Source organism: Niveispirillum sp. GW835-FHT14G11 (genome assembly GCF_058793615.1).
On the sequence record NZ_JBXAFZ010000011.1, the window covers coordinates 1 to 55,997 of the forward strand.

General features: G+C 64.8%; 51 protein-coding genes and 2 pseudogenes (1 of these 53 running past the window's edge). 28 read left to right on the top strand and 25 right to left on the bottom strand.

The genetic code is table 11. The features are described from left to right. Positions 1 to 118: 118 nt before the first annotated feature. On the bottom strand, positions 119 to 1,231 hold the full coding sequence (locus AC1Q7F_RS19840) for a GlxA family transcriptional regulator (protein ID WP_492510055.1): 1,113 nt from the start codon (positions 1,229 to 1,231) through the stop codon (positions 119 to 121). On the opposite strand from AC1Q7F_RS19840, the pseudogene AC1Q7F_RS19845 reads away from it, so the two are divergent. Further along, positions 1,184 to 1,441 (top strand): annotated as a pseudogene (locus tag AC1Q7F_RS19845) (transposase); the annotation flags it as partial. The gene AC1Q7F_RS19840 and the pseudogene AC1Q7F_RS19845 sit on opposite strands and share 48 nt — an antisense overlap. 307 nt (positions 1,442 to 1,748) lie before the next feature. Next, positions 1,749 to 2,558 carry a TonB-dependent siderophore receptor gene (locus AC1Q7F_RS19850; protein ID WP_492510057.1) on the top strand — a complete coding sequence of 270 codons (810 nt, stop codon included), beginning with the start codon at positions 1,749 to 1,751 and terminating at the stop codon, positions 2,556 to 2,558. Here AC1Q7F_RS19850 and AC1Q7F_RS19855 read toward each other — a convergent pair. Both AC1Q7F_RS19855 and AC1Q7F_RS19860 read right to left on the bottom strand, forming a co-directional pair. Next, positions 2,531 to 2,662, bottom strand: a pseudogene (locus AC1Q7F_RS19855) (transposase); the annotation flags it as partial. The gene AC1Q7F_RS19850 and the pseudogene AC1Q7F_RS19855 sit on opposite strands and share 28 nt — an antisense overlap. Before the next feature lie 159 nt (positions 2,663 to 2,821). Next, on the bottom strand, positions 2,822 to 4,105 hold the full coding sequence (locus tag AC1Q7F_RS19860) for an NAD(P)/FAD-dependent oxidoreductase (protein WP_492510059.1): 1,284 nt from the start codon (positions 4,103 to 4,105) through the stop codon (positions 2,822 to 2,824). A 534-nt stretch (positions 4,106 to 4,639) separates the two neighbouring features. Between AC1Q7F_RS19860 and AC1Q7F_RS19865 the strand changes: the two genes are divergently transcribed. The 3 genes from AC1Q7F_RS19865 to AC1Q7F_RS19875 all read left to right on the top strand — a co-directional run bounded on the left by AC1Q7F_RS19865 (position 4,640) and on the right by AC1Q7F_RS19875 (position 6,316). Then, positions 4,640 to 5,383, top strand: a complete 744-nt coding sequence (locus tag AC1Q7F_RS19865; protein WP_492510061.1) for a DUF4198 domain-containing protein — start codon at positions 4,640 to 4,642, stop codon at positions 5,381 to 5,383. A 41-nt stretch (positions 5,384 to 5,424) separates the two neighbouring features. After that, a complete protein-coding gene (locus AC1Q7F_RS19870; RefSeq protein ID WP_492510063.1) occupies positions 5,425 to 5,805 on the top strand; it encodes a hypothetical protein in 381 nt (126 codons plus the stop codon). Positions 5,806 to 5,878: 73 nt separating this feature from the next. Continuing rightward, positions 5,879 to 6,316: a YqaA family protein gene (locus AC1Q7F_RS19875; protein WP_492510065.1), complete on the top strand. Its 438-nt coding sequence runs from the start codon at positions 5,879 to 5,881 to the stop codon at positions 6,314 to 6,316. Positions 6,317 to 6,411: 95 nt separating this feature from the next. On the opposite strand, the gene AC1Q7F_RS19880 is transcribed toward AC1Q7F_RS19875, so the two are convergent. The 5 genes from AC1Q7F_RS19880 to AC1Q7F_RS19900 all read right to left on the bottom strand — a co-directional run bounded on the left by AC1Q7F_RS19880 (position 6,412) and on the right by AC1Q7F_RS19900 (position 10,953). Beyond that, a complete protein-coding gene (locus tag AC1Q7F_RS19880) occupies positions 6,412 to 7,206 on the bottom strand; it encodes a GntR family transcriptional regulator (protein WP_492510067.1) in 795 nt (264 codons plus the stop codon). A 100-nt stretch (positions 7,207 to 7,306) separates the two neighbouring features. After that, the gene (locus AC1Q7F_RS19885; RefSeq protein ID WP_492510069.1) at positions 7,307 to 8,230 is read right to left on the bottom strand and encodes a polysaccharide deacetylase family protein; all 924 of its coding nucleotides are present in this window, start codon (positions 8,228 to 8,230) and stop codon (positions 7,307 to 7,309) included. Beyond that, the gene (locus AC1Q7F_RS19890) at positions 8,230 to 9,183 is read right to left on the bottom strand and encodes a polysaccharide deacetylase family protein (RefSeq protein WP_492510071.1); all 954 of its coding nucleotides are present in this window, start codon (positions 9,181 to 9,183) and stop codon (positions 8,230 to 8,232) included. The genes AC1Q7F_RS19885 and AC1Q7F_RS19890 overlap by 1 nt, the downstream gene beginning before the upstream one ends. A gap of 17 nt (positions 9,184 to 9,200) precedes the next feature. After that, positions 9,201 to 9,890, bottom strand: a complete 690-nt coding sequence (locus AC1Q7F_RS19895) for an isochorismatase family protein (protein ID WP_492510073.1) — start codon at positions 9,888 to 9,890, stop codon at positions 9,201 to 9,203. 127 nt (positions 9,891 to 10,017) lie between these two features. After that, positions 10,018 to 10,953, bottom strand: a complete 936-nt coding sequence (locus tag AC1Q7F_RS19900) for a LysR substrate-binding domain-containing protein (protein ID WP_492510075.1) — start codon at positions 10,951 to 10,953, stop codon at positions 10,018 to 10,020. Between the two features lie 109 nt (positions 10,954 to 11,062). On the opposite strand from AC1Q7F_RS19900, the gene AC1Q7F_RS19905 reads away from it, so the two are divergent. From AC1Q7F_RS19905 to AC1Q7F_RS19950, 10 genes are all read left to right on the top strand, one after another. Next, entirely contained in the window at positions 11,063 to 12,454 is a 1,392-nt protein-coding gene (locus AC1Q7F_RS19905; protein ID WP_492510077.1) for an MFS transporter, read from the top strand. After that, entirely contained in the window at positions 12,447 to 13,307 is an 861-nt protein-coding gene (locus AC1Q7F_RS19910) for a hypothetical protein (RefSeq protein WP_492510079.1), read from the top strand. Before AC1Q7F_RS19905 ends, AC1Q7F_RS19910 begins: the two co-directional genes overlap by 8 nt. A gap of 29 nt (positions 13,308 to 13,336) precedes the next feature. Further along, the gene (locus tag AC1Q7F_RS19915) at positions 13,337 to 14,386 is read left to right on the top strand and encodes a class I SAM-dependent methyltransferase (RefSeq protein ID WP_492510081.1); all 1,050 of its coding nucleotides are present in this window, start codon (positions 13,337 to 13,339) and stop codon (positions 14,384 to 14,386) included. Then, entirely contained in the window at positions 14,383 to 14,697 is a 315-nt protein-coding gene (locus AC1Q7F_RS19920; protein ID WP_492510083.1) for a hypothetical protein, read from the top strand. The genes AC1Q7F_RS19915 and AC1Q7F_RS19920 overlap by 4 nt, the downstream gene beginning before the upstream one ends. A gap of 12 nt (positions 14,698 to 14,709) precedes the next feature. Beyond that, positions 14,710 to 15,534 (top strand): cupin domain-containing protein, encoded by an 825-nt coding sequence (locus AC1Q7F_RS19925; RefSeq protein ID WP_492510085.1) that lies wholly within the window; start codon positions 14,710 to 14,712, stop codon positions 15,532 to 15,534. A 64-nt stretch (positions 15,535 to 15,598) separates the two neighbouring features. After that, positions 15,599 to 17,887 (top strand): TonB-dependent receptor, encoded by a 2,289-nt coding sequence (locus tag AC1Q7F_RS19930; protein WP_492510087.1) that lies wholly within the window; start codon positions 15,599 to 15,601, stop codon positions 17,885 to 17,887. Between the two features lie 173 nt (positions 17,888 to 18,060). Beyond that, complete coding sequence (locus AC1Q7F_RS19935) at positions 18,061 to 19,473, top strand: 3-isopropylmalate dehydratase large subunit (protein ID WP_492510089.1); 1,413 nt, start codon at positions 18,061 to 18,063, stop codon at positions 19,471 to 19,473. Positions 19,474 to 19,477: 4 nt separating this feature from the next. Continuing rightward, positions 19,478 to 20,086 carry a 3-isopropylmalate dehydratase small subunit gene (leuD, locus tag AC1Q7F_RS19940; RefSeq protein ID WP_492510091.1) on the top strand — a complete coding sequence of 203 codons (609 nt, stop codon included), beginning with the start codon at positions 19,478 to 19,480 and terminating at the stop codon, positions 20,084 to 20,086. A 22-nt stretch (positions 20,087 to 20,108) separates the two neighbouring features. Beyond that, positions 20,109 to 21,317 carry a CaiB/BaiF CoA transferase family protein gene (locus AC1Q7F_RS19945; protein WP_492510092.1) on the top strand — a complete coding sequence of 403 codons (1,209 nt, stop codon included), beginning with the start codon at positions 20,109 to 20,111 and terminating at the stop codon, positions 21,315 to 21,317. Positions 21,318 to 21,320: 3 nt separating this feature from the next. Further along, positions 21,321 to 22,259, top strand: a complete 939-nt coding sequence (locus AC1Q7F_RS19950; protein WP_492510094.1) for a hydroxymethylglutaryl-CoA lyase — start codon at positions 21,321 to 21,323, stop codon at positions 22,257 to 22,259. 9 nt (positions 22,260 to 22,268) lie between these two features. Here the strand turns inward: AC1Q7F_RS19950 and AC1Q7F_RS19955 are convergent, their stop codons facing one another. Continuing rightward, positions 22,269 to 22,733, bottom strand: coding sequence for a (2Fe-2S)-binding protein (locus AC1Q7F_RS19955; protein WP_492510096.1), 465 nt, complete (start codon positions 22,731 to 22,733; stop codon positions 22,269 to 22,271). A gap of 11 nt (positions 22,734 to 22,744) precedes the next feature. Beyond that, on the bottom strand, positions 22,745 to 24,937 hold the full coding sequence (locus AC1Q7F_RS19960; RefSeq protein ID WP_492510098.1) for a xanthine dehydrogenase family protein molybdopterin-binding subunit: 2,193 nt from the start codon (positions 24,935 to 24,937) through the stop codon (positions 22,745 to 22,747). Between the two features lie 219 nt (positions 24,938 to 25,156). On the opposite strand from AC1Q7F_RS19960, the gene AC1Q7F_RS19965 reads away from it, so the two are divergent. Further along, a complete protein-coding gene (locus AC1Q7F_RS19965) occupies positions 25,157 to 25,978 on the top strand; it encodes a GntR family transcriptional regulator (RefSeq protein ID WP_492510100.1) in 822 nt (273 codons plus the stop codon). A 19-nt stretch (positions 25,979 to 25,997) separates the two neighbouring features. Here AC1Q7F_RS19965 and AC1Q7F_RS19970 read toward each other — a convergent pair whose 3' ends face one another. Beyond that, positions 25,998 to 27,467, bottom strand: coding sequence for an aldehyde dehydrogenase (locus AC1Q7F_RS19970; protein WP_492510102.1), 1,470 nt, complete (start codon positions 27,465 to 27,467; stop codon positions 25,998 to 26,000). A gap of 166 nt (positions 27,468 to 27,633) precedes the next feature. Further along, entirely contained in the window at positions 27,634 to 28,833 is a 1,200-nt protein-coding gene (locus tag AC1Q7F_RS19975; RefSeq protein WP_492510104.1) for an FAD-dependent oxidoreductase, read from the bottom strand. 289 nt (positions 28,834 to 29,122) lie between these two features. Here AC1Q7F_RS19975 and AC1Q7F_RS19980 point away from each other — a divergent pair, with 289 nt between their 5' ends. The 9 genes from AC1Q7F_RS19980 (at position 29,123) to AC1Q7F_RS20020 (ending at position 38,715) form a co-directional block, all read left to right on the top strand. Further along, the gene (locus tag AC1Q7F_RS19980) at positions 29,123 to 30,064 is read left to right on the top strand and encodes an ABC transporter permease (RefSeq protein WP_492510106.1); all 942 of its coding nucleotides are present in this window, start codon (positions 29,123 to 29,125) and stop codon (positions 30,062 to 30,064) included. Then, the gene (locus tag AC1Q7F_RS19985) at positions 30,057 to 30,869 is read left to right on the top strand and encodes an ABC transporter permease (protein WP_492510108.1); all 813 of its coding nucleotides are present in this window, start codon (positions 30,057 to 30,059) and stop codon (positions 30,867 to 30,869) included. The genes AC1Q7F_RS19980 and AC1Q7F_RS19985 overlap by 8 nt, the downstream gene beginning before the upstream one ends. Then, the gene (locus AC1Q7F_RS19990; RefSeq protein ID WP_492510110.1) at positions 30,866 to 31,648 is read left to right on the top strand and encodes an ATP-binding cassette domain-containing protein; all 783 of its coding nucleotides are present in this window, start codon (positions 30,866 to 30,868) and stop codon (positions 31,646 to 31,648) included. The genes AC1Q7F_RS19985 and AC1Q7F_RS19990 overlap by 4 nt, the downstream gene beginning before the upstream one ends. After that, positions 31,645 to 32,544 (top strand): ABC transporter ATP-binding protein, encoded by a 900-nt coding sequence (locus AC1Q7F_RS19995; protein WP_492510112.1) that lies wholly within the window; start codon positions 31,645 to 31,647, stop codon positions 32,542 to 32,544. The genes AC1Q7F_RS19990 and AC1Q7F_RS19995 overlap by 4 nt, the downstream gene beginning before the upstream one ends. Next, the gene (locus AC1Q7F_RS20000; protein ID WP_492510114.1) at positions 32,541 to 33,665 is read left to right on the top strand and encodes a class I SAM-dependent methyltransferase; all 1,125 of its coding nucleotides are present in this window, start codon (positions 32,541 to 32,543) and stop codon (positions 33,663 to 33,665) included. The genes AC1Q7F_RS19995 and AC1Q7F_RS20000 overlap by 4 nt, the downstream gene beginning before the upstream one ends. A gap of 2 nt (positions 33,666 to 33,667) precedes the next feature. Continuing rightward, positions 33,668 to 35,218: an ABC transporter substrate-binding protein gene (locus AC1Q7F_RS20005; RefSeq protein WP_492510116.1), complete on the top strand. Its 1,551-nt coding sequence runs from the start codon at positions 33,668 to 33,670 to the stop codon at positions 35,216 to 35,218. Between the two features lie 6 nt (positions 35,219 to 35,224). Then, on the top strand, positions 35,225 to 35,536 hold the full coding sequence (locus AC1Q7F_RS20010) for a hypothetical protein (RefSeq protein WP_492510118.1): 312 nt from the start codon (positions 35,225 to 35,227) through the stop codon (positions 35,534 to 35,536). Continuing rightward, positions 35,529 to 36,272, top strand: coding sequence for a hypothetical protein (locus AC1Q7F_RS20015; RefSeq protein ID WP_492510120.1), 744 nt, complete (start codon positions 35,529 to 35,531; stop codon positions 36,270 to 36,272). The genes AC1Q7F_RS20010 and AC1Q7F_RS20015 overlap by 8 nt, the downstream gene beginning before the upstream one ends. Positions 36,273 to 36,537: 265 nt before the next feature. Then, complete coding sequence (locus AC1Q7F_RS20020; protein WP_492510122.1) at positions 36,538 to 38,715, top strand: TonB-dependent receptor; 2,178 nt, start codon at positions 36,538 to 36,540, stop codon at positions 38,713 to 38,715. 114 nt (positions 38,716 to 38,829) lie between these two features. On the opposite strand, the gene AC1Q7F_RS20025 is transcribed toward AC1Q7F_RS20020, so the two are convergent. Continuing rightward, positions 38,830 to 39,483 carry a DUF3313 domain-containing protein gene (locus AC1Q7F_RS20025; protein ID WP_492510126.1) on the bottom strand — a complete coding sequence of 218 codons (654 nt, stop codon included), beginning with the start codon at positions 39,481 to 39,483 and terminating at the stop codon, positions 38,830 to 38,832. A gap of 38 nt (positions 39,484 to 39,521) precedes the next feature. Next, on the bottom strand, positions 39,522 to 40,202 hold the full coding sequence (locus AC1Q7F_RS20030) for an outer membrane protein (RefSeq protein ID WP_492510128.1): 681 nt from the start codon (positions 40,200 to 40,202) through the stop codon (positions 39,522 to 39,524). A 171-nt stretch (positions 40,203 to 40,373) separates the two neighbouring features. Here AC1Q7F_RS20030 and AC1Q7F_RS20035 point away from each other — a divergent pair, with 171 nt between their 5' ends. Together AC1Q7F_RS20035 and AC1Q7F_RS20040 are read left to right on the top strand one after the other, a co-directional pair. Continuing rightward, positions 40,374 to 41,063, top strand: coding sequence for a response regulator (locus tag AC1Q7F_RS20035; RefSeq protein WP_492510130.1), 690 nt, complete (start codon positions 40,374 to 40,376; stop codon positions 41,061 to 41,063). Further along, positions 41,051 to 42,211 (top strand): ATP-binding protein, encoded by a 1,161-nt coding sequence (locus tag AC1Q7F_RS20040; RefSeq protein WP_492510132.1) that lies wholly within the window; start codon positions 41,051 to 41,053, stop codon positions 42,209 to 42,211. The genes AC1Q7F_RS20035 and AC1Q7F_RS20040 overlap by 13 nt, the downstream gene beginning before the upstream one ends. Positions 42,212 to 42,355: 144 nt before the next feature. Here the strand turns inward: AC1Q7F_RS20040 and AC1Q7F_RS20045 are convergent, their stop codons facing one another. The 9 genes from AC1Q7F_RS20045 to AC1Q7F_RS20085 form a co-directional block, all read right to left on the bottom strand. After that, positions 42,356 to 42,943, bottom strand: a complete 588-nt coding sequence (locus AC1Q7F_RS20045; RefSeq protein WP_492510134.1) for a carboxymuconolactone decarboxylase family protein — start codon at positions 42,941 to 42,943, stop codon at positions 42,356 to 42,358. 5 nt (positions 42,944 to 42,948) lie between these two features. Further along, positions 42,949 to 43,707, bottom strand: coding sequence for an SDR family oxidoreductase (locus tag AC1Q7F_RS20050; RefSeq protein ID WP_492510136.1), 759 nt, complete (start codon positions 43,705 to 43,707; stop codon positions 42,949 to 42,951). After that, entirely contained in the window at positions 43,704 to 45,464 is a 1,761-nt protein-coding gene (locus tag AC1Q7F_RS20055) for a hydantoinase B/oxoprolinase family protein (protein WP_492510138.1), read from the bottom strand. Before AC1Q7F_RS20055 ends, AC1Q7F_RS20050 begins: the two co-directional genes overlap by 4 nt. 14 nt (positions 45,465 to 45,478) lie before the next feature. Further along, on the bottom strand, positions 45,479 to 47,557 hold the full coding sequence (locus tag AC1Q7F_RS20060; RefSeq protein ID WP_492510140.1) for a hydantoinase/oxoprolinase family protein: 2,079 nt from the start codon (positions 47,555 to 47,557) through the stop codon (positions 45,479 to 45,481). Positions 47,558 to 47,748: 191 nt separating this feature from the next. Then, complete coding sequence (kce, locus tag AC1Q7F_RS20065) at positions 47,749 to 48,684, bottom strand: 3,5-dioxohexanoate:acetyl-CoA acetone transferase (RefSeq protein ID WP_492510142.1); 936 nt, start codon at positions 48,682 to 48,684, stop codon at positions 47,749 to 47,751. A gap of 93 nt (positions 48,685 to 48,777) precedes the next feature. Continuing rightward, positions 48,778 to 50,076 carry an MFS transporter gene (locus AC1Q7F_RS20070; protein ID WP_492510144.1) on the bottom strand — a complete coding sequence of 433 codons (1,299 nt, stop codon included), beginning with the start codon at positions 50,074 to 50,076 and terminating at the stop codon, positions 48,778 to 48,780. 31 nt (positions 50,077 to 50,107) lie between these two features. Further along, the gene (locus tag AC1Q7F_RS20075; RefSeq protein WP_492510146.1) at positions 50,108 to 50,881 is read right to left on the bottom strand and encodes an SDR family NAD(P)-dependent oxidoreductase; all 774 of its coding nucleotides are present in this window, start codon (positions 50,879 to 50,881) and stop codon (positions 50,108 to 50,110) included. A 51-nt stretch (positions 50,882 to 50,932) separates the two neighbouring features. After that, positions 50,933 to 52,090 (bottom strand): serine hydrolase domain-containing protein, encoded by a 1,158-nt coding sequence (locus tag AC1Q7F_RS20080; protein ID WP_492510148.1) that lies wholly within the window; start codon positions 52,088 to 52,090, stop codon positions 50,933 to 50,935. Between the two features lie 18 nt (positions 52,091 to 52,108). Further along, positions 52,109 to 54,232, bottom strand: a complete 2,124-nt coding sequence (locus AC1Q7F_RS20085; RefSeq protein ID WP_492510150.1) for a TonB-dependent receptor — start codon at positions 54,230 to 54,232, stop codon at positions 52,109 to 52,111. 634 nt (positions 54,233 to 54,866) lie between these two features. Here AC1Q7F_RS20085 and AC1Q7F_RS20090 point away from each other — a divergent pair. Further along, positions 54,867 to 55,664 (top strand): GntR family transcriptional regulator, encoded by a 798-nt coding sequence (locus AC1Q7F_RS20090; protein WP_492510152.1) that lies wholly within the window; start codon positions 54,867 to 54,869, stop codon positions 55,662 to 55,664. 73 nt (positions 55,665 to 55,737) lie between these two features. On the opposite strand, the gene AC1Q7F_RS20095 is transcribed toward AC1Q7F_RS20090, so the two are convergent. Both AC1Q7F_RS20095 and trxC read right to left on the bottom strand, forming a co-directional pair. After that, entirely contained in the window at positions 55,738 to 55,941 is a 204-nt protein-coding gene (locus AC1Q7F_RS20095) for a YgaP family membrane protein (RefSeq protein ID WP_492510154.1), read from the bottom strand. An 18-nt stretch (positions 55,942 to 55,959) separates the two neighbouring features. Then, a protein-coding gene (trxC, locus tag AC1Q7F_RS20100) for a thioredoxin TrxC (protein WP_492510156.1) crosses the window boundary here: on the bottom strand, positions 55,960 to 55,997 show its final stretch. It continues 409 nt past the right edge of the window; 38 of the gene's 447 nt are visible here — the last part of the coding sequence; its start codon lies off the right edge, out of view — the gene reads right to left on this strand; it ends in the stop codon at positions 55,960 to 55,962.

The following is a 55,997-nucleotide window of genomic DNA, read 5'->3' on the forward strand; positions in this document are numbered from 1 at the left end:
TCGGTCACTACGATGAGCCAGAAATCCTCCCTTACGCAATCAGCCACTTCTGTCCCAAAGGGGCTGACGGCGGACATTTTGTTGATATGAATCGCTGGGCCGGACCCAACTTGCCTGGTCAATGTCGGTCAGTATAGGTGCGCCTGAGGGCTTGCGGGGGCTGCCCGAACGCACGCACGAAGGATCGGCGCATGCGTTCCGGATCATTGAATCCCGTGGAAACCGCAATCTTCTCAATGGGTTCCTGAGAGGTTTCAACCCGTTCGCGGGCGGATTCCAAGCGCAGCCGCTCCACGGCCTTGGCGGGGCTGACCCCCAGAGCCCGCACGAAGGCGCGGGAGAAATTACGGGGACTCATCCCTATACGACCGGCGAGATGCTCGACGGTCAAGGGTTCCGACAGATGCGCGCGCATCCAGTCCAGCAGCGGTGAAAAGACGCTCTCGCCGCCACCCAGTTCGGCGAGGGCGGAGAATTGCGACTGGCCGCCCGGCCGGCGGAAATACACGACCATTTCCTGCGCCACCTGCCGCGCGATCTTTTCCCCCAGATCCTCCGTGATCAATGCCAGGGCCAGATCGATACCGGCACTGACCCCGCCGGATGTCCAGATATCGCCATCGCGTACATAGATGCGGTCAGCCTCGACCCGCACATTTGGGTGCCGTTTCTGGAACTCTTCCGCCAACCGCCAGTGTGTCGTGACCCGTCGTCCGTCCAGCAGCCCTGCGGATGCAAGCAGAGTTGATCCCGAGCAGACACTGCACAGGCGCCGGGATTCCGCCGCACATCGTCGCAGATAGGACAGACTGTCCGGGCACTGCTCCGCTTCGGGCCCACTCGGCCCGCCAACGACGATGATCGTATCGGGTATGTTCAACTGGTTGGCGGCCACCGTATCGACCACAAGGCCCGATGAGCTTCCGATCCGTCCCCCGGCAATCGACAGCCCTTGAATGCGGTAGGTGTTCGGCACCATCAGCCCTGCAAGTTCAAACGCCGTGATAGGCCCTGACGCATCCAGAAGTTGGAAGCCTTCATACAGGAAGATGCCAATCGCTTTCGTCATTGGCCGAAAATGAGGGATCATAGTCATTTCGTCAATGGGCCAGCTCGGGCATAAACGGTGACGTGCTCCCTGGAAATGTGTCCGCTGTGAAGTAGAGTCCTCCTGGCCAAGGTGCCCCATGGCCACTGGAAGACGCTCACCTTCCTGGCTGGACTGCGGCATGATCGCATCATAGCCCCCCTGTTCCTGCCCCCATACAGTCCCGACCTCAACCCCATCGAGATGATGTTCGCAAAGCTCAAGACACTCGTCCGAAAAGCCGACGAGAGAACAATCGAAACCACTTGGCGCCGCATCGGAGCCTTGCTCGATAGCTTCAAGCCAGACGAATGCGCTGCCTACATCCGTCATGCAGGATATGCTTCAATCTAAACCTGACAGACTCTAAACCGTCTCGGCATCGATCGCGCGACCCGCCGGACAACGCCTTATCCCTGGCGTAGCCGGATGTCGGTGCCTGCCCCCCGAACGCGTGGGGGCAGCGATCGATCCATAGGCGCCAGAGCATACGCCATTTCCATATGCTGTCGCCCATGAACGGGCTGACACCATTGCCGAGCTGAAAATCCGGACCCGTCAGGGATTGCGGATCAATCCCCGTTTTGCCTTTCGCGTCAGCATGTCGAAGGGCGAGGTCTTTGAAGGACAAGAAAATGAAGAAGCTGATCGCGCTGGGCTTATGGCCAGCACCGCGCACCCGATCTTTGCCCAGGAAGCACCGAGCTGGACAGTCGACGAGATCATTGTCACCGGCGAGCGCCTGACCTATGGGGCGCCGGAATCCAGTGCCGGTACCCGCAGCCGCACAGCCATCATCCAAACGCCGCAATCAATCCAGGTCCTGACCCGTTCGTTGATTGAGGAGCAGGATCGCCGCAGCCTGACCGATGCGCTGGTCAATGTTTCGGGCGTGGTGCCGAACATGCCGGAGGAGGGGATTACGGTCCGTCCGCTGGTTCGCGGCTTTCCTGCCGAGATCTATCAGGATGGCCTGCCGATGTATGGCTTGACCCAGGCGGCCAATGACCCGACCAGTCTGGTCGGTGTGGCCCGCATTGACGTGGTGAAGGGACCATCCTCCACCCTCTATGGCGGTGGTGTGGGGTCCCCGCTGGGAGGCCTGATCAATGTCGAGACCGAACGGCCGAAACAGGAGATGGGCGGTTTCCCAGCGCTGCGCGCCGGCAGCTATTCCACCGTCAATCCCTATGGTGAATTGAATGTACCGCTGGCCGACAGGGTCGCCGCGCGCATTGCTGCGGAATACCAGCGCAATGAGAGCTGGATCGACCAGTTGGACGGCGAGCGGCTATCCGTGCAGCCCGCCCTTTCTTTCCAGCTCAGTCCCCGGACGGATCTGCTGGTCCATGGGCAGTATAGCCGGCGCCGCCAGCTTGAATATTCCGGCATTCCTGCCGCGCAGGCCCTGGCCGGAGAGATCGACCGCAATGCCTTTGCCGGCGCCACTGACAGCCAGACGGCGACCTGACACTTATCCTGCTTGCCGATCCGACTGCCGTATTGGCGGGCAACGCGCAACGGGTGGCTGTCCTTCTTGGGCATGGCAGTGTCGTTGATGATCCAGGCCCGCAACCGCATCCCAAGCCGCCGCTGCTCCAGCTGACCCGCCGCGATGTCTGGGAACAATGGATGCGGGGCCAGCGGATGGCGTCATCCCCCCGCAGGCGGCGTTCCGGGAACGGATATTGGCCCGAGACATCGGCGGCGCGGGCAGGTAGCTGAACGGTTGCGTCACCAGCGTGCGGACGTCGCATGCACGATCTGGGCGCCGGCTTCATAGAAGGCCTCTCGGGCCCGGCCCAGTCGCACCCGGGTGACCGGCGATGCGGGCAGCGGCAAGTCCGCGTCAGCCAGGGTGCCCAGTATCAGCGATGCCGCCAGCCGGCCGAACAGGGTGCCGGGTGCGATGCCCCGACCATTATAGCCGCTGAAGCTGATCACATTGTCGGCGAAGCGGTGGAAGCGCGGCAGGTTGTCGTCGGTCATGCCGATCTGTCCGTACCATTCCGTTTCAAATGTGACGGGGCCGATCTGGGGAAACAGCCGGCGCAGGGCGCGGGTGGCCCAGGCCCGATGGATGGCAGCACCGGTGCCGCGCAGCGCGCCGACACTGCCGAACACCATCCGCCCGGCCCGGTCCATGCGAAACGAACTCAGCACGTCGCGTGTATCCCAGGCCCCTTCACGGCCGGGCAGGATGGTCTCGCGGATGTCGGGCGACAGCGGTGGGGTGGCGACATTGAAATAGGGCAGGTGGACCTGTTCGGTCCGCACCTGTGACCAGGGGCCGCTGGCATAGGCGTCCGTCGCTACGATTACCCGGTCCGCCGTCAAGGTGCCGCCATCCGTGGACAGCCGCCATTGTCCGCCTTGCGCCTGCGCGTCCCTGACCGGGCTGAAGGTGAAGATCCGGGCACCGGCGGTCAAAGCGGCGCGGGCCAGGCCACGGGCATAGGCCAGTGGCTGGATCGTGCCGGCGCGGGCATCCAGCAAGGCGCCGGCATAGGCGGACGATCCCGTCCGGGCCTGTGTCTCCGCTGCATCGAGCAGCCGGACGGGGGCACCGCGCCGGGCCCATTGCATCTGGCGCTGCTGGATCTCCGCCAGACCGCCGCGCCCGACGGCGCAATGCAGCGTGCCGCTGCGCTCCACCTCGCATGCGATGCCAAGCCGTTCCACCAGGGCAAAGACCTCCCGCGGCCCATCGCCCAGCAGCGTCAGCAGTCGTTCTCCCCGTACCGGCCCCAGCACATCACACAGATGGTCGGGCATGACCCACATGCCGGCATTGACCAGCCCGACATTGCGGCCCGCGCCGCCGAAGCCGGGCTCCACCGCCTCCAGAACAGTCACCGCGATCCCGGCTTCGGCCAGATGCAGCGCCGCCGACAGGCCAGTATAGCCGCCGCCGATGATCGCCACATCCGTCCGCGCATCCGCTTCCAGGGGCGTGCAGGCGGCGGGCACCGGGGCGGTCTTTTCCCAAAGCCCGTGGGAGCGGTCATTTCCCAGCATCTGTTGTTCCACATCCGGAATTTGTTGGGTGCCGGAGACAGCCATGGCGGATAAACATGATCCAGCATAGCGATGGTTGTTCCAAACATTTTCCCTTGGGGAATGAGGTATGAATGTAGAGTGGCACCCTGTGCGCAGATCATTCTGTCGCGGGATGAGGTCTTGATAATTCCTGATTTGATTGCCGGCCCCTGTCCGACGAAGCTCCCCGCCTGTTTTCCAGCGCCCTGTTGTAAATATAATGGCAGGGTGATGGGGGCCGTCGCGTGGTCGGAAGCGCTGGCGGCCTGAACCGTGACAAGGCGCTGCATCGTGCGGTGTATCGCGCCGTCAATCGATACCGGGACCTGATTGCCGCGGTCGTTGCCCGCATTGAGTCAGGGTCTGAGCGGCGCATCTTGCTGTTTGGGTACTGCATACAAGCGATGATTCCGTCACGGGGCTGGAAAACACCATGCGGCTGAGCAGGTCGAGGTTACGCTCAAAGCATAATAATCAAAGCAACCAGTAACCTTCAGACGAACAGGACGGGACATGAAAATCACTTATCTCGCGGCCGCGCTGACGGTCGGCCTTGCCAGCTTTGCCGGCGCCTTCTCCGCCGACGCCCATGGCATATGGTTCGCACAGCGGGCCAAGCAGACGGCCCTGATCTATGGCGTCGGCGCCGACGACCTGGACATGGTCAAGCGCCTGGGCCTGGTCACCGGGACGTATGGTTATGATGCCGACTGGGCACCCGTAGGCGCCACGCTCCGCGTCGCCGGCCCCATCGTGGTGGTGGACAGCGAGGCGCCGACCGTCGCCTTCGCCGCGATCATGGATAACGGCCTCTGGTCGCGCACGCCGGATGGCAAGTGGGTGAAGGGCGGGCGCGATACGGTGCCCGGCGCCGTTCTGGCCGAACGCACCATCAAATATGCCGTCCACCTGACCGGCACGCCCAATGCCCCCATCCCCGTCCTGCCGGAGCAGATGTTGCAGATCGTGCCGGTGGACAAGACCCTGCCGGTTGAGATGGGCAAGCCGCTGAAGATCCGCGTCCTCTACAAGGGCAAGCCGGTCAAGGATGCAGCGGTGAAGCATGATTTCGTCAACGATCCCGATCAGGAACCGGTGAAGACCGATAAGGACGGTGCGGCCACCATCACGGTGCGCAACCAGGGCCTGAACGTGCTGGCCGCAACCTATGTCGGGCCGTCGGATAATCCCAAGCAGGTGGACCATATCGAATATCTGGCCACCCTGTCGTTCGTGCTGCCGCACGCGCCGGAATAAGGTCTTCCGCCCCTGCCTTCATTCCTGAAACGGAGACGATCATGAAGCATCCTATGATCCGGCTGGCGCTGGCCGCCGCCCTGGCCCTGTCGCCGCTGGCCGTCCTGGCGCATGGGGACACCACGCCCAAGCATGGCGGCATCGTACAGATGACAGGTGAAACGCTGATCGAGCTGGTGGCCGGCACCGATGCCGCCAGCATCTATGTCAGCGAGGAGGATGAACCGGTGCCCAGCGCCGACCTGACCGCCACCATGACCATCATGGATGCGGCCGGAAAGCGGCAGCTGGACCTGACGCCCGCCGCTGGCAACCGCTTCGATGCGCCTGGTGTGAAGCTGACCGGCGGCGCCAAGGTGGCCGTGATGGTGGTCAACAAGGCCAGCCAGGCCCGCTCCATCCTGTCCTTCACCATCAAGTGAGGGGGGGGCACCGGCATGCCTTTGTCATTGACAGCCACCATCCACAATGGTCGCATGCCGGCGCGACCGCACAATGACTGACCTTGGTGCTTATTCCGGCCTGTTCTTCAGCGCGCTGGTTGCCGCGACCATCCTTCCTGCGCAATCGGAAGCTGTCCTGGTGGGGCTGCTGATAACCGATGCCTATCCGCCCTGGGCGCTGGTCACGGTGGCCAGCCTGGGCAACATTCTGGGGGCCGCCGTCAACTGGCTGTTGGGACGCGGGGTGGAGCGGTTCAAGGATCGGCGCTGGTTTCCGGTCCGCGAAGCTGCCTTGGAACGGGCGCAGCATTGGTATCGCCGCTATGGCCGATGGTCGCTGTTGCTGAGCTGGGTTCCGATCATCGGCGATCCACTGACCATTGCCGCCGGTGTTCTGCGGGAGCCGTTCCCCGTCTTCCTGGCAATCGTCAGCGTTGCCAAGGTGGGGCGCTATGCCGTTCTGGCGGCGGCCACCAAAGGTTTGATGTGAGCGCGGTTCTTCGGCCCCTCCGAAGAATTCATGTTCATGTGCGGACGGCCGGATATTGTGAGGTCGGGCATGTCATGCCTTGATTGGAAGGCGGCTCACCCGTCCGCGCGCCAGCTTCCGGCGGATTTGCGGGTGGAACGCATATGGTATTTGAAGCGGTCGGGCCGGTAATGGGCGTGGATCAGTTGCACCGCGCGGCCATCCTTGTCCCGCATCACCCGTTCCACCCGTAGCAAGGGGGAGCCGGAGGCCAGGTCCAGGGCGGCGGCAATATGGGGTTCGGCGGCAACCGCTGTGATCCATTGCTCCGCCTCATGCGGGGTGGCATCCACCCGTTCCAGCAGGACCAGGGTGGGGACGCTTTCCATTTCCTGCCGGCTGATGCGGGCGGCGATGTCGGCGGGCATATACTGGATGAGATAGCTGAACGGCTCGCCCGACAATTTGCGCAGACGCACGGCCCGCTGCACCGGCGTGCCCGGTTCGATATCCAGCAGGGTGGCAACGGCGGGCGGGGCCGGCAGGTCGGCCAGTTCCAGCACCTGCACCTGCGTTTCCAGCCCCATGGTCTTCAGGCTGTCGATCAGATTGTCGAAACTGCCATGGACCTGGGGCAGGGCGGCGGATGCGGTCACCACCGTGCCGCGCCCGCGATGCCGGCTGACCAGATCATGGGCCGCCAGTTCGTTCAGCGCGCGCTTCACCGTGATGCGCGACACGTCGAACAGCCGCGCCAGTTCCTGCTCGCCGGGGATCACCGACTGGGCCGGGAACTCGCCCGTGCGGATCTTTTCCCGCAGTACCAGATAAATCTGGTGATAAAGCGGGACTGGCGCGCTGGGGTCCAACTGATCCGGGGTCAGTCCTGCCGGGGGCACGTCTTGGTCCATGAAGGGGGGTCCAGGGGGCATGGGAAGGGAAGGCTCCCGACTTATCCGCATCTTGTGCCCGTGGCACAAGGTCCGCGTGAGGGTCGGGAGCGTCCGTTGATCATGCCGACAGGGCGCCGGTCAGGTCGGCCGGCGTCACCGCCACCGCACCGGCCCGGTCCAGCACGCCTTTCAGGCTGTCGCCCAGCGCCTTGACGCGATAGGGCAGGCCGCTGACATAGGGCCGCAGCGTCAAGGTCAGCAGGCGCGGGCTGTTGAAGCGCGTCGCCTCATCCAGCAGCCAGTCGGCCGCATCCGCCACCTGCGTGGCCCATTCATGTTCGGGCCGGGTGTAATTGATCAGGATCTGCCAGTCATCCAGCTCGTTGGACAAGGGCAGGGCGGCCAGTTGCCCCGATTCCGTCTGGAACCGGGTGGGCAGGTCGTCATGCGCCCAGTCGGCGAACCAGCTTACGCCCTGGGCCGCCAGCCGGGCCGGTGTGGCAAAGCCCTCGGCCCGTGCCGGGCTGAGCCAGCCATCGGGCCGGGTGCCGCCCGCCGCCTGGATCGCGTCCAGGGTGCGGGTGATATAGTCCTCCTCCACCGCGGCCGACAGGCCGGAATGGTGCAGGCTGTCCGTGTCCCAGCCATGGGCGCAGAGATTGTGCCCATCGGACAGGATATCGCGGACCAGCCCCGGATAGCGGTCGGCCACCGCGCCCTGCACCGCGAAGGTGGCGCGCAGGCCCAGCTTGCCGAACAATGTCAGCAGGCGATAGGCGCCGACGCGGTTGCCATAATCGCGGGTCGTGTAGTGGCGCAGGTCGGGATAGGGCGTCTGCATGGCGCCGGGCGCCTTGAAGGGCTGTCCCGACGGGTTCAGCGGGAAGAATTCCAGCGGCACCACCACCCACAGGCCCAGCTTCGCCCCGCCCGGCAGGGTGATGGGCACGCGGTCGATGAGGGGTGAGGCCGGATAATGGCCATGGTCCGGGCCGGCATGACGCCTGGCATAGGTGAGGTAGCTGTCGGGCAGGATGCTCATCACGCGCCCCCTTGCGGATTGAAGCCGGTGCCGGGCCGTGCATTGCCGCGCCGGGCAATGTCGGCCAGCGACTGGTCGTAATGGTTTGCCAGATAGAACTCGGCGATGTCCTTGGCTGTCGTCACCCAGACATCGTCGCGATGGCTGGTGATATAGCGCAGCGCCTCGCGGAACGGGCCGATCCGGTGCGGATGGCCGACCAGATAGGCGTGCAGCGGGATGCACATCACCGTGCCCGTCTCCGCCCCTTCTTCCAGCAACTGGTCGAAATGGCGCATCAGGGCGTCGGCATAGGCGCGCGGGCTCTGGTGATAGACGCCATAGGTGATGACGTCGTTGACCTCCAGGCTGTAGGGCATGGAGATCAGGCGATTGTCGCCCTTCACCTTCAACGGCTGCGGCTGGTCATCCTGGAACAGGTCGCAGCTATACCAGAACCCATATTCGGCCAAGAGGCCGAGCGTGCGTTCGGTATGGGTCAGCGCCGGGGCCAGATATCCGCGGATACGCTGTCCGGTCGCGTCCATGACGGACTTGATGCTGTCCTCCAGCACGGCGCGTTCCTGCGCCTCAGTCATGTTATAGGAATAGCGGGTGTTATAGATGCCGTGGCTGAAAAACTCCCAGTCGCGCTCCACGCAGGCGCGGATAATCTCCGGGTGATGGTCCAGCATGGCGACGGACAGGCTGATGCTGCCGCGCACCTTGAACTCGTCCATCACCTCCATCAGCCGCCAATGCCCGACCCGGTTGCCCCAGTCGCGCGCCGAATAGGGCACGATATCGGGATGCGGCCGGCCCCAGGGCTTGCGCGAGGGGTTGGTCGGCGGGTCGATCTCGTAGAATTCGATATTCGGCGCCACCCAGAAGGCGACTTTCTTGTTGCCGGGCCAGGTGATCCTGGGCCGGTCACGGTAGGGCCAGAAATCATAGAGGTTGGGATCGCTGTGCATCACTTCCGTCCTTCCGCTCAACCGGCCAGGGCCGCCAGATGGCCGTCCACCTCCGCCACAGTCACGACATCGGCATATTTCAGCAGAAGGTCGGTCAGGTTGGCGTAGTGGTAGCTCTCATGCTTGTCGGCCACGCATTCTTCCGCAACGATGGTGCGGTAGCCATGGGACAGGCTGTCCACCGCCGTGGCGCGGACACAGCCCGACGTGCTGCCGCCCGTGACGATGACCGTATCCACCTTGTGCCAGACCAGATAGCTGGGCAGCGGTGTCTCGAAAAAGGCCGACGGCATGCGCTTGTCAAAGACAAAGTCGACGGCAGGATCGATCTCCACGCGCGGGTCGAAGGCATGGCGGTCGCTGCCGGCCCTGATGTTCTGCAGACTGTCGGGCGTGTTGGTGCGGGTGCCCCAGACACCGGCGTCGCCGGCATCCGGCTTATACATCACGCGGGTCCAGATGACGGGCATGCCCAGCCGGCGGGCGACGGCGCTGATCCGGTTCACATGGGTGATCTGGTCCGGGTCGGTGACATAGGCGGTCTTGGGAAACAGGTCGGGTCGCGTATAGGCCTGCTGGAAATCGACATTCACGATGGCGACCCGGCTGCCGAAGCCGAATTTGGCGCGGGCAGGATTGGCCTTCACCTGTTCAAACAGCTCGCGGGCCGTCTTCTGCTCCCGCACCATGGTCGGCTCAAACCGCATCTGTTCGCCTCGTTTGCATGATGATTGATATAACTTTATATCATTTAATCGCATTTGCTGGGGCGCAGCAATGGGGAATTTGTGTGCCCCGGCCGGTTCCTCTTCCGGGGTCGGCTTCGCCGGTTCTTCATCCGGCATCGGCTCCGCCGATCAGGGTCGGGCCGGGTTCGCCCGTGATCTCTGCCATGGTCTCGGCAAAGCAATCGGCGACCCAGGCGCGGAAGGAGAGCGCGCTGGTGCTCAGCACCGTGCCCGTCTGCCAGACCAGATAATAGCCGTAGAGATCCTCCGCCTTGATGTCGAACAGCCGGACCAGCCGCCCGCGCTTGATTTCCTCCTGCACCATCAGGCTGCCGGCCAGCGCCACGCCCTGGCCGCTGCTGGCGACCTCCACCAGCATGGAACTGTCCGACAGGGTCAGGCCGGCGGTGGGCTCCGGCAGGCGCAGTCCGGCCGCGCGCAGCCAGGGCGACCAGCTTTGCCAGCCATGGCGCAGCAAGGTGCAGCGGCGCAGATCCTCCGGCGTGCGGATATCCAGACGGTCGCGATAATCGGGCGTGCAGACGGGATAGAAAATCTCTCCGCCCAGCCGCTGGCTGGCGCAATTGGGCCAGTCGCCGGAACCGTAGCGGATGGCCAGATCGACACCGCGCACCAGGAACTCCTCCAGATCCGCCGTCGACCGGATGGTCACGGCGACGTCCGGCATGATCTGCGTGAAGCTGCCCAGCCGGGGCAGCAGCCAGCGCGTGGCCAGGGCCGGATGGATGGAGATGACCAGCCTTTCATCACCATCGGTCCGGCGATGATTGGGAAAGGCCCGGTCGAGGATGGCCAGCGCCTGACGCACATGCGCCAGCAGGGTCACGGCCTCCCGCGTTGGCACCATGCCGCGCCCGGCCCGCCGGAACAGGGTGATGCCCAGCCTTTCCTCCAATTCACGGATACGGTGGCTGATGGCGCCATGGGTCAGACCCAGCTCGTCGGCGGCGGCGGAGTAACTGCCATGGGTTGCGGCGCGATCCAGGGCCCGCAAGGTCTCGATCGAGGGAAGGCTGCGCATCGGCGCTTCCTTGCTATTGTGAATATTCTTCACACTGTAGGTCAAATCATATCGTTTGTCATCGCCGGGTATTTCCCGGACGCTAGGTGTATAAACAAGGAGCACGCCCATGACGAGTGCCCTGAACGCAGGTGAGACGGGTCAAGGACAGGTGGAACGGATACGCAACGCGCTCCGGTCCGGCTGGTATATGGTAATCCTGCTCACAGCAGCGCAGATCATATCCTATATTGACCGTTTCCTTCCCAGCCTGTTGATCGGCCCGATCAAGGCCGATCTGGGCCTGACGGATTTCCAGGTCGGGCTGTTGCTGGGACCCGCTTTCGGCGTGTTCTATGTGCTGATGGGCCTGCCGTTGGGCTGGATGGCCGACCGGTTCAACCGGCGCGGCATCCTGGCCGCCGGCATCACCATCTGGTGCTCCATGACCGCACTGGCCAGTCTGGCCAAGGGCTTTCCGGCCCTGTTCGCCACACGGCTGGGCGTGGGGTTGGGGGAGGCGGCGCTGGCGCCCTGCACGGTTTCCCTGATCAGCGATCGTTTCCCGCGGGAGAAACGGGCCCGCGCACTCTCCATGTTCATGTCGGGCACCTTCCTGGGGGCGGGTGCCGCCTTCCTGCTGGGCGGGCCCTTGGTCCATGCCGTGGCCGGCCTGCCGGGCGTGGTGCTGCCAATTCTGGGCGAGTTGAAGCCATGGCAGATGAGTTTCCTGATCGTCGGCCTGCCGGGCCTGCTGCTGGCCGGGCTGATGTTCACCTTTGCCGAGCCGCCGCGCCAGGAGCGGGTGGTGGATGCGGAATCCGGGCTGGACGGGCAGAAAGCCTCCATTCCCCAGGCGCTGCGTTTCATTGCCAGGCGCTGGCGGGCCTTTGGCGTGCTGTTCGTCGGATCGGCGGCTGTCGTCACCATGGGATCGCTGGCCTTCTGGAATGCCAGCCTGTTTGAGCGCAGCTTCGGCTGGAATGTCCGCGATGTTGGCATTGCCACCGGGGTGATGTTCCTGACCGGCGGGCCCATCGGTACGGCCCTGGGCGTGTGGCTGACCAATCGCTGGATCAAGGCGGGCCGCAAGGATGCGACCATGCGCGCGCTGCTATGCGGGCTGTTCGTCGCCGTGCCGGGCTTTGCAGCCTATCCGGTGATGCCGACGGCGGAACTGGCCATTGCCGCCCTGTTCTTCGCCTTCGTGGGCCAGGCCATGGCGGCGGCGGCCGGTCCCGCCTCGCTCAGCCTGCTGGCGCCGGGGCAGATCAAGTCGCAGGCCACGGCCATCTATTATCTGGTGATCTCCATCTCCGGGCAATTGATCGGCCCGCCGCCCGTGGGCTGGATGACCGACATGTTCGGCGATCCGACCAAGCTGGGCTGGGCCATGACCATCGAGGCCGCAACCGTCGGCGGTGCCGCGCTGATCATCCTGTCCTTCGGCCTGCCGGCCTATCGCAAGGGCGTGGAAGCGGTGGAGCGCATGATCGGGGCGGGGGAACGTGATCATGGTTGAGCCGGTCCGTCCCACGCTGGGCACCATCCGCGCCGTCACCCATTGCCTGCCCGACCTGTCGGTCATCCGCACCGCCTATTCCGATGTGCTGGGTTACCGCGTGGTGGAGGAGGGGGTGGTACCGGCCGCTGTGGCAGCTTCCTGGTCCGCCCCCGCCATGGCGGGCCGGCCTTATCTGACGCTGGCGCCGGCCTGTGGCACCCCGGCCTTTCTGCGCTTTGTGGAAAGCAAGGCGGCGGCAGGCTGGCAGGCCCTGACTACCCATGGCTGGAACGCCACCGAGATCGTGGTGCAGCAGGTGGATGCGCTGGCCGCGATGCTGGAGAACAGCCCGTTCTTCCGCATCATCGGCCCGCCGAAAAGCCTGCAGCGCTTCCCCATGATCCGCGCCATGCAGGTGCTGGGGCCGGCCGGGGAATGCCTTTACTTCACCCAGGTGGGGGACGGTAGCGGCCTTGATCTGGCCCAAGCCAGGGCCTTTGTCGGCCATGTCTTCATCGTCGTGGCCGGCGGGGCCGATCTGCCGGCCATGTTCCGGGCCTATGGCGGCTTCGGGAACGAGATTGACCCGCCCGTATCCACCCGCGTCCAGGTGATTTCCTGGGCCAACGGCTTGGCCCCGGAGACGGAGCATGCGCACGGGCTGATCAAGCTGCCGCACGGCACCCTGATCGAGCTGGATGCCTATCCCGATGTGACACGCCCCCGGCCCTGTGCGGCAGGTGAACTGCCGCCCGGCATGGCGATGGTGAGTTTTGCGGTCGATGACCCGGCCCTGCTGCCGGGTGGCGGGGCCGCCACCTGCCGGCGCGGAGCGGCCGGCGAATGGATTGAGTTGATCGGGCCGGCGTGACCGATCCCGGTATGAAAGGAGCGTTTACCATGGCAATGGCACTGGAAGACCGGGCCAATCTGGATTTCGTCCTGAGCCTGCGGCGCCACTGGGCGACCACGATCTATCCCAAGCTGCGGGAGGATTTCGACGCCATCGATCCGCCGCCGCCGGTGATGAACGATCCGGCCAGCCTGGCCCCGCTGGTTCAGGGCCTGCCCACATATCCTTGGTTCTCCTGGCTGGAGCGCGGGTCGCAGAAGATGCTGTGGCGGGCCGTGACCGATGCGGTGGTGCGGGAAGGGGACCTGCCGCCGCCGCCCGCCGGCCCGGCCAGTGTCGAACCCGACCCCCATCTGGTGCTGCCGCAATGGTACACGGACTGGGATATCCACCTGCAGCCGGGCAGCTTCTGGTCCCACGATCTGGCGGGCCGCGTCTATGAGCTGGGGGCCCGGCTGGTGATGCTGGGCGAGAATGATGATTACGGCTTCCACCGCCTGTTTGTGCAGACGGCGCTGCCGGCCCGGCCCTATCGGCGCATCGTCGATATGGGCTGCGGCTTCGGCAAATCCGCCTGGCCCATGAAGCAGGCGTTCCCTGAGGCGGAGGTGATCGGTGTCGATCTGGCGCTGCCCTGCCTGGAACTGGCGGCGCGCCGCGCCAGCGAGCGCGGGCTGGCCGTCCGTTTCCGGCAGGCCGACGCCGTGGCAACGGGTCTGGAGGCGGGCAGCACCGATCTGGTGACCTCCACCATGTTCGTGCATGAGGTGCCGACCGATGTGCTGCCGGCCATCTTTGCCGAGGCGTCGCGTCTGCTGGCGCCGGGCGGGCTGCTGCGCTTCCTGGATTTCCAGCGCACGGGGGATGGTCTGCGTGATCTGGCCATGATCGAACATGGCGCGCGCAACAATGAGCCATTCCTGCCGCCGATGATCGCCGCCGATCTGCCGGCCATGGCGGCCGCTGCCGGTCTGGTCAATGCCCGCTGGGTCGGTTTCGATGAACGGGGTGGCGGCCTGCAGGACACACTTTCCTGGCCCCGCCGTTCCGAATGGCATTTCCCCTGGGCCGTCCTTGAAGCGGAGAAGCCGCAATGATCCCCAATCTGCCGCCCCCTCTGCCGCCGATGCAGCCGGATATCGGCCGGCTGACCGGCCTGGTCTTCGAGCTGGCCGCCCAGCTGCATATCGAGCGGACCCGCCGTCTGGCCCTGGAAACGGCGTTGGAACGTGCCGGCGTACTGGCGCCGGGCGCGGTCGACGCCCTGGCCGATGACGCCTCCTTCCTGTCTGGCTCACGCGCCGCGCTGGAGGCGTCGATGCGCAAGCTGCTGCGGGTGCTGGGCGATGATCCTGATCCGCGCACCCCGCTGTCGGGTGATGTCCCCACCAATATTTCTTCGACTTGAGGAGCCACGATTTTGGCACGCTCATGGGTAGAGTTCGTCCAAGCGCAGCATATTCCCTGGCAGTCCCATGATCTCTGGGGGCTGCGGCCGGGCGTGGAGATGCGGCTGCTCAGCCGGGACGACGAAACCGGCGCGGTCAGCATGCTGGTCCGCTATCCCGCCGGTTATGCCGCCAATGCCGCCACGCTGCCGGTGGACGAGGAGTTCCTGGTCATTGACGGGTCACTGACCATCGACGGTCAGGATTACGGCCATCTCTGTTTCGCCCATCTGCCGGCCGGGTTCCGGCGGGGTGCCCTGGACAGCCCGGCGGGGGCGGTGGTGCTGACCTTCCTGTCGGCCGATCCGACAGGTGTGACGGCGCCCGCGACCTTTGATCCTGCCCGGCTGGTCCTGCGGGCCGATGCCTACCAGGTGCCCTACACGGGTAATTTCCATCCGGAGTTTCCGCCGGGTGCCGGACGCAAGCTGCTCTACAAGGACCCGGTGACGGGCGATGTCTCCTGGATCCTGGGCACCTTGCCGGTGCGCTGGGCGGAACGGTCGGAGATCCATCCGACCGTAGAGGAGATGTATCTGCTGGGCGGCGAGGTGCATGGCAATCGCGGCGTCATGCGGCCCGGTGCCTATTTCTGGCGTCCGCCGGCGGTGCCGCACGGCCCCTACGGCACGCTGACCGGCAATCTGTATTTCTTCCGCACCAAGGGCGGGCCGCTGACCACGGACTATGTGGCGCCGGACCGGCCCTTCCAATGGTGGCCACCCTATGACCCGGTGCTGCCGCCATCGCTGGAAGCCTGCCGCGGCGAAGTGCCCGGCACCCCCCTTCCTTACTGAGGTTCGGTGGACAAGGCGCAACCGCCGCCACCAAGATCAACAACCAGCTATGGGATGCATCACAATGAAGGCAAAGTTTTTGGCAACCGCGTCACTGACCCTGATCGCCGCCCTGGTGGCGACCGATGCCATGGCGCAGACGAGCCCTCCGCCCGCCGCAGAGGAGACGTTCCAACTGGAGGAGATTGTGGTATCGGCGCAGCGCCGCCTGCAGAACCTGCAGGAAGTGCCGCTGGCCGTCTCCTCCCTCGGGTCCGCCGATCTGGAGGATAAGCAGATCCGCAGCACCATCGACCTGATCCGCGAAATCCCCAATCTGGTCGGCAACAACAATGTCGGCCTGGGCAGCTCCAACACCTATTACATTCGCGGCATCGGCAATACCGAATCCATCGCCACGCAGGATGTGCCGGTCGGCACCTATGTCGACGATGTCTATATCTCCCGTCAGAACGCCAATAATTTCGGCCTGTTCGATGTGGAGCGGATCGAGGTGATGCGCGGGCCCCAGGGCACCCTGTTCGGCCGCAACACCACCGGCGGCGCCATCAATGTCATCATGAAGAAGCCGTCGACCAAGGCTGGCGGCTATCTGGAGGCCGGGGCCGGCCGCTTCGGCGCCATCGACGTCCGCACCAGCATCGACGCCCCGCTGGCCGACAAGGTCCTGACCAAGATCAGCGCCTATCGCAGCAGCAGCGATGGGTATGTGACCCAGCGGTCCACGGGCAACAAGTTGAACGGGACGGACGCCTATGGCCTGCGCGGTGCGGTCCGCCTGCTGCCCAATGACGATCTGACCATCGACCTGTCGGGCGATTATGTCGATCAGGAAGCCTCCAATCTGATCAATTATGTCGATCCCGTCACGGGCAAGCGCGTGTCCAGCCTGGGCATCGTGCAGGGTTCGCTGGCCAATTATTTCACGGGCTCCAAGGCCCGCAACAAGCCGGGCAATGAGACCAAGAACTGGTCGCTGGCCTCCAACATCGCCTGGGAAGTCGGCGGCGTGACGGTGAATTCGATCACCGGCTATCGCGACACGACCCAGCGTTATTTCATCGACAGCAACCCGGCCGCCCCCAACCCGATCACCACGGGCGTGTCGCCGATCCTGAATTACAGCCGGCACAAGCAGTTCTCCCAGGAACTGAAGGTCAATGGCCTGGCCTTCGACGAGAAGCTGAACTACACGGCCGGTCTCTATTACCTGCATGAGAATAACGACACAGACCTGGGCACCGGTGTCGGCACAGCGGCGGGTTTCACGGTCAGCGGTGATCGCACCATCTCCAACGACCTGGACTCCTATGCCGCCTATGTGCAGGGCGACTATAAGGTGACCGACGCCCTGACCGCGACCGTCGGTGTGCGCCTGTCACGGGAGGTCAAGGATCTGGAGGTGCAAACCAATACCGGTGCCCGCGGGCCGGTGTTCAGCACCGCCCTGATCGAGGCGTCGGGCATCCCGACCGAGTTGAAGAACAACTTCGTCACCCCGCGCTTCGCCCTTTCATATCAGGTCGACGAGGATGTGATGGTCTATGCCTCGGTGACCCGCGGTGAGAAGTCGGGCGGCTGGAACGGCCGGGCGCTGTCCAACAACCTGTTCTATGCCTTCAAGCCCGAGAAGGTCTGGTCGGAGGAAGTGGGTATCCGTACCGACCTGTTCGACCGTACCCTGCGTCTGAACGCCACCGCCTTCTACAGCGAGGCGAAGGATGTACAGATTTCCGCCGCCTATACCACGGCCCAGGGTGCCCGCATCTTCACCACCACCAACCCCGCCGGCCTGCGCAACTATGGCGGTGAGCTGGAAATGATCTGGCGGCCATTGCAGGGGCTGAGCATCAACGGCTCGCTGGGTCTGCAGCATGCCCGCTATATCGACATTTCCGACGATGTGCAGGTGCAGTTGGCCAATTGCCAGGCGGCACTGGCGGCCAGCAATGCCACGGCCATTGCGGCCAACTGCAATCGCGGCTTCGTCGATTTCAAGGGAAGGATCGCCCGCCCGGTGCGCGCGCCGGACTTCTCCGGCATCCTGTCGGCGACCTATGATATCGAGACGGATAGCGGCCTGTTCCGCCCGACGGTCGGCTTCAATTACAATAACGGCTACGCCATCGGCAATGCCGGCAACACCGACAGCACCGACGGCGCCTGGACGCCGCATCAGATGCTGTGGAATGCCAGCCTGGCCTTTGAGCCGGCGGCCTATCCGGACCTGACCCTGTCGGTCGGGTGCAAGAACTGCACGGACCAGAATTACAAGGTCTCCTTCCTGTCGGCGACGTCGATCTTCCTGAACGAGCCGATGACCTGGGACGTGCGGGCGCGGTACCGCTTCTGATCCCAAGTCGGGTTGAAGCCTCGCGCTCAGCCTCTTGCCTGCGGAAACCCGGTCGCCCCTTGGCGGCCGGGTTTTTTGCTGTCCCCATGACATGGCAAGCAGATATGCTCTTGCATTGGTAATAATGGTATATTTATATACCATTTAAGATCGGATCAGCACGGGATTGGACTATGGGGCAATCGCTTGTCGAAAAACTGTGGGAACGGCATCGTGTCGCCGATCTGGGCGACGGGACGGACCTGCTTTATATCGACCGGGTGCTGCTGCATGAGCGCACAGGGTCCATGGCGCTGAAAGGGTTGCAGGAACAGGGGCGTGCGGTGCGCCATCCCGACCGGGCCTTTGTCTGCATGGACCATATTGTCGATACACTGCCAGGGCGCAGCGATGCCACCATCATGCCGGGCGGCACGGCCTTCATTCAGGAAACGCGGGCGGCGGCGGCAGAGGCCGGCATCCGCGTCTTTGATATCGGCGACAACCGCCAGGGCATCGTGCATGTCGTGTCGCCCGAACAGGGCATCGCCCTGCCCGGCGCCACGCTGGTCTGTCCCGACAGCCATACCTGCACCCAAGGCGGTCTGGGGGCGTTGGCCTGGGGCATCGGATCGACGGAGGCTGCGCACGCTCTGGCCACCCAGACCCTGGTGGTCAAGCGACCCCGGACCATGCGGGTGCGGTTCGACGGAAAATTGCCCGCCGGCGTGGGGGCCAAGGACATGATCCTGCACCTGATCGCCGCCCATGGCGCCGGCGGTGGTGCGGGCTATGCCATCGAATTCGCCGGGTCCGCCGTCACCGCCCTGTCGGTGGAGGCACGCATGACCCTGTGCAACATGGCGGTGGAGTTCGCGGCCTGGACCGGGCTGGTGGCACCCGACGCCAAGACCATCGACTGGGTGAAGGGTCGTCCCTTCGCGCCCAAGGGTGTTTTGTGGGACGCCGCCGTCGCGGACTGGCAGACCCTGGTCAGCGATGACGATGCGGTCTTCGACCAGGAAATCCTGATCGATTGCGCCGACATCGCGCCCACCATCACCTGGGGCACCAGCCCGCAGCATGCGGTCCCCTTGACCGGTCATGTGCCCGATCCCGACAGCGCCGCCGACGCCAATGCCGCCCAGGCCCAGCGCCGGGCGCTGGATTATATGGGCCTGGCGGCGGGTGACGCCCTGATCGGCCTGCCCATCGATGGGGCCTTCATCGGCAGTTGCACCAACGCCCGCCTGTCCGACCTGCGCGCCGCCGCATCCGTGCTGAAGGGCCGCAAGGTGGCGGCCGGGGTGCGCGCCATCTGCGTTCCCGGCTCCATGCAGGTGAAGGCAGCGGCGGAGGCGGAGGGGCTGCATCTGGTATTCCAGGCAGCGGGCTTCGAATGGCGGGAAAGCGGCTGTTCGGTGTGCTTCTTCGCGGGTGGTGAGCATTTCGGTAAGGGAGAGCGTGTCGTCACCTCCACCAACCGAAATTTCGAGAACCGCCAGGGCCCGGGCACCCGCTCGCATCTGGCCAGCCCGGTGACGGTGGCGGCGTCGGCCATCGCCGGTCATATCGCCGATCCGCGCCCGCTGCTGGGGGAGATGTGATCTGATGGAAAAGTTCACCCGCCTGACTGGCGTCGCGGCACCCTTGTTCCGCGCCAATATCGATACAGACGCCATCATCCCCTCACGCGAGATGAAGAAAGTATCGAAGGAAGGGCTGGGCGAGGGCATGTTTGCCGATTGGCGCTACAGCGATGTGGCCGCCCGCGTCGAGAACCCCGATTTCGTGCTGAACCGGCCCGGCTTCCGCAAGGCGCCGATCCTGCTGGCCGGTCCCAATTTCGGCTGCGGCTCCAGCCGCGAGCATGCCGTCTGGGCCCTGCAGGATTATGGCATCCGCTGCGTCATTGCCCCCAGCTTCGGCGCCATCTTCCAGGGCAATTGCGTGCGCAACGGCATTCTGCCACTGGTGCTGCCGGAGCCGGCCGTGGCTGCCCTGTCGAAGGTGGAGGCGCCGCAGACCCTGACCATCGATCTGGCGGCACAGAGCGTGCGGATGCCCGACGGCACGGAATTGCCCTTCACCATCGCGCCCGCCGACAAGGAAATGCTGCTGGAAGGGCTGGACGCCATCGGCGTCACCCTGAAGCGCCTGCCCACCATCCAGGATTTCGAGGGCGGATACCGCGCCCGCCATCCCTGGCTTTTCTTCTGACCTTCAGCGTTCGAGGTTTTTCATGTCGCAGAACGACACGGCCACCGCCCTGCCACTGGCCGGATTGAAGGTGGTGGAATTTACCCACATGGTCATGGGCCCAGCGGTCGGCATGGTGCTGGGCGACCTGGGTGCCGATGTGGTGAAGGTGGAGCCGATCGGCGGTGATAATACCCGCCGCCTGCTGGGCTCCGGCGCCGGCTATTTCCCCATGTATGGCCGCAACAAGCGCAGCCTGTCGGTCGATCTGAAGTCCCCGGAAGGCAAGCAGATCGCGCTGGACCTGATCGACCGGGCCGATGTCCTGATCGAGAATTTCCGACCCGGCGCCATGGAGGCACTGGGTTTCGGGGAAGAGGCGCTGAAGCTGCGCAATCCCGGCCTGATCTATTGCTCCGCCAAGGGCTTCCTGTCCGGCCCCTATGAACATCGCGCGGCCTTGGACGAGGTGGCGCAGATGATGGGCGGGCTGGCCTATATGACCGGTCCGCCGGGCCGCCCCTTGCGCGCCGGTGCCTCCGTCATCGATGTCATCGGTGGACTGTTCGGCGTCATCGGCGTGCTGGCGGCCCTGATCCAGCGCGGCACGCTGGGCCGGGGCCAGACGGTGAAGTCGGCGCTGTTTGAGAATTGTGTGTTCCTGGTGGGCCAGCATATGGCGCAATATGTCGTGACCGGTACGGCCGCGCGCCCCATGCCGGTGCGTATTTCGGCCTGGGCCATCTATGACCAGTTCCAGACCAAGGACGAACAGACGGTGTTCGCCGGTGTCGTCACGGACGGTCAGTGGGTCGGCTTCTGCAAGGCCTTCGGCCTGGATGATTTCGTTGCCGACGAGACGCTGGCCAGGAATAATGGCCGGGTGCAGGCCCGCGACCGCATCATTCCGCGCGTGCAGGACCTGTTCAAGAGCTTCACGAAGGCGGAGTTGCTGGCCAGGCTGGAAGAGATCGGCCTGCCCTTCGCCCCGATCAACCGGCCGGAGGACCTGTTCGAGGATGCGCATCTGGCGGCGTCGGGCGGGTTGCTGGACCTGCATCTGCCCGATGACCAGCGCCCGATCCGCCTGCCGGCCCTGCCGGTGGAGATCGATGGTCACCGGCCGGCCATCCAGCATGATCTGGCCAAGCCGGGTCAGCATACGGGGGAGGTGCTGGCCGAACTGGGCTATGACCCGGATCGCGTCAAGGACCTGCTGTCGCGCGGTCTTGTTGTCCAGGCGGAGGGTTGAGCCATGGCCGGTACCTTCATCGAAATTTCCGAGGTCGGTCCTCGCGACGGGCTGCAATCCATCAGCCCGATCATGCCGACCGAGGCGAAGAAGGCCTGGATCGCGGCCGAAGCCGCTGCCGGCGTGCGGGAGATCGAGGTCGGGTCCTTCGTCCCGGCCAAGATCCTGCCGCAACTGGCCGATACGGCCGAACTGGTGGCCTATGCCCGCACCATACCCGGCCTGACCGTGGCCGTGCTGGTGCCCAATCTGAAAGGCGCGGAGGCGGCGGTGGCGGCCGGTGCGCACAAGATCACTATCCCCCTGTCGGTCAGCGAAACCCACAGCCTGCGCAATGTCCGCCGGACCCATGCGCAGATGCTGGAGGAGACGGCCGCCATCGCCGCCTTGATCAAGGCGCAACCGGAAGGCAACAGGGCCAAGTTCGAGGGCGGCCTGTCCACGGCCTTTGGCTGCACCCTGGAGGGTGTCGTGCCCGAGGCCAAGGTGCTGGAGATTGCCGAAGCGCTGATGAAGGCCGGGTGTGATGAGGTGGGCCTGTCCGACACCACCGGCTATGCCAACCCGGCCCAGGTCAAGCGCCTGATCCGCGCCGTGCGCGGCGTGGTGGGTGACTATGCCTGTTCCGGCGTACATCTGCACAATACCCGCGGTCTGGGTCTGGCCAATGCCCTGGCGGCGCTGGATGAAGGGATCACGACGCTGGACGCCTCGCTGGGCGGCATCGGCGGCTGTCCGTTTGCGCCGGGGGCATCGGGTAATATTGTCACCGAGGATCTGGCCTTCATGCTGGCCGCCATGGGCTATGAGACCGGCATCGACCTGGAGAAGCTGCTGGCGGTGCGGGAGGTGGTGAAGGCAGCCCTGCCGGACACCGAGCTGTACGGTTTCACGCCGGATGCCGGCCTGCCCAAGGGCTTCAGCGGGGCGTGGGGCGTCTAGCCCCCGCCTTCATCCCGGCTTGCGGGTGGCGGCCAGGATGATGCCGGCGATGATGCGGTGATAGGTGCCGCAACGGCAAATGTTGGTGATGGTCTCACGGATATCCGCCTCCGTCGGGTGCGGATTTTCCGCCAGCAGGGCGGCGGCGGCCATGATCATGCCCGACTGGCAATAGCCGCATTGCGGCACGTTCAGGTCGCGCCAGGCGGCCTGGATCGGGTGGTTGCCAGCGGGGTCCAGCCCTTCGATGGTGGTGACCTTGCCCTTGCCCACGGCCTCCACCGGCAGGGCGCAGGAGCGCACAGGCACCCCATCGATATGGACAGTACAGGCCCCGCAGGCCCCGATGCCGCAGCCGAACTTGGTGCCGGTCAGGCCCAGCGCGTCGCGCAGGACCCACAGCAAGGGTGTATCCGGGCTGACGGTGACGGACTGGCGCTGGCCGTTCAGGGTGAGGGTGACAGGGTCGGTCATGATAACCTCGTTCAGCCCAGCCTGGCCTTGGCCAGCGGCAGGGAACGGATGCGGATGCCGGTGGCGGCGAAGATGGCGTTGGTGACGGAAGGCGCCACGGTCGGCAGGCCCGGTTCCCCGATGCCGCCGATGGGCGCACCGTCGCTTTCCAGGATATGGACATCGACGGGGGGCGTATCGGCCAGGGTCAGCACGGGCTGGTCGGTGAAGGAGGATTGGTTCACCTTTCCGTCGCTGACCGTAATCTCCCCGTGAAACAGGGCCGACAGGGCGAAGATAGCGGCACCCTGTACCTGCGCCTCGATGGTGCGGGGATCGACGGCCAGGCCGGGATCGACCACGGCCACCAGCCGTTCCACCGTCACCTTGCCATCCCGGACGCTGACCTGCGCGCCATGGGCGACCATCGTGTCATAGGATTCCATGAAGGCGATACCCAGCCCCTGGCTGGCCGGCAGGGTCCGGCCCCAGCCGATGGCCGACGCCGCCTTGTCCAGCACGCGACAGGCGCGCGGATTGCCGGCCAGCATGGCGCGGCGGAAGGCATAGGCATCCTGCCCCGTCTCCTGCGCGATCTCATCGATGACGCTTTCCAGGAAGAAGCCGTTCTGCGAATGGCCGACCCCGCGCCACATGCCGATGGGGATGGGGGTGGGCTGGTCCACCCAATCCACGGTCAGGGCGGGCAGGGCGTAGTGACTGTCATCCAGCCCGCCGACGGCCGCGAAATCGGCCCGCGGGGGGCCGGTCACGGCCCGTTGCCAGGCCATCAGCGACGGGCCGACGCTGGTCAGGTGCAGGCCCGTCAATTGCTGCTGCGCATTGAAACTGGCCCGCGCGCGCAACCCCATGCCAGGGCGGTAGAAATCATGCTGTGTATCCTCCTCCCGCGTCCAGATCAGCTTCACGGGCCGGCCGACCGCCCTGGCGATTTCGGCCGCCTGCACCGCGAAGTCGCGCGGCCAGCGCCGCCCGAAACCGCCGCCCAGGAAGGTGCGGTGAACCGTCACCCTTTCCGGCGGCAGTCCCAGCAGCTTGCCCACGGCGCGGGCCACGCCCAGGGGACCCTGCGTCGGCGCCCACAGGGTGGCGCGGTCCGCCTCCACCTGCGCGACGCAGGTCATCGGCTCCATGGTCATATGGGCCAGGAACGGCACGTCGTAGAACCATTCACGGCGATGCGCCGCCTGTTCCCAGGCGGCCGCACTGTCGCCGATGACCTTGGCAGGCAGGGCCGTTCCCTTCTCCGCCAGGGCTGGCCGGGCCGCCGCCAGCGCGGCGGTGGAGGCAGAGGGATCACGCCCGCCCTTGAAGGTCACCGACAGGGCGTCATAGCCGCGTCGGGCCGCCCAGAAATTCTCCGCCACGATGGCGATGCCGGCTTCATAGGGGTAGGGCGTGTCGATGGCCTGTCCGCCGAAGGGCACCACGGCGACGACGCCGGGAATGGCCAGGGCTGGTGCCGGGTCGAACCGGTCGATGGTCGCACCGAACACCGGCGCCATCCGGACCGTCGCGGTCAGCAGGCCCGGCAGCTTCACGTCGATGGCATAGAGGGCGCGGCCCGTCACCTTCTCCGCCACATCCTTGGCCGGGGTGGAGTGGCCGACCAGCGTCAGTTGATCGCGGCTCTTCAGCGGCGGGTTTTCAGGCACGGGCAGGGCGGCCGCTGCGACGGCCAGCCGACCGATATTCACCCGCCGCCCGCCCTGCGCGTCGATGGCGACGCCATTCTCGATCCGCACATGGTCGATGCTGATCTGCCAGTGGGTGGCCGCCGCCTGGCGCAGCATCTCGCGCGCCTGCGCACCCAGCTTGCGCAACAGCGGGTAATAGCCGCGCACGCTGATCGATCGGCCCGTCGACTGATCCTTCGATGCCGGGTTGATGAAGGCGGGGTTGCCGTCGGAATGCACGACCTTGACCCGCGCCCAGTCGCCCCCCAGCTCATCAATCAGGATCTTGGGCAGGGAGGTGAAGATGCCCTGGCCCATTTCCGCCGCCGGTGTGGCGATGGTGATGCTGCCGTCCGGGGCGATCTCCATCCAGGCGGCGAAGGGGGTGGCCGCCTCGCCGGCCTTGCCCGCCGCCATGGCCGGTCGCCCGGCCAGCAGCCCCAGCAGCAGCCCGCCGCTGCCGGCCAGGATGGTGCGCCGCGACAGGGCGGGCCAGGGTCCGCTTGCATGCTCCTTTGTCACCGGCACCCCTCTGCTCCGCCTGCTGATCTTGATTGTAAATGACGACAAAGCATCTTACCTTCCCGCCGTGATCCATGGTCCTGCCAGGGCATCCGATGGACCGGGAATCTCGGCTTTCCGCGGAATGTAATCTGGATGCGGTGTCGTCGAGTTTGCGTCTAAAGGTATCATATAAAATACAATAAGGGCAAACCGCTTCCTCCCCGACGGCCGGGGGTGCAGGTATTGGCAAAGTCGAAACAGGAAAAGGGGCGGATGGTGGCGGGTCGACGCGGGGCATTGTCCAAGGAAGGCAGCAGCCTGCCGGTCTATCACCAGCTCTATGTCGTGCTGCGCCAGCAGATCATTGATGGCGCCTATAGCCAGACGACGCCCCTGCCCACGGAAATGGCCCTGGCGGCCCAGTTCAACCTGTCCCGCGTCACGGTCCGCCGGGCGCTGGAGGTGCTGGAGCGGGAGGGGCTGGTGGTGCGCCGGCAGGGTGTGGGCACGTTCCCGGCAGCCCAGGAGGGTGGGGGCGCGTCCCCCCCGCGCCTGTCGGGCCTGATCGAAAACCTGATCACCATCGGGGTGGAAACCACGGCGCAGACGCTGGCCCATGACACCGACATGCCCTTGCCTACCGTGGCCACCATGGCCCTGAAGCTTCCGCCCGGCAGCCGGGGCGTGCGGTTGGAGCGGTTGCGCGCGCATAAGGACCGGCCGGTCTCCCTGACCGAGGTCTATCTGCCGGCAGACAGCGCGGATCTGCTGAAAGGGCAGGCGATGGATGACCGGCCCGTGGTCCGTATCCTGGAACAGGCCGGCGTCATCGCCGTCAGTGCCGAACAGACGATCAGCGCCATCGCGGCCAATGACGATGTGGCGGAAAAGCTGGGGGTGACGATCGGATCGCCGGTAATCCGGCTGCGGCGCACGGTGTTCGACCGGGACGGTACGCCGATCCTGTATCAGCAGAGCCTGTATAACCCCGACCGCTACGAATATTACATGCTGCTGACACGGGACAACAGCACCGCGCGCCCGCAATGGCGCCATATCGGCTGACATCCCGGCGTCGGGCCCGTCACCCCAGCCCCAGGCGCCGCAGTGACAGGGGGTGGCGGGCAAGGGTCACGGTCTTCTGCCTTGTATAGAAGGCCTCGCAATCCAGGCCGCCCTCCGCGCCGACGCCGGATTCCTTCCAGCCGCCGAACGGCGCCCGCAATTCGCGCATCATGGGCGTGTTGATCCAGACCACGCCCGCCTCCAGCTCCTCCTGCGCCCGCAGGGCCAGATAGAGATCCTGTGTCCAGACATAGGAAACCAAGCCGAAGCGGCTGGCATTGGCGATGCGGAAGGCGTCGTCGGGCGTATCGAAGGTCAGGATCGTGGCGAAGGGTCCGAATATCTCCTCCCGGCAGACGGTCAGGCCGGGATCATCGGTCAGGGCCACGGTCGGTTCCAGATAGAAGCCCTTGGCGAAATCCGCATGCGCCTTGCCGCCGGCCAGGATCTGCATGCCTTCCTGCTGCGCCGTTTCGGCATAGGCCAGGATACGGTCGCGATGCCCGCGGGAGGCGACGGGGCCCAGGTCGGTGGCTCCATCCAAGGGATGGCCGACACGCAGCCGGGCGACCCTGTCCAGGAAGGCGGCAATGAACCGGTCGGCGATGGACCGCTGCACCAGGATGCGCGATCCTGCCAGACATTGCTGGCCATTATTGGTGAAGATGCCCAGCAGCGCACCATCCAGCGCCTGTTCGAAATCTGCGCTGTCAAAGATGATATTGGCCGATTTGCCGCCCAGTTCCATGGTCGTGGGCTTCAGGAACTGTCCCGCCGCTGACATGATGGCCCGGCCCGTGCCGGTGCCGCCGGTGAAGGAGACGACATCCACCTCCGGATGGCGGACCAGCGCATCACCCGTCACCGCGCCCCGGCCGCTGACCAGGTTGAGCACGCCGTCGGGCAGGCCCGCCTCATGGATCAGTTCGACCAGACGGTGAACCCCCAGCGGCGCCTGTTCCGACGGCTTGATGACGCAGCTATTGCCGAAGGCGACGGCGGCGGCGAGTTTCATTGCGCCCAGGGCGATGGGTGCGTTCCAGGGGGCGATCAGGCCGGCCACACCCACCGGCTGGCGCCGGATCAGGGTCATATGCTCGGGCGCCTGATCATAAAGCCGCCCCGCCGCCTGACCGATATAGTCGGCGAAGAAGCGGAAATTATGCCCGGCGCGGGCTACATGCCTTGCCTTGGCCTGGGACAGGGGGATGCCGGTATTGGCCGTCTCGATGGCGGCCAGCTCGTCCGCTGCGGCATCGATCCGGTCGGCGATGCGGCGCAGCATCTCCTGCCGCGCCTCCACCGGCCGGTTGCGCCAGCGCCCGTCATCGAAGGCGGCACGGGCGGCGCGGGCGGCCTGATCGACCAGATCGGGACCTGCTTCGCCGATCCCGGCCAGTTCGGATTCATCCGCCGGATCAATGACGGCAAGGGTGGGGCCGGAACCGGTCACGGGCTTGCCGGCGATGAAGGCGCTGAAGGTCGACATGGGCGCGGTTCCCCTTGGCGTTAAACCTGATCCAGGTGAGTGTACCTCATCTGGGTCGGGTTCGGCGGCGACGGCCGCCGCGCGCCACATGGCGCGTAGCCGAGCCCACGGATGTGGGCGCTGGCGACTGAAGTCGGTGATCGGTCACGATCACCGAGACGGTGTATTACAAAATTTGCGCCGACTTGCGCAGGGCTTCGATCATTGAGGAGCGCAGCAGATAGGCCCTGGCGCTTTCCGGATTGCCGATGATACGCAGCAGATCATCCATGATCACGCGCCGCTTGGCGGGATCACGTTCCTGCATGCGCGACCGGTTGCGGTCGGCCTGGGCCAGCACCTCGGCTTCGGCGATGGGGCGGCGCTGACGGGTGTAGCGGTCCAGCAGGTCCAGCGACCCGCCGCGCAGGATCTCCCCCAGCGTGGCCGTCAGGTTGAAGGCGTCATGCAGCCCGCCATTCATGCCCATGCCGCCGCTGGGGCTGTTGATATGGGCGGCGTCACCGGCCAGCACGACGCGGCCATTACGGTAATCGCGGGTGATGCGCATATGGACACGATAGGCGCGGGCCTCCCCGATCTCATAGGCTGTGTCGCGCGGCACGATCTCCTGCATCTTGCGGTCGATGTTTTCCGGCAGCAGTGCTTCCTCGATCGGCATGTCCGGATCAGGGTAGAGGCTGCAGCGCCAGCGGTCGCGCAGGCGCAGCAGGCTGAAGGTCCCATCCTTCTTCCAGACATAGTTGACATTGGACAGGCCGGGCAGATGCTCCTCGAACGGGAAGTCGGTGGTGGCCAGGATTGTCGTTTCCGGATAGGTGACGCCGTCAAATTCCAGTCCGATCAGCCCGCGCACCACACTGCGCGCCCCGTCGGCACCGATCAGGAAGGGGGCCCGCAGCCGCTCCGTTCCCTCCGGTGTCTCCACCTGTGCCGTCACCCCGTCGCCATCCTGTTCCAGACCCGTCAGGCGGGCGGAGAAACGCACCGTGACCAGAGGCTCCGTTTGCAGCCGCTCCAGCAGCAACGCCGACAAGCGCCATTGTTCGCATTGCAGGCGATAGGGATGGGCCGTATCGTCCTTCAGCACCGACAGGTCGAATACCGCGCGTTCATGCGTGTCATGCTGCCGGATCTGCCAGGTCGGGCAGATGCGGCCCTGGGCGATCAGCGGTGCCGCCAGCCCTTCGCCGTCCAGCATGTCCAATGTCGGCGGGTGGAAGGTGGAGGCGCGCAGATCCTGGGACAGGGCTGCATCCTGTTCCAGGACGATGGAGGCAATGCCCTGACGGGCCAGAAGATGGGCCGTCATCAGACCCACCGGCCCGGCGCCGACGATGAGGAGAGGCCGTTGGCTCACTTGCATGATGCGTTCGCTGCTTGTTTGTACGCTGAATTGTATCCACTATAAGACAATGTGGTGGGCTGACAACCCCTGAAATGCACATATTGTATTTATTTAAATACATATAATCCATCGTCATTTTTGTCATCTTCGAGTCGCGAATATATGTAACTTATTGATTTAAATGATAAATTATGATGGATTGGCTTTCTGTCAAAAAGCGCTTGTGCCCATATTGTCTTATAATGTACTCATTGTGACATGATACCATTCCGTTGCGGCATCGATCCTGTGCCGCGGGAGAGGGCGTATGGTGCGGCTTTTGACCTGGGCGCGCGATTTCGCGTTCCTGCTGGTCGCCACGATGACGGTACTGTTCTTCCTGGTGCGGCTGGCCGGTGATCCGGCCATCATGCTGGCGGGTCCGGATGCCACGCCGGCGCAGCTGGATTCCGTGCGCCAGGCCTATGGCTTTGATCGCAGCCTGTTCGAACAATATCTGATCTTCGCCGCGCATCTGCTGCGGCTGGATTTCGGCGCCTCGCTGGTGGATGGCACGCCCGCCCTGGCCAAGGTGCTGGAGACCTTTCCGGCCAGCCTGTCTCTGGCTTTCATGGCCATGGGCCTGAACCTGGCCGTCTCCATCCCCGTCGGGGCCTGGCTGGGTCAGGCGCAGGGCGGGGCGGGGCGGCGGGTGGCGCATGGCGTCCTGTCGGTCATGCAGGGATTTCCGGGGTTCGTGCTGGCCCTGCTGCTGGTCAATATCTTTGCGGTCGGTCTGGAATGGCTGCCGGCCGTCGGGTATAGCGGGCCGGCAAGCTGGGTGCTGCCCGTGATCTCCGTGGCGTCCTTCCTGGCGCCCAAGCTGATCCGGGTGATCGAGGCGAATGCGACGGCGGCCTACCGCTCCCACTATGTACGCACGGCGGTGGCCATCGGGGCCGGGCCGCGCACGATCCTGTGGCGGCATGTCATGCCCAACGCGCTGCTGGGGGCGGCGGCCGTGGTCGGGGCGGAATTCGCCTTCATGGTGACGGGGCTGGTGGTTATCGAGACCATCTTCGCCTGGCCCGGCATCGGCTGGCTGCTGGTACGCTCCACCCTGAACCTGGATTTCCCGGTGGTGCAGGCCATCGTCTTCATTATCGTCATCGCCGTCTTCCTGACCAATGCCGCCACGGAGGCGGTGCAGGCCCGGCTGGACCCGCGGCTGCGCGGGCCGGGCGCCGCGGCGGGGAGTGGACATGGCTGAGCGCGTCCTCACCTCCGGCAAATCGCTGCTGTTCCTCATCGTGCTGGGCCTGTGCCTGCTGGCCTTGCTGACGGGTTCCTCTCTGGTGGCCTTCGATCCCGGCTTCATCGACCTGTCCCGGCGCTTTGCCGCCCCCTTCACCCACGGCCACTGGCTGGGGGCGGATCAGCTGGGGCGCGATGTGGCGGCGCGGCTGCTGGCCGGCCTTTACCGGTCGCTGGGCACGGCGCTGGCGGCGACCGCCATCGCGTTCTGCATCGGCACGGCCCTGGGCCTGCTGGCCGCGCGCAGCACGTCGCTGCTGGGGGCCTTCATGCGGCAATTGACCAGCTTCACCCAATCCTTCCCCGTCTTTGTTCTGGCGGTCAGCGTCATCGCCATCGTCGGCAGCAACGGCTTCTGGTCGGTGGTGCTGACCCTGGGTCTGGCGACATGGCCGGTCTTCGCCCGTGTCGCCTATGCCGAGGGGCGCAGCCTGCTGAAGCGTGAATATGTGCTGGCGGCGGAGATGATGCAGATGGGCACGGCCCGCCTGCTGCTGCGCCATGTGCTGCCGGGACTGGTGCCCAGCCTGTCGGTGCTGGTGGTTTTCCATTTCGCCGACATGATCATCGCCGAGAGCGCCTTGTCCTTCCTGGGCATCGGGGCGCCGCTGGGCGCGCCCAGCTGGGGCGGCATGCTGAATGAAAGCCGGGCCTATATGCTGGTCGCCCCCTGGATGCTGCTGGCCCCGGCCGGCGCCATCATCCTGCTGGTGGTCAGCGCCCATCTGTTCGGCCAGAAGCTGCGGGAAGCCATGGCATGACGATCTCCCCCATCCTGGCAATCCACGACCTCTGCATCGATGCCCCGCCCGCGCGGCGGCTGGTGGAGGGGGTGACGCTGTCGGTTGCCACCGGAGAGGTGCTGGGCATCGTTGGCGAGTCCGGATCGGGCAAGTCGCTGTCGGCCTTCGCCGTGGCCCGTTTGCTGCCCGACGGTATCCGCATTGCCGCCGGCAGCGTGCATCTGGGCGGCCAACGCATCGACAATCTGGACGAGGGGGCGATGCGCAGCTTGCGCGGCGGGCGCATCGGCTTCGTCTTCCAGGACCCGCTCTCCTCCTTCAATCCGGTGCGTACCATCGGCTCGATCCTGGTGGAATCCATCCGCCGGCATCAGGGGCTGGACCGCAAGGCCGCCCGCGCGCTGGCCGTAGAGATGCTGTCGCGCATGCGCCTGCCGGCCCGCAGCGTCGATGCCTATCCGCACCAATTGTCGGGCGGGCAGCGGCAGCGGGCCATGATCGCCCTGGCCCTGGCCAATGGCCCGGACCTGCTGATCGCGGACGAGCCGACGACCGCCCTGGACCCGACCATCCAGTTGCAGATCCTGGCGCTGCTGAAACAGCAGACGGCGGACCGGGCCAGCATCCTGATCACCCATGATTTCGCCGTCGCAGCGGCCATCTGTGACCGGATCGCCGTGATGCACCGGGGCCGGGTGGTCGAAACCGGCCCGGCGGCGGCGTTGCTGGCCCATCCGCAGCATGAATATACGCGCGGCCTACTGCGCCATGCCCGGCTGGGGGGAGAGACATCATGACAGCACCCCTGCTGACCATCGAGGCGCTGGCGGTGCGTTATGGCACCGGCAGCAAGGCCAAGCAGGCGCTGGCGGATTGTCACCTGACGCTGAAGGAAGGCGAGATTCTGGCGGTGGTGGGGGAGTCCGGGTCGGGCAAATCCACCCTGGCCCGCGCCGTGGCCGGCATCGCGCCGGTCAGCGCCGGTGTCATCCGCCTGGACGGGCAGGATCTGGCGGCGTTGAAGGGGGAGGCACGCCGCCGTGCGCGACGGTCGATCCAGATGGTGTTCCAGGACCCGGATGCCAGCCTGAACCCCCGCCATACCATCCGCACCATCCTGTCGGAACCGCTGGAGGTCATCGGCTTTGGTGACCGCGCGGCGCGGGTGGCCCGGATTGCGGCGCTGATGGCGCTGGTCCATCTGGACCCGGCCCTGCTGGACCGGCGCCCCGCCGGCCTGTCGGGCGGGCAGAAGCAGCGCGTGGCCATTGCCCGTGCCCTGGCCATGGAACCGCGTGTACTGATCGCGGACGAGGCGCTGTCGGCGCTGGACGTGTCCACCCAGGCGGCCGTCGCGGCCCTGTTCACGGAGCTGCGTGACCGTCTGGGTCTGGCCATCCTGTTCATTTCCCACGATATGGGCATGGTGCGGCATCTGGCCGATCAGGTCTGTGTCATCCGCGGCGGCCTTATTGTGGAGGCGGGGCCGGTGGCCACGCTGATGCAACGGCCGAAACACCCCTATACCAACCTGTTGCTGGCGGCATCGCTGGACCCCAAGGGTGCGCTGGCCGATCCCGAATTGCTGGCGGCACTGACCCGACCGGGAAAGATGGACGAGGATTATCTGGGCCGCCTGCTGGCCGCGCATCGCGGACGGTCGGGCGCTGCATATGCAGGAGAGGGACCATGATCACCGCACCGCACGAGATGCTGCCCGAGATGACGGCCGAGGATGTCAGCCGGCAGCAGGGCATCGTCGCCCTGCGCCGCTTCCTGAACAGTCAGGTCCGCGCACGCAATATCGAGCATTACGAGACCGAGGGGCAGCCGGCCTATGTCGCCGCCCATGGCCGCGCCCCGCAATCGCATGAGGAGGTGGCCGCCGCCTTCCGGTTGAGCCCCAGCTACCGCACCTGGAGCGCCATGAACCGCGCCGCACAGGAACTGCTGTGGCAGACGGCCGGGGAACCGATCCAGCGCAACATGGCGGGCTTGAGCGCCCATTACCGCCGGTTGGTGGCCGAAAAGCTGCCGCAGGTGGGGGGTGGCCTGTCGCTGAAGCCCGGCCTGACCGGCCTGGGGCGCGTGGCCGATATCGACATCCATCTGCAACCCGGCGGCTATACGCTGGACCGGTCCGACGACGATGTGCTGGCCGGCGCGCTGTATGAAATGGGTGGGCGCATCTATTCGGTGGGGCAGGGGATCGGGGCGGGCGACAGCAAGGCCGGTGCCGTCATCCGCTTCCTGAGCGAGCGCTTTCCGGATTTCAAGCCGGCGCGCATCCTGGATATCGGCTGTTCGGCCGGTGCCGCGGCCTGTGAATATGCGCGGCACTTTCCGGAAGCCGAGGTGCATGCCGTCGATATTGGGGCGGGCATGCTGCGCTATGCCCATGCGCGGGCCCTGGCACTGGGGGCGCGTGTCTTCTTCCATCAGATGGACACCGCGCATCTGGACTTTGCTGATGGCAGTTTCGACCTCGTCGTGTCGCACAATGTGATGCATGAGATCGACAATGACGTGCGCCGCGCCATGATGCGGGAAAGCCACCGCGTGCTGAATGCGGGCGGCATCGCCCTGCATCAGGATGTGCCCTACCGGTTCAAGGACCTGGATATCCCGCAGCAGGTAGAGAAATCCTGGGATGTCGAGTTCAATAATGAGCCGTTCTGGGTGACCTACACCACGGCCGACGTGACCGGCGATCTGGTCGCGGCCGGGTTTGCGCCGGAGATGGTGGGCGAGGAGCGTATCCCCAAGCTGCGGGGGCCGGGCGCCTGGTATGTCGCCTATGGTCGTCGGGGATGAGGATGCGGCGATCCCTGCGCACCCTGTTGCTGCTGGCCCTGGTCCTGGCGGGTCTGGCATCGCCACCCGTCAGGGCGGACGAAGCCGCATCCTTTGACTTGCGCATGGCCGTCAATTCCCTGCCGGCCAGCCTGGGCAACCCGTTCCGGGGCAATGGAAGGCCGGGGTCGCTGGTCTGGTCGGCCCTGTTCGACGCGCTGACGGAACTGGACGCCGACGGGCAGTTGCGCCCGGCGCTGGCCACAGGCTGGGAACCGGCCGGTCCCACGCTCTGGCGGTTCAGCCTTCGGGACGATGTGCGCTTCGCCAATGGCCGTGTGTTCGACAGTGCTGCTGTCGTTGCCGTCATGGAATGGCTGATCTCGCCGGAGGGGCGCCGCACCGTCATCGGCAATGAATTGCGCGGGGTGAAGCTGGTGCGTGCCACCGGTGCGCACAGCCTGGAGATCGAAACGGCGGAGCCGGACCCGATCCTGCCCAAGCGCATGGCCGCCGTGATGATGGTGGAACCGGACCTGTGGCGGCAATTGGGGCCGGACGGTTTTGCCCTGGCGCCCGTGGGCACCGGCAGTTTCCTGCTGACCGGCTGGGACCAGCGGCGGCGGCAGGCGCGGGCCGTGGCCAATCCCCATCGCTGGCGCCCCAGCGCCGTGACCGGCCTGACCTTCATGGAATTGCCCAACGCCGCCGTGCGGGCGCAGGCGCTGCTGTCGGGCGATGTGGATATCGCGGGGGTCGAGATCGACGAGTTGGAACGACTGCGTCGTAACCGCTTTCCGATCCATATCACCTCTTCCATGCAGGTCATGTCGATCGCCTTCCGGGTGGAGGGCACGGCACCGACGGCCCCGCTGCGCGATGTCCGGGTGCGCCGGGCCCTGAACTATGCCATCGACAAGCAGGCCCTGGCCGATGTCCTGCTGGAAGGTCTGGCCGGACCGGCGGGGCAGCCGGCCCCGTCCTTCAGCTTCGGTTACGACCCGGACCTGGCGCCCTATCCCTATGACCCGGCCAGGGCGCGCGATCTGCTGCGCCAGGCGGGCCTTGCCGACGGTTTTGCCCTGACGGCGGAAGTGGTGATCGACAGCGTGCCCGCCGATACCCTGATCTATCAGGCCGTGGCCCAATATTGGCGGGCCGTGGGGGTCGACCTGACCCTGCAGATCATCACCTTCCCGCAATATCTGAAGAAATTCCTGACCAACAGCTGGACCGTCGATGCCTTTGGCGCCTCCTGGAACAGCTCCCCCTATAACGATGCGCTGCGGCCCATGGAGGTCTTCTCCTGCCGGCGGCCCAAGCCCTTCTTCTGTGATCGCGCGCTGGCGGACCGTCTGGGTGCCGCAGCGCAGATCATGGAGGAGGGGGCGCGGCTGACCGCCATGCGGGCCCTGGCGCATGATTATCAGGCGGCGGCGCCGGCCGCCTTCCTGGTCGATCAGATCGACCTGTTCTCCCACCATCCAGCCCTTTCCAACATCGTTGTCCGCAACCGGGTGCCGGATTACCGGATCATCACGCGTGGCGCCGCGACAGGCCAGCCGACGGAGTGACCACCGATGAAATCCGCAGACGCCATCATGGAACTGGCCGGCCTTGTCCGCGGTGCCCGGCCGCCCAGCCTGGACAATGCCGAGACGGAGGCGGTGCTGCGCATCGCCATGGGTTTGCTGCTGGAACTGTCGGTCACCAATGACCGGGTCGACCGGCTGGAACGCGAGCTGGCCGCGCTGCGCGGTGTGCCGGTGGAAAGCCTGAAATCGGCACCGCTCGACCCCGCCGCCATTGCCGATCGGCAGGCGGCCATGGACGGGTTGATGGCGCGGGTGCTGGCCGGTTCGGTGCGCAAGGATGCGGGCGGCCATGTCTGACCCGCGGCATCAGGCGCTGGAATATGGCGGCGGCGGTGTCCTGGGCGTGCTGACCCCGTCCGGCAATCCGACGGTGGAGCCGGAGATGCAGCGGCTGCTGGCGCCCGACATCACCATGCTGACCGCCCGCATGCACAGCACCGACCCGTCGCTGCTGCGCCGTCTGGAAATCTATGCGGAGACGCTGGACGCGACCCTGGACAGTTTCGGGGGCATCGACCTGGACGCCGTGCTGTTCGCCTGTACCGGCACCTCCTATCTGCTGGGACCGGTGGGGGAGGCGGAATTGGTGGCCCGGCAGCAGGCGCGGGGTGTCAGGTTGCTGACGGCGGCGCAGGCGATCCGGGCCGCGGCGGCGGAGGCGGGGGTGCGGCGCGTCGTGCTGGTCAATCCCTATCCGCCGGACCTGCGGGAGAAGGCCATCACCTATTGGCAGGCGGTGGGCTTCGATCTGGCCGATGTCATCGAGGTGCGAAACCCCCAGCCCGGTTACCATGCGATCTATACCTTGCGCAGCGCGGCGGTGTCGGCGGCCCTGGCGCAGGCGGCGGCGGTGCCGGCCGATATGGTCCTGCTGATGGGGACGGGCATGGCCAGCCTCTCTTCCCTGCGTCAATTGGTCAATTCGTCTGCATCAAGAAACAAGTTGATCTTCTCCTCCAATCTGGCGCTGGCCTGGGCGGGACGACGGGCGTTGAACCCGGAGATGGGTGAGCCGCTCACGCTGCTGCGCTGACCGCCCCATCGGTTGTCGTGCCTGATCGGGATTTAGCGAAAATCCTTGCCACTTCCGCTGAACGCCACGGATGTGCGGAGGGTGTTTTGAACAGGTGATTAATGATCCATCAATAGGTCATTTTTCACCTTTCCGAGGCGACAAAGCAGTTGACAACCCCTGCTGCCGAAACCATTCTGCCTCCATATTGTATCATAAAAAATACAACACGGACGGATCGACCCAACGATCCCTCCACGTGATGGCGAGCAGACAGGAGGCAAAGATGAGTAGGAATGTCCTGGCGCGGTGGATCTGCTGCGCCCCGCTGATGGCGCTGCTGACGCCGGTAATGGCGCAGGCCCAGACGGCCGATGCGCCGATCCAGCTTGAAGAGATCATCGTCACCGCCCGCAAGATCACCGAGCGCCAGCAGGAGGTGCCGGTGTCCGTGACAGCAATGAGCCGCGCCGCGCTGGACCGCATCGGTGCCAAGGATATCAGCCAGCTCTCCAATCTGATACCCGGCCTGTCCTATGATCAGGATTTCGGCCGTCGTCTGGACCGCCCCGCCATCCGTGGCCAATCCTCCATCCTGGGCACGCCGAACGCGGCGTCCTTCCTGGACGGTGTTTTCATCCCCGACAGCCTGTTCGGCACCGAAATGGCGTTCGTCGATCAGGTGGAGGTGATCAAGGGGCCGCAATCGGCGCTCTATGGCCGCCAGACCTTCTCCGGCGCCATCTCCTATACCTCGCGCAAGCCGTCCGATGTGATGGAAGGCCAGGTAAAGCTGACCGCCGCGCAGCATGACGAGTATAACGCGCTGGCCATGATCAGCGGCCCGCTGGTGGAGGATAAGCTGGCCTTCCAGTTGGCCGGCAATTACTACACCTATGGCGGCGAATACCGGAACAACAACCCCACCGATGCCTATTACGGCAAGAAGGTCGGGGATGAGGAGACGAAGGCGGTCTCCGGTGCGCTGCTGTTCACGCCGACCGACAATCTGGACATCACCCTGCGCTATTCCTACGGCAAGAACGAGGATGGCGTCGATGCCACGGTGCTGCAGCGGGCCGCCAGCAACAATTGCTTCCGCAATGCCGCCGGCACGGCGTTCCAGTATTATTGCGGCACCGTGCAGGCCAGCCCAGAGCAGATCAGCCTGAACCTGGGCGCGGTCGAGGGCGGTGGTCTGACGCGTGAAACGTCGCGGGCCGCGGCCATCGTCAATTATTATGCCGGCGACATCCAGCTGACCTCCATCACCGGCTACACGGATTCCGACGAGGATCGCAAGGCCGACCTGGATTTCCTGCCGATCACCGGGGCCGGTGGCACCCTGCATGTCCGCGACGGCATCTATATTGAAAGCTTCTCGCAGGAATTCCGTATCTCCAACGACGAGGCCGACGGTTTCCGCTGGCTGGCCGGTGCCTATATGTATGACGAGGACCGGGCGACCGAGCGTTACCTGTTCCCCACCAAGCGCCTTCAGGACAATGGCACCAACACGATCCGCAATTATGCGGGCTTCGCGTTGGTGAATTTTGAGCTGACCGAGGCGCTGTCGGCCGGTGCCGAACTGCGCTACGCGGTGGACAAGCTGGGCCTGGAAGGGGGCGATAACCGCTATAACCTATCCAAGACCTTCAAGAGCTGGAACCCGCGCTTCACGCTGGACTACAAATTTACCGACGGCGTCATGGCCTATGGCGTGGCGGCGCGCGGCAACAAGCCGGGCGGCTTCAATTCCGACGTCCGGTTGACCGGCTCCCAGGTCTATTATGATGAGGAGACGTCCTGGAATTATGAGCTGGGCGTGAAGACCGACCTGTTGGACCGCCGGCTGCGCCTGAATGTCGCCGCCTATTATATCGACTGGAAGGACCAGCAGCTGACGCAGTCGGCCGTGTTCTCCACCGGTTCCATCTCCTATATCGCCAATGCCGGCTCGCTGGAGGTGAAGGGGATCGAGGTGGAGGCGCAGGCCGCCCTGACCGAATGGTGGAAACTGTCGACCGGCATCTCGCTGAACGATCCCGAATATACCAGCGGCACGGATGCCGAGGTCGGGCGCCTGACGGGCAACAGCTCAATCAAGGGCAAGACCGCGCCGAATACCCCGAAATACCAGTTCTCGGTTGTATCGGATTTCGACACCGCACTGACGGATGAGGTCGATGGCTTCATGAACATCGTCTATACCTACCGGTCGAAGAAATATGACCAGGTCGGTAATTTCGCCTCCACCGGCAGCCGCGATCAGGTGGATGCCCGCGCCGGGGTGACCTATGGCGACTACCGGGCGACCCTGTTCGTGAAGAACCTGTTCGACAATATGGACCCGCTGGGCGTTATCCGTTACGTCGATTTCGGCGTCACGGGCAGCCCGCGTGGCTATCAGGTGTCTCTGCCGCGCGGCCGGCAGGTGGGCGTGACCCTGGAAGCCAAATTCTGATGCGTGCCGGCTGACCTCCGGGCAACTGTGCAACGAAAAAAACGCCGCCTGAAACCTTGGGGTTTCGGGCGGCGTTTCCGATTGGGGCGAACGGATGCTCGCTGACCGGATGGTTCAGCGCAACTGTTTCGGCATCGCCTCCGCTCCCTTGTCGATCCCGGTTTCGGCGGCGTCCATCGCACCGAAGGTGGCGCCAATATTCATCGAATTGGGATATTGCTTGGCGATGAACGCCTTCAGCAGGCGCAAGTTCGATGCATCATAGACCTCTGCGGCATAGATCACCGATCCGGTCATTGTCCCTTCACCACCCCGGAAGGATTGGACACCGTTATAGAGCCCGCCCGCGATATCGAAGCGGGACAGGGCCCCCAGCACTGGTGTCGTCGTGCTGGCACCGGTCAGCGTCAGCTGGATACGCAATGTGTTCGGGCCTGGTTGGTTGGTCAGCCGGAAGTGCTTGGACAATTCGTCACTGAAACGCCGGTGCATGTAATCGGCCAGCGATATCCGCTCCGCTTGCGACAAGTCCCCGAACTGGGCATCCAGCCCGCCATACAGCGACACCGGGTCCAGGATCACATAGCGATAGGAACGCCAGTCGACCGCTGTTTCATAAATATAAGGAACACGGCTGTCCCCGTCCGGTCCCGCCGGGCGCATATAGTCGGTGGAGGCAAGGCCCGAATAGGGCACCGGGTCGGGGCTGGCGCAGCCCGCCAGGGCAAGGCAGAGCGCCAGCCCCACGATGGTCCGTGGCATCCGCATGGAAGGTCTCCCAATGATAAAGGCTCTGTGGCGGGGCATCAGAAGTGGTATCGGATACCAACGGTGCCGGAGAGGTTGGACAGTTCCGGTTCGAAGTCGCCATTGACCCCGGCGCCGGCGGCGGCATATTTCAGGCCGCTGATCTGGCTGTAACGGGCCCCCACTTCCAGCACCAGCTGGGACGACAGGCGCAGGCCGACGCCGGCATCCACATGCCACATCAGGCCCCAATCCTTGCCATCGACATTGATGTTGGTGCCGGTCAGGCTGTTACCGCCGGACAGGCGGGTTTCCACCCGTGCGGCACCGGCGCCGGCGCCGATATAGGGCACGATCATGTCGGTGATGGGAATATCCAGGTATCCGGCAATGGTCATGCCCAGGGCGCGGGTGCGCCCGTCACCGCCGAAGCCGGCGGTGCCGAAATCGGACGATTTCAGATCATTGCCGAAATAAACGGCGCTCTGTTCCAGCCGGAAGCCGCCGAAATCATAACCGCCGCCGATCTGGCCGGTGATGCCGACCTTGTATTTGCCATCCTTTGGGAAGGAAGATGAAATCTCGTCCAGGTCCAGCTTCTGCTTGGGCGTGATGCTGCCGCCGCCACGGGCGACGGCATAGAAACCTGTACTGTCAGGCCTTTCCTGGGCATCGGCGACAGCAGCGACAATCATCAGGGCCAGACCGGCCAGCAGCAGGGGACGGGTAAAATGCGACATGGAGCAACCTCGCTTGAATGCGGCGGCCGGGAAGGCCGGCGTCAGCGAAGGAAATGCCTGTTCTGTGTGGATGCCGATGCCAGGATCGATGGAGGAATTGTGGAGCGTACCCTCCATAATCCATCCATCAGCATCCATTATGGATGATGCCCATAAGGAGGAGGGCACCCGATGGGCAGAATATTGATTGTCGAGGATGAGGAGGAAATCGCCGATCTCCTGGCCGCCTATGTGGAAAAGGCCGGCTTTGAGGTTGGGCGTGCCAGCAATGTCGCCGATGCCATCCGCGATCATGCGCGGCTGCGGCCCGATCTGGTGTTGCTGGATATCGGATTGCCCGGTGGCGACGGGCTGGAGGTGTTGACCAGTATCCGCCGCCGTTTCGATACCCCGATCATCATGGTCACCGCCCATGATGACGAGGTGAGCAAGCTGGGCAGCCTGCGTATCGGGGCTGATGATTATGTCGTCAAACCCTTCAACCCGTCGGAGGTGATCGAGCGTATCCGCGCCGTTTTGCGCCGGGTGCAGGGAATGGTGGGCCGCCGCACACTCAGCGTCGGCCGGCTGATGATCGAACTGGATGCTTGCATCGCCTTGTATCGCCCGGATGAGGATGACCAGGAAGTGCGGCTGCCCCTGACGCCCACCGAATTCAAGATACTGGCCCATATGGCCCGCCAGCCGCGCCGGGCCTTTTCCCGCGCGGAACTGCTGGAAGCCGTGGCACCGGAAAGCGAGGCCTATGACCGGGTGATTGACAGCCACCTGTCCAAGCTGCGTCAGAAGCTGTCCGCCGTCGGCTGTGCGGATATGATCGAGCCGGTGCGCGGACTGGGATACCGCCTATGGTCCGCCTAATGAACCGAATTGTCAGCCGCCTGCTGATGCTGGCGGGACTGACAACCCTGATCACCATGGCGGTGGGGCTGGTCATCTATTATCTGTCCACCTATTACCAGTGGCTCAATATCACCAACCATATGCCCCCCCAGGCCCAGGCGGAGCTGCAACAACTGATCGCGTCAGGCCAACGGGGCGATGACCGGTACTTCGAATTGTATGAACGCTATGGCGGGAATCTGTCGGGTGTCACCGATCTGGGCATGATCGGGTTGATCGGTTTCATCTCCGTTCTGACAGGCGGATGTGTGGCGGTGGTGCTGGCCCGACGGATCAGCCGGCCCATCGCCGATGTTGCCCAGGCCGCCGCCCGCGTTTCCGCCGGCGACCGCTCGGCGCGGGTTGATCGGGGAGGTGTTTCGGGCGAAATTGGTGAACTGGTGGAAAGCTTCAACCGCATGGCCGCCGAAATCCAGGCTTATGAACGTGAACGCACGGTGCTGACGGCGGGCATCGCGCATGAACTGCGAACGCCCCTGACCATTCTGAAGGGGCGCCTGCATGGCTTGGCTGACGGGGTGATCGATCCCGCCATCGGTGAGGCACACCGGCTGTTGCGGCAGGTGGAGCAATTGTCGCGTCTGGTGGAGGATCTGCGCACCCTGGCCCATGCGGATGCCGACGAACTGGGTCTCGACCAGCGCCGCCTGCGGATTGATCAGGTGCTGCATACGGCGGTGACTGATCTGGGAGCGTCGGCCGAGCAGGCTGGCGTAACACTGGTGGAGGACTACCAGTCGCTGCGGGTGAAGGGCGATCCCGTCCGGTTGACCCAGGTTTTCAACAACCTGCTGACCAATGCCATCAAACATGCGCCCCGCGGCACGTCGGTCACGGTGAGGCTGCGACAGCAAGGTAACTGGGTGCTGGCGGAGGTGCTGGATGAAGGGGCTGGGTTCCCCTCGGAGGAGGAGGAGAGGCTGTTCATCCCCTTCTGGCGTGGCGCAGCGGACAAGCGCCTGGGCCGGCCCGGCAGCGGTATCGGCTTGGCCTTGGCTGCCAAACTGGCCGAAGCCCATGGCGGCCGCGTCACTGCCCGCAATCGGGCGGACCGCTCTGGTGCCTGTTTTGCGGTGTGGCTGCCGTTGTTGCCAGTAACCGAATAGGCGGATGCCACCATTCCAAGGGCCGATCGGGCATGCCGCTGGCGTGTCGTTTCATCATCACGCGAACAAACGGCCATGCATGTCCTTCACCGATACGCATTCAAGCGCGGCGGAACGATGCACGGGCCGCTGGCGCCCGCTTCGTCAACCATGCTTGCCGATCTCCCAGCCCGACGCTTCCAGGTGCGTTTGCGCGAAATCCCGCGGCGTGGGCTCCAACGTGGTGGCAACCGTATCGTTCCAGCGATTGAAGAAGCCATAGAGTGCGATGACCGAAACGATCTCAACTTGCTGCTCGCGGCTGAAATGCAAGGCCATGGCGGCAAAGTCGGCGTCGCTGACTTGGTTGGGGGTATGGGCGGCCCCCATTGCCACGCGCAGGGCGGCGCGCTCGGCATCGGTGAAGCGGGGGCTCTGCTCGAAATCCCAGATAGCGGCCAGTTTTTCGGCCGCGACGTCGTTACCCTGGGCGCCGGTAGCGGTATGGGCGGAACAATAGCGGCACCCGGCTGCCATGCTGGACATGTACCCGACCAGCCATTTCAGGCCGGAATCCACCGTACCCGGCCCCATGACAACGGCCCACAGGCCACCAGCGGCCCGCAGGATGTCGGGCCGCCAGGCCAGGGTCGGGACGCTGTTGGGCAATTCATGGAAATCGCTGCCGATGAAGGACAGGTCGATGTTGCGTGCCGCCAATTCCTCGGCGGTCAGCGGGGGGATGCGGGTCATCTGTCTCACTCCCATTCGATATTGCCGTCGACGGCGATCAACTGTCCGGTGACGTGCCGGGCCGCATCGGATGCCAGGAAGACGGCCATGTCGCCGATTTCCTGCGGCTGGATTTTGGTACGCAGCGAGATGTAGCGCAGGAACTCCGCCTCCACCGTGGCCGCATCGGTACCGCGCCCGGCCGCGATGGTGGCCAGGATGCCGCGCATGCGGTCGCTATCCACGAAGCCCGGACGGATGGCATTGACGCGGATATTGTCCGGCCCCAATTCCCGCGCCGCGGCGCGTGTCAGCCCCTCCAGCGCCCATTTCGACGCGATATAGGGGGAGCGGTCCACGGGCAGAGTGGTGACAGATCCCGTGGAGATGTTGACGATGGCACCGCCGCCTTGCGCCTTCATCAGCGGCACGACAGCACGCATCAGGAAGAAGGCACCATGGACATTCACCTCAAAACAGGTGCGCCATCCGTCATCGCTGATCGCACCCAAGGGTCCGATCTGGCCGGCGATGCCGGCATTGTTGACCAGGATATCGACACTGCCCCAGCGGTCGGCAACTTCGGTGACGAAACGGGTGACGGCGGCGGCATCCGACACGTCCAGCCGGGTGGTGATCAGTCCAGGATGAGCGATCGCCGCTGCGTCCAGTCGCACGGGATCCGTGTCGCAGATGGCGACATCGGCCCCGGCGGCCAGGAACCGTTGGACGATGGCAAGGCCGATGCCGGATGCCCCGGCGGTGACGATGACGCGCTGCTTCATGGTGCTGCCCTCAGGGACCGGGTGGTGGAAAGGTCGGGATTGCCGTTGGGGTCCAAGGCCACGCGGTAGATGTCGCGGGCGCGCGCCACCGACAGGTAGCCTTCGCGCACCGCGTCCGCGACGCTGTCGGGCGGTCGGCTGGTCGGGGTGCCATAGCCACCGCCGCCGGCCGAGATGGCGGTGATCACGTCGCCTTGCTGCACATTGATCAGGGCGCACGCGGGCAGGGTCTCCCGGTCGCCGCCGGCCCGGTCCAGCCATTGGTCAGCGCGCCCGCCCTTGCCGCCGCCCCGCACACCCAGGGCTGCGTTGACATTGCCGTCGGAGCCGTAACCGATGTCGAAGCCGCCGACCAGCGGCCCGAACTCCACGATGGTGGAAGGTGCTCCGGTATACTGCCCCGCCCCCTCGCTGTCAGGCAGGAAGCCGCGCTTCAGAACCAGCAGCGGCTGGTACAACTCGTCCAGTTCCACCCCGTCGATGCAGCACATGCCGGCATTGCCGACATGGGCCGTGGTCCACCAGGCATCGGCATGCGGACTGGCGGCGCCGCCGGAAAAGGCCAGGAAGATCTGATTGACGAAGGGCTTGTTGTTGCGGGCATCAATGCCGGAAATGACGCCGGCCGATGGTGCGATGACGGCGCCCACTTCCGCCATGCCGAACCCGTCGCCCAGACCGGCTATGGCCACCTGTACGGCATTGGCCACGCGATCGGCGATGTTGGTGGTGGCGGCCGAACAGCTATAGGGATGTTCGGTGATGCCGGCGATGCAGCCGTGCCGCAACACCACCTCGATACGGCGGAAGGCACCGGCATTCTTGGGCACCCGATGGTCCAGCGAGTTGAACACCCCGATCATCGCGGCGGTGCGCGCGCACGCCTCGCTTAGGTTCATGCCGCAGGGCAGGCTGTCAGGATTGTCGGTCAGGTCGACCTGGATGCGCCGTGCTGCCCTGTCCACCGTGACGCTGGCCTTGATCGTCACCCCGGTCTCCGGCATGCCCGGGAAGGCGTCGTGGGTGCTGCTGGCCTGGGTCATGCCATCGGGCAGATGGGCCAATGCCTCCACCATCGCGGCTTCGGAGTAATCGAACCACTGGCCCGAGAAGGTGTTCAGCCGGCCCCAGCCCAACTCCCGCCCCATGGCGAGCAATTCCTTTTCCCCGATGCGCACGGCGCCGACCATGGCCAGATAGTCGCCATGCCACTGACCCGGCACGCGAATACGCATCTGGCACATGCGGATGATGTCATCGATGTCCTGATAATCGCGCTGCACCTGCACGGCCGGGAAGATCAAGGCACCCTCATGATAGATGTCGCGGGCATTGCCCATATAGGTGGTGGGCTCGGAATTGCCGATATCGGCCTGGTGCGCCTTGGCCAGCACCGTGAAACGGTGGACACCTTCGTCATCAATGACCGGCACCAGCAGGGTCAAGTCGGCAGGGTGGGAGCAGCCATGATAGGGGGAGTTATGCAGGAACGCGTCGCCGCGCTTCAGCACCGGGTGGAACTGCTTCATGGTGCGGGCCATCATGTCAGGCCCGGACAGCACATGGATGGGCAGGCTTTCCGCGGCGGCCAGCAGGTCGCCCGCATCGGTGACGATACAACAAGAGAAATCCCGCGCCCGGTTCAGCACGCCCGACCGGCCGGTCCGCAGCAGCGTATTGGCCATCTTGCGCACCACGCCTTCGAACCGGCTGTTGAGGATGGCGAGTTCGGCACCGTTCAGCTTGGTAGCGGTCATAATTGGTTCCCCGTTCAGGCCCGGCCGGCCGGATGGATGAGGATGCTGCCGGCCGGCGACCGCTGGGCGGTGGCGCCCGGATCGACGACGATGGTAGTAAATGCGCTTTCGATGATGCAGGGGCCTGCCAGTATCTCGTCCTGCGGCAAAGCCTCCAGCCGACGGATGGCGGTATCGACCCATCCCGTCTGCTGGAACCAGACGGGGCGATGGCGGATGACGTCCCCCGTCACATCGGTGCGGGTCTCCAGCCGGAATTCGGCGAAGGGCCGCACTTGACAGCGCATGGTGGCGCGCAGGCCCACGATCTCTACGGGAGAAGACGGATCGTCGATCGTGAAGATTTGCCGGTGGGCAGCATCAAAGATACGCCTGAATTCACCCACGTCCCCGTCATCCAGAAACCGGGTCCGGGGCAGGGTGACGTCGATGTCCCAGACCTGGTTCTCATACCGCGCCTCCGCGGTGATCACCGGTTCCGACGGCCGCGACGGGTCACCCGACTTGGCCGCAAACGCGGTGCATTGGGCGATCAGGTCGGCCAGGGCGGCGTTGACCCGGACGAAGTCGAAATGCGCGGTGCTGGTGAACAGGCTGGTGGCGTACTCGCCGGTCACGTCCGACATCATGGCGCCGGCGGCACTCAGCGCCGCCCCCGTCTCCGGAATGATCAGCCGGTCGCAACCCAGGCGGCGCGCGATGAAGGTGGAATTCAACCCGGCCGCTCCGCCGCCGCCGATCAGCACCGACCGGGCGGGGTCGATGCCCTGGGCCACGGTGATGTCGGCGATGGCCTGCACCATGTTCTCCGTCGACAAATGGATGATGCTCCAGGCCGCTTCCTCCACCGACACGCCCAGCGGCGTGGCCACATGCCGTTCGATGGCGGCGCGGGCGGCATCGCGGTCCAGCTTCATGGTCCCACCCAGGAAGAAGTCAGGGTCCAGGAAGCCCAGAATGGTGGCCGCATCCGTGACGGTGGGCATCGTGCCGCCCCGGCTGTAACAGACGGGGCCGGGCACGGCACCGGCACTTTCCGGCCCGACATGCAGCAGCCCGCCGGCATCGACCCGCGCGATGGAACCGCCGCCGGCCCCCACGCTTTTCACCTCCACTGACGGGTAGCCCACCAGATGGCCGCGCGTCGGTTGGCCGATCCACAGCTCACGGGTCATCGGCACATGACCGCCGCGCACCAGGGAGATGTCATAGGTGGTGCCGCCGGTATCGGCGACAATGACGCTGTCGCCGCTTCCCTCCAGCTCAGCATAGTGATGACCGGCGATGGGCGCCATGGACGGGCCGGAATTGATGATGCGGATGGGGGCGGCGGCCACGTCGACCGCCGGCATCATGCCGCCGGAACTGGTCAGCACCATGACCTTGCCCTTGAAGCCGGCCTCGCGCATGCGCACCTCCAGACCGCCCAGGTAACGACCCATCAGCGGCTTCAGCGCGGCGTCGATGGCAGTGGAGGAGGCCCGGCGGAATTCGCGCAGGGTCGGGTTGACCTGGTGCGAAAGGCTGAACGGAATGCCGGGCAGGGCGGTGGCCAACGCCTCACCCACCAGCAGCTCATGGGCGGGATTGATGGTGGACCACAGCAGGCAGACGCCCACCGCCTCCACCTTTTCCATCTTCAATCTCTCGATCAGGGCGGCTAGGGCCGTCCGGTCCAGCGGCCGATGGATGGACCCGTCATGGATGAGCCGTTCCGGCACCTCGAAGGTCAGGGCGCGGGGGATGAAGGGCTTGGGATAGGGAACGCAATGGTTGAACGGCTCGATCCGCCCGCCCTCGCGCAGGGTCAGGATGTCGCGGTGGCCATGCGTCACCAGCAGGGCGGTGCGCGCCGTGCGACCGGTGATGATGGCGTTGATGGCATGGGTGGTGCCGTGGATAAAGGTGCTGCCCCGGTCCAGCAGGGCGGCCAGATCCAGCCCGCGATCCGTGGCCGCCAGGGTCAGTGCGGCCAGAACGCCCTGCACCGGATCGCCCGGCACGGTAGAGGCCTTGTACATGCTGATGCGGCCATCATCCTCTTCCACCACCAGATCGGTGAAGGTGCCGCCGGTATCGGTTGCGAAGCGCATCTCACGCTCCTCTGTTCGGTGTTTGGGTGGGTTGGCTGATCGCCACTCCCTCGTCATCCCGGCGAAAGCCGGGACCCAGGGGCCACAGGAACATCCCTATACGCTGCGTCTATCAACGCAGCCGCAAGGTCGGGCACGCCGCCCCTGGGTCCCGGCTTGCGCCGGGATGACGGAATGGGGCAGCACAATCGTCAGAACGCCACCCGGTCCGGCCCCTTTAGTTCCAGCATGGCGCGGGCCTCATCCGGCGTGGCGATCTCAATGCCCAGTTCGGTCAGGATGGTCCGGATCTTGCGCACCTGTTCGGCATTGCTTTTGGCCAGTTGCCCGCGCCCGATCATCAGGCTGTCCTCCAGCCCGACGCGGACATTCCCCCCCAGCATCGCTGACATTGTCAGGAACCGCATCTGCGGCCGGCCGATGCCGAAGGCGGACAGGTAGTAATCGTCGCCGAACAGCCGGTCGGCCGTCTGCTTCATCAAGGCCAGGTTTTCAAGATCGGGGCCGATGCCGCCAAGCACGCCGAAGATGCCCTGGATCAGGAAGGGTGGCTTGATCAAGCCACGGTCGGCGAAATGCGCGACATTGTAGAGGTGGCCAAGGTCGTAGCATTCATATTCGAACCTGGTGCCATGTGCCTCGCCCAGCTCGCGGATGATGCGTTCGATCAGCTCGAAATTATGGTTGGCGGCAAAGCGCTTGCTGGCGGCCAGGAACGGCTGCTCCCACGGATGCTTCCATTCGGAATATTTGTCGGCCAGGCCGAAGATGCCGAAATTCATCGATCCCATGTTCAGCGAGGTCATTTCCGGCAGGGCCCGCAAAGGGGCGGCCAGACGGTCATCCTCGCTGAATCCCGGCGCACCGCCGGTCGTGATGTTGATGATGGCATCGCAGCGCTGCTTGATCTGCGGCAGGAACTGCATGAATAGCGCCGGATCGGCCGACGGGCGGCCGTCGACCGGGTCGCGGGCATGCAGATGCAGGATGGCGGCCCCCGCCTCTGCCGCTTCCACCGACTGGTCGATGATCTGCTGCGGGGTGATGGGCAGGTAGGGCGACATGGTCGGCGTATGGATGGAGCCGGTGATGGCGCAGGTGATGATGACCTTGTCGGACTTGCGCATGGATATCTCCCAATGGCCGGGCAAGGGGTTGCCTTTGACGGCCACGATGGGTCGCCGCTTGCCGGAACGGATGGTGGTTAAAGGATCGGCGCTTTATGCGTCGGCGAGGTTGGCGGTGGCGGCCCGCACGGGGGCCCGGCTGAACCAGGCCAGCAGAGCCCCCATGGTGGCGAAGATGAGGGTGGCCAGCAGCAGCGATGATCCCAGGGCCTTGTCATCGCCGAACACCAGGTCGGTGATCAGGCCGATGGAGGTGGGGCCGAAGCCGATGGCCGTGAAGGTGATAGCCGCCATGAAGCAGGCACTCGTAACCCCGCGCAGCCGTTCGGGCGTCAGCAGCTGCACGCCCGACAGGCCCGGCGGTGCGGCAGCGGTGATGAAGACGTTCAGCAGGGCGTAGGCGGCCAGCGACAGGGGCAGGTTCGTGGTGGTGCAGAACAGCACGGCCACCGGAACGGACAGCAGCAGCATGGCACCGATCACCACGCCGGGGGCGCCGGCAACACCATGGGCCTGCAGCCGGTCGGTCAGATAGCCGCCCGTCAAGTGGCCGATGGGGCCGGCGAGCAGGACCACCATGCCGACCGCATACCCGGCTTCCGCCGGGGTGAAGCCGAAATTGCGGATATAGAAAGTGGGCGACCAAGCGGCATAGGACTGGACCAGCAGGATGGCGCAGGATGCCGCCCCAGTGTGCAACAGATAGGCGGCACGGTGGCGGCCGATATGGGCGAACACTTCTTTCAGGTCGGGCTTGGCAATGATGCCGCCCGCCCGTGCCGGTTCACGCACGGACAGCAGCAGCATGGCCACGATCAGGCCCGGCAGCGCGGCGGCGATGAACAGTCCCTGCCAAGGTGACAGATGTCCCCAACCCGGCAGGGTGATCCCGCCCTGTGTCGTCAGCCAGGCCAGGATCATGCCGCCGACGATCAGGGCCAGCGACTTGCCAAATGATGCCCCCATGGTGAAGGTGCCGATGGCTCGCGCCAGCTTTCCCCGGCTGAAATAGGCGGCGATCAACGACATGGCGGCGGGGACCAGTGCCGCCTCCCCGAAGCCCACCGCGACACGGGCGGCGAACAGGCTGCCGAAGGAGGTGGCCAGTCCACAGGCCGCCGTCGCCAGGCTCCACAGCACGATGCCGACAATGATGATGTTGCGGCGGTTGGTACGGTCGGCCGCCCAACCCAGCGGAATGGCCGCGACCGTGTAGAGGATGACGAAGCCGGTGCCGTGCAGCAGGCCCAGTTGCGTATCGCTGAGCCCCATCTCCGCCTTGATCGGCACCAGAACCAGGCTCATCACGAACCGGTCTACGAAGGAAACGAGGTGGGTCAGCGACAGCAATGCCGCCACATACCAGGCGTAGGCGCTGTCCTTGCGAAGCATACTTGTCACTCCCCATCCTCTCTTCCGGTTGTCAGCCAATGGCGGCGGAAATGCCTTCATCAATGACCAACGTCGTTCCGAATACCGGACGCGCACCGTCGGACAGCAGATAGAGGGCGGCCTGGGCCACCTCTTCCGGTTTGGAGAAGGTGGTGCCGCTGGGCGTCATGCGGCGCATGCCGTCCAGCACTTCAGCCATTTCCGGAGCATTGCGCATGGCCTCGTTCATCGGGGTTTCGGTGTTGCCGGGGGCCACCGCGTTGACATTGATGCCGAATGGCGCCAACTCCGCCCCGGCCACGCGCGTCATCATGACGATGGCTGCCTTGCTGGCGCAGTAGACGGCGAAGCCCTTGACGCCGATGGTGCCGGCCACCGAGGCGAAGTTCAGCACCTTGCCCCGGCCGCGCGCCTTCAGGTGCGGCACGGCGGCCTGCAGGCAGTTCCAGGTTCCCTTGATATTGATATCGACCATCCGGTTCATGGCGCTGGACGGGGTGTCACCCACGGGGCTGGGCTCGAACACGCCGGCGGCGTTGACCAGGATATCCAGGCCACCGAAATCGGCCACCACGCTGTCCAGCAGGGCTGTCACCGCCGCCTCGTCCCGCACATCGGCTGCATAGGCCTTGGCTTCACCACCGGCCGCAATCACGGCGTCCACCACGGGGGCGGCTTTGGCGATGCTGCTGCTGGCCACGATGGCGACACGGGCACCACGCGCACCCAACGCCTGGGCCACAGTGGCCCCGATACCGGAGCTGCCGCCGGTTACCAGGGCGACCTTTCCCTTGAAGTCAGACATGGTTTTCCCCTCCTTCTGGGGTGGAGCGACATTAGTCGCGCCGAAAATGGTTCAGGGCTCGATCGAGGCCTGGGGTCCCAAGGCGGCTTCCACCAGGGCCTGGCAGCGGTCGCCCATGCCGGCCCCGGCGCACATCAGGTTGGGGCTGTAGCTGAAGGACAGGCCGGCCTCGGGATCGGCGATCCCCACGGCCCCACCCGCACCCGGGTGGCCGAAGGCGCGCGGATTGGCGCCGAATATCAACATGGGCGGATAGCCCAGGAACAGCCCCAGACCATAGCGGAAGGGCCGGTCGGTCATGCCGCAAACGCCGCGCCAGCTTTCGGTGCGCATTGCCTCCACCATGGCCGGTGACACCAGCCGAACGCCGTCCAGTTCCCCACCATGGGCCAGGGCGGCATAGACGCGGGCGATGGCGCGGGCATTGCCGTGACCGTTGGAGGACGGCATCACGGCGCGGCGGAAGGCAAGATCGTTATAGGCCATCGGCGATGCCGGCCGCACGCGCCAGGCGCGGCCCAGCTTGGTGGCCGTGTCGCGGGTCTGGACGAAGGTGACGCTGGCAGGGTTGGGCAGGATGTCGGATACACGGTGCATGTCCGCGTCTGCCACCCCGAAACCATAGTCGATGCCCAGCGGCCGTGCGATTTCCTCGTGAAAGAAGACATCGATGGTGCGGCCATCCACCCGCCGCACCATCTCTCCCAGCAGGAACCCGGCGCTCATGGAATGATAGGCGCCCCGCGTGCCCGGTTCCCATTCCGGCTTCTGCGCTGCCAGGGCCCGGCACATCAGGTCCCAGTCATAGGCCGACCCGTCAGGTGCCGCATCGGCATAGAGGACGCCGGACAGGGCAGACAGCAGCATGCGAACGGTGGTCTTCCCCTTTCCGGCCTGGCCATATTCGGGCCAGTAATCGGTGACCAGCGCCTCCAGATCGACCTTGCCGCGGTCGACCAGCATCAGCAGGCAGAGAGCAGCCATCGACTTGCCCACCGACATCATGCAGCAGATCGTATCTTCCTGCCAAAGTGCGCCAGTTTCCTGGTTGGCAACTCCGCCCCAGAGATCCACAACCTTCCGTCCATCCCGGTAGATGCAGACGGCTGCCCCCAATTCCCCCCGGCTGCGGAAGTTTTCGAGGAACACGTCCCGGACACTGGCGAAATCGGGGGCGCAGGTGCCGTCGATGTGGATCGGTGACGTCATCTTGGGCTCCAGTGCAGATCAGTAGGTGTAGGTCAGGCGGACGCCATAGGTGCGCGGGTCGCCGGGGGTGCCCGACGGCACGGCCGTGAAGGTGCCGGTGGAGACCAGATACTGCGTGTCGGACAGGTTGCGACCATAGACGATCACCTGCCAGTTGCCGTCATAGGGGGCGAAGCCGACACTGGCATTGACCAGATCATAGCTGCCCATGGTCTGGATGGCATCATTAAGCAGAGTGAAATATTGCCGGTCCTTCCAGCCATACTCACCACGGACGAAGGCTGATCCATTGCCGATATCGAAGCTGTACTGACCATACAGGGTGTATGCCCATTTCGGGGCGGAGTTGAGATAATTGCCCGACGCGTCGATGGTGACGACCGGGGTGGTGCCGGGGACGGGCGCCTGGGGGTAGTTCTTGTATTTGGCATCCAACCAGGTCAGGTTGCCGCCGATCTCCAGCCCGGCCACGGGCCGCGCCGTCAGTTCCAGTTCCATGCCGTTCACCTTGGCGTCGGATGCGTTGGTGATATCCACCACGCCTGGCGACAGGAAGGACTGGACCTGCAAATCCTTGTAATCATAAGTAAAAGCCGAGCCGTTCAGGCGCAGGCGCTTGTCCGCGAATTCGGTCTTGAACCCCGCCTCATAGCTCCACAGCGTTTCCGGGGCGAAGCCCTGGGCGGTGTTGCCCGAGGAGAAATTGAACCCGCCCGATTTGAAGCCGCGCGTGGCCGTGGCATAGAGCATCACATCCTGGTTCACCTTGAACTCCGCCCCGAATTTCGGGGTCCAGGCCTTGTAATGCCCCTCGTTCAAATAGAGGCGCGGATATGTTGCCAGCGGCAGCCCGGTGGTCAGGCCGTAGATGTTCAGATACTGGTCGAAATCCTTCTTCTCATCCGTGTAGCGGATGCCGGCCGTCAGGGTGAACTGATCGGTCAGGTCGTACGAGCCTTGGCCGTAACCGGCCCACGCCTTGGTATCCACCGTCGGCGCCGGGTTGGTGACGCGGTTCAGGTTATAGGCGATGACCAGGGAATTGGTGTCGATATGTTCGTCGAAATAATATAGGCCGACGACATATTTGAACTTGTCCACCCGGCCCGACAGATTCAGTTCCTCGGAGATTTGTTCCTGGAACTCCCGCTGCCGGGTCTCCTGTCGGCGCAGGTGGGTGGCATCGGTGTCGGTGATATAATCCATATCGCTCTTGCGATAGGCAGTCAGGGACTTCAGTTCGACCGCGTCCGACAGGGTGTAGTTGACCTCTGCCGACACGCCCTTGACCTTGCGGTCGGTGTTGCTGGGGCTGTCCGCCGCCACCTTGTGCCAGTCACCACGGATGGCCTCCGTCACCGGGTCGATGGCGCCGCCAGCCACGGGGCGGAAAGGTTGCAGCAGGGCCTGGTTGCCGACGAAATGGCCATAATCGGCCATGTAATCGGCACGGAACACGATGTCCAGCGCCTCGTTCGGGGTGGCGCGCAGGATGGCGCGGGCGCCCCAGGTATCCTCGCTGGCGCGGTCATTGCCCGACGCGGCGACATTCTTGAAATAGCCGTCATGCTTGCTGCCCATCACGGACACGCTGCCATAGAGCCGGTCTTCGATCAGCGGGCCACTGATATAGGCCTCGCCCCGATAGAGATCATAATTGCCGATGGTGGCCTGCGCCTTGGCCTGGACCTTCTGGCTGGGCAGGCGGGAAATGACATTGATGGTGCCGCCCACGGAATTGCGACCGTAGAGCGTACCTTGTGGACCGCGCACCACCTCGACCCGCTCCACATCCAGGAAATTGCTGAAGGCTGCGGCGGGACGCGCAATATAGACTCCGTCCACATGCATGGTCGTGCTGGGATCGGAACCCGCGAACACGTTGTTGGAGCCGATGCCACGGATATAGATCTGGGAGAAAGCACCGTTCTGGGCGATGACCAGATTGGGCGTGGAGCCCGCCAGGTCGCGGATATCCTTGATCCCGGTCTTCTCCAGGCTGTCGGCGGTGAAGGCGGTGATGGCGATCGGCGTTTCCTGCAGTCTCGTATCACCCATCTTCGTGGCGGTAACGATGATTTCCTCAAGAACGAAATCATCCGTCGCCTGTGCCAGGACAGGGAGGGGGGCCAAAACGCCCATGATTGCACTGGTCGTCAACAAAAGGCGGAGATTTGGCATGGTCATGTCCCTGTCCTTCATACGTATTCTTATCTGAAAGTCGGGTGGTCGTAAGGCCATTCATGACAATCAATTCAAGGCTGTCAGAGGCGTTGGCGACTTACGCATACGGATTTTGTGTCGAAGGTCAAATCTTCGACTGGCAACGGACAGGCTTGTGAGGGCCTGTCACCTTGTGAATCCCTTGATGACTGCATTCCCCGGTGAGTGCAGTCGGCCTGTTTGCGCCCATTTCCCTGTGTTGGTTGAAATGTTGGGTGTCCCGATGAGCGCCCTCTTAATCCGACATAAAGTGTCGGCACTTACAAGATGGTTTTTTGACTGATGCGTGTTTTTTATTTCATCGACGGGCATGTTTTTCAAAAATGCCATATATTACAATGCAGTGGAAAAATGTCCGTACGCTCATTGGCGGCTGCTTCCAGATGGTTCTGGAAATATGTCGACACTAATGCGAATTGGGCTATCCTGTCTTCCGCCCGGCTTTGCAGGTGGCGGACCGTTGTCGTAGCATCGGTGGCAGGGGCTTGTTCCAGCGACGATGAATGCCGCCGGCAGGTGGCGGGAGATGCAGGATGGGGGAGGGGCTTTGGCGATGAAACAGAACGGGACGGATGAGAAACCCAAGGCGCGTACCCGCATTTCGTGCCCGCCGGTGGAAACCGGTGGAGAGGTTGAACTTTTGCCCCCCAGTGTCGGTATCGCCCCATCCCCCTTCGGTGCTCCGAAGCTGCTGGCTGATGGCAGCACGAAGACGACGCTCGTGCAGCTTGTGCACGAGACGCTGATGCAAAGCCTGGATGAAGGCGTGCTGCGTCCCGGTCAGCGCATCAAGGCGGCGGAACTGGCCAAGCGCCTGGGCCTGAGCCGGGCGCCGGTGCGCGAGGCGCTGCATGTGCTGGCCGGCCAGGGGCTTGTCGAACTGCTGCCCGACAAGGGCGCGGTGATGCGGGAACTGACCCTGGAAGACCTGATCCAGATTTATGAGGTGATGGGTCCGATTGCCAAGGTCGGCGTCATCGCCGCCACCCGCCGGATCGAGGAGGGGGACAACCGGCAGAAAGTGAATGCGGCGGTGGAGCGTATCCGTGCCGCCCGCGATGCCCCCCCTTCCTACAAATTCTATCTGGTCCTGAATGATTTTCACTATCTGCTGAACGCCATCGGGCAGAAACCCTATGTGGATTATCTGCTGGGCCTGATGAATATCGAATATTGGAACCGGTTTCTTGCCGGCGCCATCGACATGCGCAAGCATATTCCCGGCTATATCGCCAATTACAACCGCTTGGCGGATGCCGTCATGGCCGGCGACGTCCGGTCGGCCGCTGCGGTCATGGACAGCCACATCGAATGGTCCATCGGGTTGCTGGAGCGTTCGGTCATCCGGTAGCGGCGTGCCGCCACCTATCGGCCGGGCCGATTGCCGCCAAGGGCGGATCGATCGGTGCGGTTGATCAATGATTTTACCGGAAGGCACAACCCGCTGGCAGGCCCAGCTTGCGCAAGATGATGGCGGCTGGGCAGAAGCCCGTGATGCCGGCCTGTAGCATGTTCAGCCCGACAAAGGCGGTCAGCCACAGCCAGACGGGACCGAAAAGCCATGCCAGCGCCAGGCTGATCAGGACCATGATTCCGGCAAAGGACAGTACGGCTTTATCGACATTCATGATGATGCTCCTCGGGGGTCAGCGGGTGGTGGAAAGGTGGCTGCGGGTCCAGCCGA

What these genes read in the sequence shown, in the direction of transcription:
- AC1Q7F_RS19840 (WP_492510055.1), bottom strand. Translation starts at nt 1,231, where the DNA reads ATGCCGCAGTCCAGCCAGGAAGGTGAGCGTCTTCCAGTGGCCATGGGG.
- AC1Q7F_RS19850 (WP_492510057.1), top strand. Translation starts at nt 1,749, where the DNA reads ATGGCCAGCACCGCGCACCCGATCTTTGCCCAGGAAGCACCGAGCTGG.
- AC1Q7F_RS19860 (WP_492510059.1), bottom strand. Translation starts at nt 4,105, where the DNA reads ATGCTGGGAAATGACCGCTCCCACGGGCTTTGGGAAAAGACCGCCCCG.
- AC1Q7F_RS19865 (WP_492510061.1), top strand. Translation starts at nt 4,640, where the DNA reads ATGAAAATCACTTATCTCGCGGCCGCGCTGACGGTCGGCCTTGCCAGC.
- AC1Q7F_RS19870 (WP_492510063.1), top strand. Translation starts at nt 5,425, where the DNA reads ATGAAGCATCCTATGATCCGGCTGGCGCTGGCCGCCGCCCTGGCCCTG.
- AC1Q7F_RS19875 (WP_492510065.1), top strand. Translation starts at nt 5,879, where the DNA reads ATGACTGACCTTGGTGCTTATTCCGGCCTGTTCTTCAGCGCGCTGGTT.
- AC1Q7F_RS19880 (WP_492510067.1), bottom strand. Translation starts at nt 7,206, where the DNA reads ATGGACCAAGACGTGCCCCCGGCAGGACTGACCCCGGATCAGTTGGAC.
- AC1Q7F_RS19885 (WP_492510069.1), bottom strand. Translation starts at nt 8,230, where the DNA reads ATGAGCATCCTGCCCGACAGCTACCTCACCTATGCCAGGCGTCATGCC.
- AC1Q7F_RS19890 (WP_492510071.1), bottom strand. Translation starts at nt 9,183, where the DNA reads ATGCACAGCGATCCCAACCTCTATGATTTCTGGCCCTACCGTGACCGG.
- AC1Q7F_RS19895 (WP_492510073.1), bottom strand. Translation starts at nt 9,890, where the DNA reads ATGCGGTTTGAGCCGACCATGGTGCGGGAGCAGAAGACGGCCCGCGAG.
- AC1Q7F_RS19900 (WP_492510075.1), bottom strand. Translation starts at nt 10,953, where the DNA reads ATGCGCAGCCTTCCCTCGATCGAGACCTTGCGGGCCCTGGATCGCGCC.
- AC1Q7F_RS19905 (WP_492510077.1), top strand. Translation starts at nt 11,063, where the DNA reads ATGACGAGTGCCCTGAACGCAGGTGAGACGGGTCAAGGACAGGTGGAA.
- AC1Q7F_RS19910 (WP_492510079.1), top strand. Translation starts at nt 12,447, where the DNA reads ATGGTTGAGCCGGTCCGTCCCACGCTGGGCACCATCCGCGCCGTCACC.
- AC1Q7F_RS19915 (WP_492510081.1), top strand. Translation starts at nt 13,337, where the DNA reads ATGGCAATGGCACTGGAAGACCGGGCCAATCTGGATTTCGTCCTGAGC.
- AC1Q7F_RS19920 (WP_492510083.1), top strand. Translation starts at nt 14,383, where the DNA reads ATGATCCCCAATCTGCCGCCCCCTCTGCCGCCGATGCAGCCGGATATC.
- AC1Q7F_RS19930 (WP_492510087.1), top strand. Translation starts at nt 15,599, where the DNA reads ATGAAGGCAAAGTTTTTGGCAACCGCGTCACTGACCCTGATCGCCGCC.
- AC1Q7F_RS19935 (WP_492510089.1), top strand. Translation starts at nt 18,061, where the DNA reads ATGGGGCAATCGCTTGTCGAAAAACTGTGGGAACGGCATCGTGTCGCC.
- leuD (WP_492510091.1), top strand. Translation starts at nt 19,478, where the DNA reads ATGGAAAAGTTCACCCGCCTGACTGGCGTCGCGGCACCCTTGTTCCGC.
- AC1Q7F_RS19945 (WP_492510092.1), top strand. Translation starts at nt 20,109, where the DNA reads ATGTCGCAGAACGACACGGCCACCGCCCTGCCACTGGCCGGATTGAAG.
- AC1Q7F_RS19950 (WP_492510094.1), top strand. Translation starts at nt 21,321, where the DNA reads ATGGCCGGTACCTTCATCGAAATTTCCGAGGTCGGTCCTCGCGACGGG.
- AC1Q7F_RS19955 (WP_492510096.1), bottom strand. Translation starts at nt 22,733, where the DNA reads ATGACCGACCCTGTCACCCTCACCCTGAACGGCCAGCGCCAGTCCGTC.
- AC1Q7F_RS19970 (WP_492510102.1), bottom strand. Translation starts at nt 27,467, where the DNA reads ATGTCGACCTTCAGCGCCTTCATCGCCGGCAAGCCCGTGACCGGTTCC.
- AC1Q7F_RS19975 (WP_492510104.1), bottom strand. Translation starts at nt 28,833, where the DNA reads ATGCAAGTGAGCCAACGGCCTCTCCTCATCGTCGGCGCCGGGCCGGTG.
- AC1Q7F_RS19980 (WP_492510106.1), top strand. Translation starts at nt 29,123, where the DNA reads ATGGTGCGGCTTTTGACCTGGGCGCGCGATTTCGCGTTCCTGCTGGTC.
- AC1Q7F_RS19985 (WP_492510108.1), top strand. Translation starts at nt 30,057, where the DNA reads ATGGCTGAGCGCGTCCTCACCTCCGGCAAATCGCTGCTGTTCCTCATC.
- AC1Q7F_RS19990 (WP_492510110.1), top strand. Translation starts at nt 30,866, where the DNA reads ATGACGATCTCCCCCATCCTGGCAATCCACGACCTCTGCATCGATGCC.
- AC1Q7F_RS19995 (WP_492510112.1), top strand. Translation starts at nt 31,645, where the DNA reads ATGACAGCACCCCTGCTGACCATCGAGGCGCTGGCGGTGCGTTATGGC.
- AC1Q7F_RS20000 (WP_492510114.1), top strand. Translation starts at nt 32,541, where the DNA reads ATGATCACCGCACCGCACGAGATGCTGCCCGAGATGACGGCCGAGGAT.
- AC1Q7F_RS20005 (WP_492510116.1), top strand. Translation starts at nt 33,668, where the DNA reads ATGCGGCGATCCCTGCGCACCCTGTTGCTGCTGGCCCTGGTCCTGGCG.
- AC1Q7F_RS20010 (WP_492510118.1), top strand. Translation starts at nt 35,225, where the DNA reads ATGAAATCCGCAGACGCCATCATGGAACTGGCCGGCCTTGTCCGCGGT.
- AC1Q7F_RS20015 (WP_492510120.1), top strand. Translation starts at nt 35,529, where the DNA reads ATGTCTGACCCGCGGCATCAGGCGCTGGAATATGGCGGCGGCGGTGTC.
- AC1Q7F_RS20020 (WP_492510122.1), top strand. Translation starts at nt 36,538, where the DNA reads ATGAGTAGGAATGTCCTGGCGCGGTGGATCTGCTGCGCCCCGCTGATG.
- AC1Q7F_RS20025 (WP_492510126.1), bottom strand. Translation starts at nt 39,483, where the DNA reads ATGCGGATGCCACGGACCATCGTGGGGCTGGCGCTCTGCCTTGCCCTG.
- AC1Q7F_RS20030 (WP_492510128.1), bottom strand. Translation starts at nt 40,202, where the DNA reads ATGTCGCATTTTACCCGTCCCCTGCTGCTGGCCGGTCTGGCCCTGATG.
- AC1Q7F_RS20035 (WP_492510130.1), top strand. Translation starts at nt 40,374, where the DNA reads ATGGGCAGAATATTGATTGTCGAGGATGAGGAGGAAATCGCCGATCTC.
- AC1Q7F_RS20040 (WP_492510132.1), top strand. Translation starts at nt 41,051, where the DNA reads ATGGTCCGCCTAATGAACCGAATTGTCAGCCGCCTGCTGATGCTGGCG.
- AC1Q7F_RS20045 (WP_492510134.1), bottom strand. Translation starts at nt 42,943, where the DNA reads ATGACCCGCATCCCCCCGCTGACCGCCGAGGAATTGGCGGCACGCAAC.
- AC1Q7F_RS20050 (WP_492510136.1), bottom strand. Translation starts at nt 43,707, where the DNA reads ATGAAGCAGCGCGTCATCGTCACCGCCGGGGCATCCGGCATCGGCCTT.
- AC1Q7F_RS20055 (WP_492510138.1), bottom strand. Translation starts at nt 45,464, where the DNA reads ATGACCGCTACCAAGCTGAACGGTGCCGAACTCGCCATCCTCAACAGC.
- AC1Q7F_RS20060 (WP_492510140.1), bottom strand. Translation starts at nt 47,557, where the DNA reads ATGCGCTTCGCAACCGATACCGGCGGCACCTTCACCGATCTGGTGGTG.
- kce (WP_492510142.1), bottom strand. Translation starts at nt 48,684, where the DNA reads ATGCGCAAGTCCGACAAGGTCATCATCACCTGCGCCATCACCGGCTCC.
- AC1Q7F_RS20070 (WP_492510144.1), bottom strand. Translation starts at nt 50,076, where the DNA reads ATGCTTCGCAAGGACAGCGCCTACGCCTGGTATGTGGCGGCATTGCTG.
- AC1Q7F_RS20075 (WP_492510146.1), bottom strand. Translation starts at nt 50,881, where the DNA reads ATGTCTGACTTCAAGGGAAAGGTCGCCCTGGTAACCGGCGGCAGCTCC.
- AC1Q7F_RS20080 (WP_492510148.1), bottom strand. Translation starts at nt 52,090, where the DNA reads ATGACGTCACCGATCCACATCGACGGCACCTGCGCCCCCGATTTCGCC.
- AC1Q7F_RS20085 (WP_492510150.1), bottom strand. Translation starts at nt 54,232, where the DNA reads ATGGGCGTTTTGGCCCCCCTCCCTGTCCTGGCACAGGCGACGGATGAT.
- AC1Q7F_RS20090 (WP_492510152.1), top strand. Translation starts at nt 54,867, where the DNA reads ATGAAACAGAACGGGACGGATGAGAAACCCAAGGCGCGTACCCGCATT.
- AC1Q7F_RS20095 (WP_492510154.1), bottom strand. Translation starts at nt 55,941, where the DNA reads ATGAATGTCGATAAAGCCGTACTGTCCTTTGCCGGAATCATGGTCCTG.